General features: G+C 71.3%; 50 protein-coding genes and 2 pseudogenes (1 of these 52 cut by a window edge). 30 read left to right on the top strand and 22 right to left on the bottom strand.

What is annotated here, in order from left to right; translation table 11 throughout:
* The 5 genes and pseudogenes from ACFU5O_RS25610 to ACFU5O_RS25590 all read right to left on the bottom strand — a co-directional run.
* Positions 1–348 (bottom strand): annotated as a pseudogene (locus ACFU5O_RS25610) (hypothetical protein) (its annotated part extends 178 nt beyond the left edge of the window); the annotation flags it as partial.
* A gap of 67 nt (positions 349–415) precedes the next feature.
* On the bottom strand, positions 416–1471 hold the full coding sequence (locus ACFU5O_RS25605) for a TIGR04222 domain-containing membrane protein (RefSeq protein ID WP_384244153.1): 1056 nt from the start codon (positions 1469–1471) through the stop codon (positions 416–418).
* A 5-nt stretch (positions 1472–1476) separates the two neighbouring features.
* Positions 1477–2775 (bottom strand): DUF692 domain-containing protein, encoded by a 1299-nt coding sequence (locus tag ACFU5O_RS25600; RefSeq protein ID WP_384244152.1) that lies wholly within the window; start codon positions 2773–2775, stop codon positions 1477–1479.
* Between the two features lie 105 nt (positions 2776–2880).
* Positions 2881–3660: a DUF4142 domain-containing protein gene (locus ACFU5O_RS25595; RefSeq protein ID WP_384244281.1), complete on the bottom strand. Its 780-nt coding sequence runs from the start codon at positions 3658–3660 to the stop codon at positions 2881–2883.
* Positions 3661–3780: 120 nt separating this feature from the next.
* A complete protein-coding gene (locus ACFU5O_RS25590; RefSeq protein ID WP_384244151.1) occupies positions 3781–4524 on the bottom strand; it encodes a peptidyl-tRNA hydrolase in 744 nt (247 codons plus the stop codon).
* Between the two features lie 71 nt (positions 4525–4595).
* Here ACFU5O_RS25590 and ACFU5O_RS25585 point away from each other — a divergent pair, with 71 nt between their 5' ends.
* Positions 4596–5273: an AIM24 family protein gene (locus tag ACFU5O_RS25585; RefSeq protein ID WP_384244149.1), complete on the top strand. Its 678-nt coding sequence runs from the start codon at positions 4596–4598 to the stop codon at positions 5271–5273.
* A gap of 156 nt (positions 5274–5429) precedes the next feature.
* Here ACFU5O_RS25585 and ACFU5O_RS25580 read toward each other — a convergent pair.
* Positions 5430–5522, bottom strand: a pseudogene (locus ACFU5O_RS25580) (phosphoribosyl-AMP cyclohydrolase); the annotation flags it as partial.
* Between the two features lie 89 nt (positions 5523–5611).
* Between ACFU5O_RS25580 and ACFU5O_RS25575 the strand changes: the two are divergent.
* Together ACFU5O_RS25575 and ACFU5O_RS25570 are read left to right on the top strand one after the other, a co-directional pair.
* The gene (locus ACFU5O_RS25575; RefSeq protein WP_384244148.1) at positions 5612–5782 is read left to right on the top strand and encodes a hypothetical protein; all 171 of its coding nucleotides are present in this window, start codon (positions 5612–5614) and stop codon (positions 5780–5782) included.
* A 10-nt stretch (positions 5783–5792) separates the two neighbouring features.
* Positions 5793–5984: a hypothetical protein gene (locus ACFU5O_RS25570; RefSeq protein WP_384244147.1), complete on the top strand. Its 192-nt coding sequence runs from the start codon at positions 5793–5795 to the stop codon at positions 5982–5984.
* Positions 5985–6005: 21 nt separating this feature from the next.
* Here ACFU5O_RS25570 and ACFU5O_RS25565 read toward each other — a convergent pair whose 3' ends face one another.
* Positions 6006–6947, bottom strand: a complete 942-nt coding sequence (locus ACFU5O_RS25565) for a polysaccharide deacetylase family protein (RefSeq protein WP_384244146.1) — start codon at positions 6945–6947, stop codon at positions 6006–6008.
* 186 nt (positions 6948–7133) lie between these two features.
* Between ACFU5O_RS25565 and ACFU5O_RS25560 the strand changes: the two genes are divergently transcribed.
* Positions 7134–8561 carry a S1 family peptidase gene (locus ACFU5O_RS25560; RefSeq protein WP_384244144.1) on the top strand — a complete coding sequence of 476 codons (1428 nt, stop codon included), beginning with the start codon at positions 7134–7136 and terminating at the stop codon, positions 8559–8561.
* A 174-nt stretch (positions 8562–8735) separates the two neighbouring features.
* Here ACFU5O_RS25560 and ACFU5O_RS25555 read toward each other — a convergent pair whose 3' ends face one another.
* The 3 genes from ACFU5O_RS25555 to zapE all read right to left on the bottom strand — a co-directional run bounded on the left by ACFU5O_RS25555 (position 8736) and on the right by zapE (position 11422).
* Positions 8736–9608, bottom strand: a complete 873-nt coding sequence (locus ACFU5O_RS25555) for a PPK2 family polyphosphate kinase (protein WP_384244143.1) — start codon at positions 9606–9608, stop codon at positions 8736–8738.
* Positions 9609–9835: 227 nt separating this feature from the next.
* A complete protein-coding gene (locus ACFU5O_RS25550; RefSeq protein WP_384244142.1) occupies positions 9836–10261 on the bottom strand; it encodes an OsmC family protein in 426 nt (141 codons plus the stop codon).
* 51 nt (positions 10262–10312) lie between these two features.
* On the bottom strand, positions 10313–11422 hold the full coding sequence (gene zapE / locus ACFU5O_RS25545) for a cell division protein ZapE (protein ID WP_384244140.1): 1110 nt from the start codon (positions 11420–11422) through the stop codon (positions 10313–10315).
* Here zapE and ACFU5O_RS25540 point away from each other — a divergent pair.
* From ACFU5O_RS25540 to msrB, 4 genes are all read left to right on the top strand, one after another.
* Positions 11421–12182, top strand: coding sequence for a pyrimidine reductase family protein (locus ACFU5O_RS25540; RefSeq protein ID WP_384244139.1), 762 nt, complete (start codon positions 11421–11423; stop codon positions 12180–12182). The genes zapE and ACFU5O_RS25540 overlap by 2 nt on opposite strands.
* Positions 12183–12304: 122 nt before the next feature.
* Complete coding sequence (locus ACFU5O_RS25535) at positions 12305–12757, top strand: indole-3-glycerol phosphate synthase (RefSeq protein ID WP_384244138.1); 453 nt, start codon at positions 12305–12307, stop codon at positions 12755–12757.
* Between the two features lie 42 nt (positions 12758–12799).
* Positions 12800–14194, top strand: a complete 1395-nt coding sequence (murC, locus tag ACFU5O_RS25530) for a UDP-N-acetylmuramate--L-alanine ligase (protein ID WP_384244136.1) — start codon at positions 12800–12802, stop codon at positions 14192–14194.
* Between the two features lie 37 nt (positions 14195–14231).
* Positions 14232–14651 carry a peptide-methionine (R)-S-oxide reductase MsrB gene (gene msrB / locus ACFU5O_RS25525; protein ID WP_384244135.1) on the top strand — a complete coding sequence of 140 codons (420 nt, stop codon included), beginning with the start codon at positions 14232–14234 and terminating at the stop codon, positions 14649–14651.
* Positions 14652–14919: 268 nt separating this feature from the next.
* Here the strand turns inward: msrB and ACFU5O_RS25520 are convergent, their stop codons facing one another.
* A complete protein-coding gene (locus ACFU5O_RS25520) occupies positions 14920–16434 on the bottom strand; it encodes an alpha/beta hydrolase (RefSeq protein ID WP_384244134.1) in 1515 nt (504 codons plus the stop codon).
* Between the two features lie 676 nt (positions 16435–17110).
* Positions 17111–17503 carry a VOC family protein gene (locus ACFU5O_RS25515; protein ID WP_384244279.1) on the bottom strand — a complete coding sequence of 131 codons (393 nt, stop codon included), beginning with the start codon at positions 17501–17503 and terminating at the stop codon, positions 17111–17113.
* 68 nt (positions 17504–17571) lie between these two features.
* Between ACFU5O_RS25515 and ACFU5O_RS25510 the strand changes: the two genes are divergently transcribed.
* The 3 genes from ACFU5O_RS25510 to ACFU5O_RS25500 all read left to right on the top strand — a co-directional run bounded on the left by ACFU5O_RS25510 (position 17572) and on the right by ACFU5O_RS25500 (position 21088).
* Positions 17572–18195: a nucleoside/nucleotide kinase family protein gene (locus ACFU5O_RS25510; RefSeq protein WP_384244132.1), complete on the top strand. Its 624-nt coding sequence runs from the start codon at positions 17572–17574 to the stop codon at positions 18193–18195.
* Between the two features lie 617 nt (positions 18196–18812).
* Positions 18813–19772 carry a hypothetical protein gene (locus ACFU5O_RS25505; protein WP_384244131.1) on the top strand — a complete coding sequence of 320 codons (960 nt, stop codon included), beginning with the start codon at positions 18813–18815 and terminating at the stop codon, positions 19770–19772.
* Between the two features lie 170 nt (positions 19773–19942).
* Positions 19943–21088, top strand: coding sequence for an aminopeptidase P family protein (locus ACFU5O_RS25500; RefSeq protein ID WP_384244130.1), 1146 nt, complete (start codon positions 19943–19945; stop codon positions 21086–21088).
* 69 nt (positions 21089–21157) lie between these two features.
* On the opposite strand, the gene treZ is transcribed toward ACFU5O_RS25500, so the two are convergent.
* Positions 21158–22906: a malto-oligosyltrehalose trehalohydrolase gene (gene treZ, locus ACFU5O_RS25495; protein ID WP_384244129.1), complete on the bottom strand. Its 1749-nt coding sequence runs from the start codon at positions 22904–22906 to the stop codon at positions 21158–21160.
* Positions 22907–23019: 113 nt separating this feature from the next.
* Between treZ and ACFU5O_RS25490 the strand changes: the two genes are divergently transcribed.
* Positions 23020–24396, top strand: a complete 1377-nt coding sequence (locus ACFU5O_RS25490) for a GH1 family beta-glucosidase (RefSeq protein WP_384244128.1) — start codon at positions 23020–23022, stop codon at positions 24394–24396.
* Here the strand turns inward: ACFU5O_RS25490 and ACFU5O_RS25485 are convergent.
* On the bottom strand, positions 24385–25614 hold the full coding sequence (locus ACFU5O_RS25485) for an MFS transporter (RefSeq protein WP_384244127.1): 1230 nt from the start codon (positions 25612–25614) through the stop codon (positions 24385–24387). The two genes, ACFU5O_RS25490 and ACFU5O_RS25485, sit on opposite strands and share 12 nt — an antisense overlap.
* 107 nt (positions 25615–25721) lie before the next feature.
* Entirely contained in the window at positions 25722–26603 is an 882-nt protein-coding gene (locus ACFU5O_RS25480; protein ID WP_384244126.1) for a GNAT family N-acetyltransferase, read from the bottom strand.
* A gap of 283 nt (positions 26604–26886) precedes the next feature.
* Between ACFU5O_RS25480 and ACFU5O_RS25475 the strand changes: the two genes are divergently transcribed.
* The 7 genes from ACFU5O_RS25475 (at position 26887) to ACFU5O_RS25445 (ending at position 37175) form a co-directional block, all read left to right on the top strand.
* Positions 26887–27435, top strand: coding sequence for a DUF1707 and FHA domain-containing protein (locus ACFU5O_RS25475; RefSeq protein WP_384244125.1), 549 nt, complete (start codon positions 26887–26889; stop codon positions 27433–27435).
* Between the two features lie 702 nt (positions 27436–28137).
* Entirely contained in the window at positions 28138–29031 is an 894-nt protein-coding gene (locus ACFU5O_RS25470; protein WP_384244124.1) for a universal stress protein, read from the top strand.
* A gap of 175 nt (positions 29032–29206) precedes the next feature.
* On the top strand, positions 29207–31270 hold the full coding sequence (gene tkt / locus ACFU5O_RS25465; protein WP_384244123.1) for a transketolase: 2064 nt from the start codon (positions 29207–29209) through the stop codon (positions 31268–31270).
* Between the two features lie 91 nt (positions 31271–31361).
* The gene (gene gnd / locus ACFU5O_RS25460) at positions 31362–32393 is read left to right on the top strand and encodes a phosphogluconate dehydrogenase (NAD(+)-dependent, decarboxylating) (protein WP_384244122.1); all 1032 of its coding nucleotides are present in this window, start codon (positions 31362–31364) and stop codon (positions 32391–32393) included.
* Between the two features lie 3 nt (positions 32394–32396).
* Entirely contained in the window at positions 32397–33857 is a 1461-nt protein-coding gene (zwf, locus tag ACFU5O_RS25455) for a glucose-6-phosphate dehydrogenase (protein ID WP_384244121.1), read from the top strand.
* A gap of 169 nt (positions 33858–34026) precedes the next feature.
* The gene (locus ACFU5O_RS25450) at positions 34027–34770 is read left to right on the top strand and encodes an HAD family hydrolase (RefSeq protein WP_384244119.1); all 744 of its coding nucleotides are present in this window, start codon (positions 34027–34029) and stop codon (positions 34768–34770) included.
* Positions 34767–37175 (top strand): glycoside hydrolase family 65 protein, encoded by a 2409-nt coding sequence (locus ACFU5O_RS25445; RefSeq protein ID WP_384244118.1) that lies wholly within the window; start codon positions 34767–34769, stop codon positions 37173–37175. Before ACFU5O_RS25450 ends, ACFU5O_RS25445 begins: the two co-directional genes overlap by 4 nt.
* A 287-nt stretch (positions 37176–37462) precedes the next feature.
* Here ACFU5O_RS25445 and treY read toward each other — a convergent pair whose 3' ends face one another.
* Both treY and glgX read right to left on the bottom strand, forming a co-directional pair.
* Positions 37463–39784, bottom strand: a complete 2322-nt coding sequence (treY, locus tag ACFU5O_RS25440; protein ID WP_384244117.1) for a malto-oligosyltrehalose synthase — start codon at positions 39782–39784, stop codon at positions 37463–37465.
* Positions 39785–39900: 116 nt separating this feature from the next.
* On the bottom strand, positions 39901–42021 hold the full coding sequence (gene glgX, locus ACFU5O_RS25435) for a glycogen debranching protein GlgX (RefSeq protein WP_384244115.1): 2121 nt from the start codon (positions 42019–42021) through the stop codon (positions 39901–39903).
* 128 nt (positions 42022–42149) lie between these two features.
* Here glgX and ACFU5O_RS25430 point away from each other — a divergent pair, with 128 nt between their 5' ends.
* From ACFU5O_RS25430 to ACFU5O_RS25415, 4 genes are all read left to right on the top strand, one after another.
* On the top strand, positions 42150–42986 hold the full coding sequence (locus ACFU5O_RS25430) for a Tat pathway signal sequence domain protein (RefSeq protein ID WP_384244114.1): 837 nt from the start codon (positions 42150–42152) through the stop codon (positions 42984–42986).
* Positions 42987–43140: 154 nt separating this feature from the next.
* Positions 43141–44451 (top strand): copper amine oxidase, encoded by a 1311-nt coding sequence (locus tag ACFU5O_RS25425; RefSeq protein ID WP_384244113.1) that lies wholly within the window; start codon positions 43141–43143, stop codon positions 44449–44451.
* A 91-nt stretch (positions 44452–44542) separates the two neighbouring features.
* Positions 44543–45787 carry an SAV2148 family HEPN domain-containing protein gene (locus ACFU5O_RS25420; RefSeq protein WP_384244112.1) on the top strand — a complete coding sequence of 415 codons (1245 nt, stop codon included), beginning with the start codon at positions 44543–44545 and terminating at the stop codon, positions 45785–45787.
* 55 nt (positions 45788–45842) lie between these two features.
* The gene (locus ACFU5O_RS25415; protein WP_384244110.1) at positions 45843–46565 is read left to right on the top strand and encodes a 3'-5' exonuclease; all 723 of its coding nucleotides are present in this window, start codon (positions 45843–45845) and stop codon (positions 46563–46565) included.
* 150 nt (positions 46566–46715) lie between these two features.
* On the opposite strand, the gene ACFU5O_RS25410 is transcribed toward ACFU5O_RS25415, so the two are convergent.
* A complete protein-coding gene (locus tag ACFU5O_RS25410) occupies positions 46716–47567 on the bottom strand; it encodes a phosphotransferase enzyme family protein (protein ID WP_384244109.1) in 852 nt (283 codons plus the stop codon).
* A 145-nt stretch (positions 47568–47712) separates the two neighbouring features.
* On the opposite strand from ACFU5O_RS25410, the gene mgt reads away from it, so the two are divergent.
* The 4 genes from mgt (at position 47713) to ACFU5O_RS25390 (ending at position 51578) form a co-directional block, all read left to right on the top strand.
* Positions 47713–48906: a macrolide-inactivating glycosyltransferase gene (mgt, locus tag ACFU5O_RS25405; protein ID WP_384244108.1), complete on the top strand. Its 1194-nt coding sequence runs from the start codon at positions 47713–47715 to the stop codon at positions 48904–48906.
* Positions 48907–49326: 420 nt separating this feature from the next.
* The gene (locus tag ACFU5O_RS25400; RefSeq protein WP_384244107.1) at positions 49327–50529 is read left to right on the top strand and encodes a S8 family peptidase; all 1203 of its coding nucleotides are present in this window, start codon (positions 49327–49329) and stop codon (positions 50527–50529) included.
* 82 nt (positions 50530–50611) lie between these two features.
* A complete protein-coding gene (locus tag ACFU5O_RS25395) occupies positions 50612–51178 on the top strand; it encodes a DUF1697 domain-containing protein (RefSeq protein ID WP_384244106.1) in 567 nt (188 codons plus the stop codon).
* Positions 51171–51578, top strand: a complete 408-nt coding sequence (locus ACFU5O_RS25390) for a DUF4440 domain-containing protein (protein ID WP_384244105.1) — start codon at positions 51171–51173, stop codon at positions 51576–51578. The genes ACFU5O_RS25395 and ACFU5O_RS25390 overlap by 8 nt, the downstream gene beginning before the upstream one ends.
* Here the strand turns inward: ACFU5O_RS25390 and ACFU5O_RS25385 are convergent.
* Entirely contained in the window at positions 51547–51738 is a 192-nt protein-coding gene (locus tag ACFU5O_RS25385; RefSeq protein WP_384244103.1) for a DUF4236 domain-containing protein, read from the bottom strand. The genes ACFU5O_RS25390 and ACFU5O_RS25385 overlap by 32 nt on opposite strands.
* A 200-nt stretch (positions 51739–51938) precedes the next feature.
* Between ACFU5O_RS25385 and ACFU5O_RS25380 the strand changes: the two genes are divergently transcribed.
* The 3 genes from ACFU5O_RS25380 (at position 51939) to ACFU5O_RS25370 (ending at position 53758) form a co-directional block, all read left to right on the top strand.
* The gene (locus tag ACFU5O_RS25380; protein WP_384244102.1) at positions 51939–52400 is read left to right on the top strand and encodes a hypothetical protein; all 462 of its coding nucleotides are present in this window, start codon (positions 51939–51941) and stop codon (positions 52398–52400) included.
* 96 nt (positions 52401–52496) lie between these two features.
* Positions 52497–53114, top strand: a complete 618-nt coding sequence (locus tag ACFU5O_RS25375; RefSeq protein WP_384244101.1) for a DsbA family protein — start codon at positions 52497–52499, stop codon at positions 53112–53114.
* A 65-nt stretch (positions 53115–53179) separates the two neighbouring features.
* A complete protein-coding gene (locus ACFU5O_RS25370; protein WP_384244100.1) occupies positions 53180–53758 on the top strand; it encodes a TIGR03086 family metal-binding protein in 579 nt (192 codons plus the stop codon).
* 52 nt (positions 53759–53810) lie between these two features.
* On the opposite strand, the gene ACFU5O_RS25365 is transcribed toward ACFU5O_RS25370, so the two are convergent.
* Genes ACFU5O_RS25365 through ACFU5O_RS25355 form a run of 3 tightly spaced genes read right to left on the bottom strand, consistent with a single transcriptional unit; the run spans position 53811 to position 56290 of the window.
* The gene (locus ACFU5O_RS25365; RefSeq protein WP_384244099.1) at positions 53811–54569 is read right to left on the bottom strand and encodes a sirohydrochlorin chelatase; all 759 of its coding nucleotides are present in this window, start codon (positions 54567–54569) and stop codon (positions 53811–53813) included.
* Positions 54570–54576: 7 nt separating this feature from the next.
* The gene (locus tag ACFU5O_RS25360; RefSeq protein ID WP_384244098.1) at positions 54577–55512 is read right to left on the bottom strand and encodes an ABC transporter permease; all 936 of its coding nucleotides are present in this window, start codon (positions 55510–55512) and stop codon (positions 54577–54579) included.
* The gene (locus ACFU5O_RS25355; protein WP_384244097.1) at positions 55499–56290 is read right to left on the bottom strand and encodes an ABC transporter ATP-binding protein; all 792 of its coding nucleotides are present in this window, start codon (positions 56288–56290) and stop codon (positions 55499–55501) included. The genes ACFU5O_RS25360 and ACFU5O_RS25355 overlap by 14 nt, the downstream gene beginning before the upstream one ends.
* Positions 56291–56371 lie beyond the last annotated feature (81 nt).

Here is a 56371-nt window from a genome sequence, read left to right as displayed (position 1 = left end):
CCGTGGGCCCGGCGCAGCAGGTTGGCGAACGCCACCTCGTACTCCCGCCCGTGGGATTCCGTCAGCTGTCGCAGCCAGTCGCGCTGCTTCCTTCCCGGTGGGCTGGTTGGGCAGTTCCATGTTCAGCCGTGAGGCGACCTCGCGGACGAGGAAGTCCCGGTCGGCCGCCGAGAGCGGGCCCCAACGGGTGGGTACGGAACCGGCCTTGAGGTCGGCCTGTCCGGTACCCGAGCGGTCGGCGTACGACCAGAGCGGGAACACGAGCGCGGCGATGGTCACAGTCATCGCGACCACGACCAGGCCGGTGCTCAGGGAGAAGGGAGGGGTGGGCCGGCGGTGGGAACGCATGATGCCTCCTGCATGCGGCCCGCACGCTACTGGGCGTCGTGCTGATCCCGTGGGCGGCTGCGGGAAGTCAGCTTGAACTGCTCCCTCCACAGCTTGAACTGCTCCCTCCACAGCTGGAGCTGCTCCCTCCACAGCTGGAACCGCCGCCCGAACTGCCGCAGCCGGAGCCTCCGCCGCCCGACGAGCTCCCGCAGCCACTGCTGCAGCCGCCGCCGCTTCCACCGCAGCTGCTGCCGCCCGCGCCCCCGCAGCCCCCGCCGCCGGACCCGCCCGCGCCGGGCGTCGACGCGGCGCACCACACGACGGTCTGGGACATCAGCAGGGCGGAGGACGAGCCGTCGTCGCCGGTGGACCGTGCGTGGCCGGTGCGTACCAGCCGGGCAGCGGCCACCAACTGTTCCCGGAGCACCGGGTCGGGCAGCGCACGGAGCCCGTTCAGCGCGACGAGCACCCCCGGGTCGGTGGCGTACGCGTGGACCGTGCGGTGGTCGAGGACGGCGCGCCTGCCCGCCGCGGTGACCTTGTGGCCCGCGTTTGCACTGCAGACGAGCCCGACGATGAAGCCTCCGAGGAAGGCGGGCAGGATCTTCACGACGAACGGGAAGGGAATGTCGGAGAACCCCTCGTGCGCCATGTACTGCATCACGGTGGCGACGATCGAGACCGGAAGCAGCAGGAAGGAGCACACGGTCTGTGTGACGGCCCAGCGCCGCCAGGGGCGCAGCGCCTCGGGCTCGATCATCAGTCCGCGCGCCGCGAGCCCGTCGCCGATCTCCTGCACGGCGGGGCTGCGCATCACGGCGAGGCGCAGTGTGTGCAGCGCCCCGCTCGGCGCGGCGTTGGTCTCCTCGATCACGGCACGCTCGACCGGGTCGTTGGCCACGGCCCGCTGTACGGCGACGATGCCCGGCCCGCCGACCACGAGCCGCCCGTCCGAGGCCATTCCAGCGAGCGCGGTGTCGACGACCCTGGCCGGCCCGCCGTTCAGGAACGCCACCTCCATGAGGTCGTGCACGGCACCCCCGGGACCCCGGCGGCGGGTGGTCACGAGTCCGCGGATCAGCAGCGCGGAGGAGACGGCCACGGCGAGATTCACCAGCACGGCGAGAACGTTGAACAGCATGGGGGTCACCTCCCGACGAGAGCGGCACGCGCCGCTCTGACGATCCGGGCCGAACGGCGCGGCGGCCGGGATCCGGCACGGTCCTGCCACCACTGGGTGAGCCGTCGGCGCGCGACGGAGTCCTCCGGCCGCCCGGCGATCAGCAGCTGCTCGGCGAAGTCCAGCGCGTCCCTGCGATACCCGTCCCGCATGGGCCGCGCCTTGGCGTAGACCGCGAACGCGGGCCGGTAGCCGCTGCCGAGGATCTGCGGAAGTTCCGGTGCCACCTTCGCCACCACGTCGGCCCGCTTGGCGGCGAGCGCCCGGCTCTGCACACCGAGACGCCGCGAGTCGAACCCCTCCGGCGCGGGTGTCCCCGCGACCAGTGCGGACAGCAGCGCGGCCTGCGCGAGCCCGACCCGTTCGCGTGCACCGGGCCGCGATGCCCCCGCGGGCGGCCGGGGGCGGGCCGTGGTCACGGGCGACGTCACGGCGGGCGAGGCCGGTGTGCTGCCGATGGTGGCCAGTTCGGCCGCCAGTTCCTCCTCCGGCGGGAAGTCGTCGTCCCTCTCCAGCAGCACGCCCGGCGGATCCGTCCGTCCGCGCAGCCGCGAAAGGATGTCCAGAACGGGGCGGGGAACCGGGTGGGCGTGGGTGTCGTGCCAGACGCCGTCGCGTTCGACGCCGCCCGCGACATGCACGTAGGCGATCGCCTCTACGGGAAGCTCGTCAAGGGCGGCCAGCGGATCCTCGCCACGGTTGATGTGATTGGTGTGCAGGTTGGCGACGTCGATGAGGAGTCGTACGCCGGTGCGCTCGACGAGTTCGGCGAGGAACTGCCCCTCCGACAGCTCCTCACCGGGCCAGGAGATGAGCGCGGCGATGTTCTCCAGGGCGAGCGGCACCGGCAGCGAGTCCTGGGCGATGCGGACGTTCTCGCACAGAACGTCAAGGGCGTCCCGGGTCCGCGGGACGGGGAGCAGATGCCCGGCCTCCAGGCGGGGCGAGGCGGTGAGCTCGCCACCCGCGCGGACGAAGGCTATGTGCTCGGTGACCAGTGGGGCTCCCAGCGCCTCCGCCCGCTCGGCGAGGGCGGCCAGGCGGGCCGCGTCGGGGCGTTCGGCGCCCCCGAGGCCCAGTGAGACCCCGTGCGGGACAACCGTGACGCCTCGCTCCATGAGGCGTACCAGGGAGTCCGGCAGGTGGCCGGGGCACACGTTCTCGGCGACGACCTCGACCCAGTCGAGGCCTGGCAGCCGCTCCACGGTGTCCGCGATCTCCGGGCGCCAGCCGATACCGGTACCGAGCCTGACGGGCTTGTTCATGGGTCCCCCTCCTCTGCATGTGCAGGGGTGATGGCCCCGCGGGGCCCTGCCGAATCCAGAGGAGGGGACGTTCAGAGCTTCATTTGAGGTTCCGGACCTGCCCCGCTACTGCTGGGCCCCGGGCGCCGGCCGGTTGGTGTTGATCGCCGTCGGTGCGCCGGGCTGGGTCGAGGGCCGGGACGTGAACGACTGGTCGCCGCTCGGGGTCGCCGGGGCAGGGGCCGGCGGAAGGTTTCCGTCCGGCGGCGGCGGGCCCGTCGGGCTGGCCGTGGCCCCACCGGCGGCCTCGTTGGCGATCGCGTCGAAGTCCACCATCCCGGTGGCCTCCAGCATGGTGATGTGGTCCAGCACGGTCTGGTTCGCGTCGCTCGCCAGCTGCCGTATCAGTGTGTTGCGTGTGGTGTGCCGGACCTGGGCGACCAGCGCGAAGACCTTGCCGTGCGCGTTGCGCAGCAGGTTCGCGAACTTGACCTCGTACTCACGGCCACTGGCCGCCGACAGCTCCCTCAGCCAGCCCTGCTGCAGTTCGTTGGGCTGGTTCGGCAGCTCGACGCCGAGCTTCGCCGCCACGTCACGGGCGCGGACGTCGAGGTCGGTGTGGCCGACGACGAGGTGGTCGCCCGCCTCCTTGATGGCCTTGCTCGGGGCCCGTTCGATGGCCTGCTGACCGGCGGGCAGCTCCCATAGACCGGCCAGGCGCACCTTCACCAGGAAGTCGCGGTCGGTCGCTGTCAGGGGCCCCCACTGGGTCGCCACGGACGACGCGTTGAGATTGGCCTGCCCCGTGCCGGAGCGGTCGGCGTAGGACCATACGGGGAACGCGAGCGCGCCCACCGTTGCGACCAGAGCCGCGATGATGAGAGCTGTCCCGTTGATGCGCCGCAGCAAGTGTTCCTCCCCAGCAGTTGTGCGTATCGCAGAATCAACCGGCAACCGGACCGGCGGTTCAACCTACTTCGCAGTACTGGGAGGTACGTAACGGGGTGGCGTTCTGTTCAATCCGGTTCAGTCGTGCAAGGGATGGCAGGCCACCACCGTGACCGAACCGGGAGCAATCTCGGTGAATCCGGCATCCCGTACGGTCGGCAGGCCGCTCGTGGCCAGGTCGGCCCACTGCCCGGGGTGCGCGGTCCGCACGGCGAGCGGGAATCCGGCCTCGCGCCACGCCTTGCGCTCCGCCTCGTCCATGTCCCACCACAGGAGCTGGGCCCCGTGACCGACCTGCGCCATCTCCTTGCCGGTCGACATGTGGAGATCGGGACTGAGCCAGATCGTGGCCTGTCCGGGGCCCGCGTCGCCCGCCGGCTCCTCCGGGTCCTCCGGGTCCTCCGGGTCCTCCGGGTCCTCCAGCTCCGTCCCCGACACCTGGAGCTTGACCAGCTCCCTGGGCCAGCCGTCCAGCGGCACCGGCGGGAACACCCGTACCTCCGCGGACGCGCCCGTCACCGTGATGCCGGGGAGTGCCGACGCCTTCCGCCACTCCCCGCCGCGCGCCCGCCGCACCACCTTGCGGATCCGGGCGTCCTGCCAGTCCCGCATCGCCTGTGCCCACTCGCCGTCCCCGAGCGACCGCTCGTCGCAGAGCATCATGAGTACCGCGCGTGCAGCGGTCTCCAGCGCGTCGGTACGGGACGGCGGAGCGGTCTTCTCGACCCGGACCACGAGCGGGAGGACGAACTGGGGAGCCTCGTCGCGTGCGGTCCGCTCATCGCGGAAAGGGCTGTCGGAGGGGCTGTCGGTGCTGTTCACCCGCCCAGTCTGCCAGCCACCGGGATACTGCTTGTTGGCGGAACGAAAGCCTCCGGGTGACGATGCCCGGCATGAAAAGCGATCTCTTTGCCACCGAGAACATGGCGCAGCAGGCCACCACGCCCGGCATGAGCCTGCAGAACGCCAAGTCGATCAAGTACGCGGTCAACGGGGAGATGCACGCGCGACAGGGCTCGATGATCGCCTTCCGCGGCAATCTGCAGTTCGAACGCAAGGGCCAGGGCATAGGCGGCATGCTCAAGCGCGCCGTCACGGGCGAGGGGCTGCCTCTGATGGCCGTCCGCGGACAGGGGGAGGCCTGGTTCGCGCACGAGGCCGAGAACTGCTTCATCGTCGACATCGAGCACGGCGACGCGCTCACCATCAACGGCCGTAACGTCCTGTGCTTCGACTCGACCCTGTCGTACGAGATCAGGACCGTGAAGGGCGCCGGAATGACCGGCGGCGGCATCTTCAACAGCGTCTTCACGGGATACGGAAAGCTCGGCGTCATCTGCGAAGGCAACCCGATCGTCATACCCGTCACCGCCCAGCAGCCGGTGTACGTCGACACCGACGCGGTCGTGGGCTGGAGCGCGCAGCTGAACACCTCGCTGCACCGCTCGCAGTCCTTCGGCTCGATGATCCGCGGCGGATCGGGCGAGGCCGTCCAGCTGATGCTGCAGGGCGAGGGCTTTGTGATCGTCAGGCCCAGCGAGGCGACTCCCCAGAAGCCGTCCGCCAGTTGAAACTGCGCGGAGTCGGCCGACGCCACGGTCCGGCCGGGCCATGGGTGCTGCGCCGGATCGACCTCGATCTGCCCGCGCGCACCCTCGTCAGGATCCAAGGCGGCAAAGGGTGAGGATGGTCCCTGCTGCTGCTCGGCCGACGGGTCGGCGCCGCGGACGGGGCGCCGACCCGTCGGCCGTCCAGCCGGGCATGAGCACCTCGCCGGTGTCGTACTGCTGGGCGTTGGCGGGAACCGGGCCGCCGGCGCTGCCCGGCCGCGACCGCGCGCGGCAGCGGCCGGCCGGTCACCCCGACCGAACGCCGTTCACCGTGATCGCGGGGGGCCTCGCTCCGCGTCATGGTCGCCGCCTGCTCACCGGCCAGGGACGGCGTCACCGGCCTCGCCGCCGGCTCCCGCGCCGGTGACGTGCACCATGCCGTGCTCCCACTGACGGCAGCAGCGGCGGTCGCGGCCGTGGTGGGCGCGCTTGTGCGGCTGTCGACTCCCCGGCGTGGCGACGAGGACTAGGCTCGTACGTATGAACGAGCCAGCCCCGTACCGTGAGCCGCAGGCCGGCGCGCCGCAGGCCGCGCCCCGGCAGGCAGAAGGGTCTTTCGCGGACTGTGTGCTGTGCGGGGAGCCGACCGGGTATCCCGAGTCCGTCAAGGGCGTGACCCTGTGCCCCGTCTGCGAATGGCGCGAGGCCGAGCGCACGGCCTGCTCCGGTTGACGCGGGTCCGGTTGACGTGTCTCAGCGCTTCCTGGGACCGGCCATCAGCTCGGACACCTTGACGAAGCGGTAGCCGCGCCTGCGCAGCTGCGGCACGATGCGCTGGATCGCCCGCTCGGTGACCGGAGCGGCGCTGCGTGTGCAGTGCATGACGACCAGGGAGCCGGGCCGCACCCCGTTCAGGACCTGCTGCACCACCGCGTCCGGATCCTTGGCGAAGGCGTCGCCGCTCACCACGTCCCACTGCACGGCGGTGACCTTCATGGGCGCGAGGGCCCGCAGGGAGTCGTCGTCGTAACAGCCGCCGGGGAAGCGGAAGTACGGCACGACGTTGCTCGCGCCCGCTCTGCGGAACGCGGCGAACGCCCGTCCGACGTCGGCCGCCATCTCGTCCTCGCCGACCTCCGGCAGCCCGTAGCACGGGGACGCGAAGGCGTAGTGGCTGTAGGAGTGGTTGGCGATCTCGAAGAGCGGGTCGTTGCCGATGGACCGCGCCTGGCCGGGGTACTCCTCGGCCCATCGGCCGGTCATGAAGACGGTGGAGGGGACCTTCAGCCGGCGGAGCGTGGCGATGAGCGCCGGGTTGTCGAACCGCTCGCCCCTCGCGGCCCTCGGACCCTGATCGGCCGTCATGTCGGCGTCGAAGGTGAGCGCGACGGTCTTCCCGCCGGAGGCCGGACCGGTGGGCGAACCTGCCCTTTCGAAGACGGGGGTCAGGCCGGCGGGGCCCGGAGCCATGGTCGGCGGCTCTGCGGTGGCGGACTGCGAGGGGGTGGGCCGCGGGGCCGCTGATCCCCGGGCGGCGCCGACCGCCGTCGCCGTGGGGGAAGAGCTGGTGGAGGTGGTTGCGCCGGCACCGGGTCCGGCTCCGCCGCGGGTTCCGTCACCACCCCCCGTGCCGCATCCGGCGAGCGCGGCTCCCAAGCAGACCGCCGCCGTCAATCGTCGTACATAGATGGTCACGCAGGGAAAATATAGGATCATCCTTTGATGTCCTGAACGCCTCGCCCTGACGCACCGTCAAGAAGATTTCCTGGCCGCGGCGATGAACACAATGACTCCCGCCATCCGTATGAAGGGCCGGACGCGTCCCCCCGGTCGTCCCCCTCGGCGACCGCAGTCCGTACCACCCCCGCAGGAGGCGAAGAGTTGAGTCACAGGCGAATACCCAAGCGGAAAGCCATTCTCGCTGGAGCCGGAGCGGTGGGCATTGCCGCAGCGGCCGTACTGCTGCCGAATGCCAACGCTTCGCAGTCCGGCTCGGGGGAGCAGCCGGAAGCTCCCAGAAAGATGAGCGCGGCATCGGCGTCCGAACTGCTCCAGCAGTTGGGCAAGCAGCTCGGTGAGTCCTACGGCGGCGCCTACTACGACGCCGGCAAGCAGCAGCTCGTCGTCAATGTCGTCGGCGACGACAACGACATCAACGTCCAGGTCCGCAAGGCCGGAGCCGTGGCCAGGAGCGTGCAGAACAGCGTCTCCGCACTGAAGTCGGCCACCGAGGACCTCTCGGAGAAGGCCGCCGTGCCCGGGACGGCGTGGGCCATCGATCCGCGCACCAACGAGGTCCTGGTCACGGCCGACCGCACCGTCACCGGCCAGCGCTGGGACCGGGTCGAGTCGGCCGTGAAGAACCTGGGCGACGGCGTGGCCCGCATCCAGAAGTCCAAGGGTGAGTTCAAGCCCTTCGTCGAGGGCGGCGACGCCATCTTCGGCGGCGGCTCGCGCTGCTCGCTCGGCTTCAACGTCACGACCCAGGACGGCCAGCCCGGCTTCCTGACCGCCGGCCACTGCGGTGTCGCGGCCGAGCAGTGGTCCGAGCAGCAGGGCGGCGCCCCGATCGGCACGGTCCAGGAGGCCGTCTTCCCGGGCGAGGGCGACTTCGCGCTCGTCACGTACGACGACCCGAACACGGAGGCGCCGAGCTCGGTCGACGTGGGCGGCGGCCAGCAGGTGCAGATCCAGCAGGCGGCCGATGCGACCGTCGGCCAGCAGGTCTTCCGCATGGGCAGCACCACGGGTCTGAAGGACGGCCAGGTCACCGGTCTCAACGCCACGGTGAACTACCCGGAGGGCACGGTCACGGGTCTCATCCAGACCAATGTCTGCGCCGAGCCGGGCGACAGCGGCGGCGCCCTGTTCACCAGGGACGGGAACGCGGTCGGCCTCACGTCGGGCGGCAGCGGCGACTGCACCCAGGGCGGCGAGACGTTCTTCCAGCCGGTGACGACCGCGCTGCAGGCGGTCGGTGCCCAGATCGGCGCCGGAGACGGCGCGGGCGGCAACGGCGGCGCGGCTGACGGCGGCGCGGCTGACGCCGGCGCCGACGCAGGTGCCGGTGACGGTGGCGCTGCGGACGCCGGTGCCGGTGACGGCGGTGCTGTCAACGCCGGTGCCGACGCGGGTGCCGGTGACGGTGACGCTGTCAACGGTGGCGCTGCGGACGCAGGTGCCGACGCGGGTGCCGGTGACGCCAACGCCGGTGCGGGTGCCGACGCGGGCGCCGGTGACGCGAACGCCGGTGCGGGCGCCGACGCGGGCGCAGACGACGGCGGTGCCGCCCAGCAGCAGCACGGCTGACCCACAAGGAAGGACGAGCGGCCCCGGGGAATCTGCGGATGCCCGGGGCCGCTCGTCGTGCCGTGCCGGGCCCACTTCTGGCAGCAGAGGGGTGGGGCACCATCAGGGCCCGGCAGCGGCGCCTCTCCTTGCCCGGTTTGCCCGGTTCCCGACAGGAGCCTCCCGAACGTGCGGTCAGGCTCCTTCGAGCAGCATCTTCCGGTACCGCTCCAGGTCGAGATCGGTCCCCGGATACTGCGGGTCCAGCTCCTCCAGATGCTCCAGCAGGAGCCTGCTGACCGCCCAGTTCCGGTACCACTTGCGGTCCGCCGGGACGATGTACCAGGGCGCATCCGCTGTTGAGCAGCGCTTCAGGGCCAACTCGTAGGCCTTCCGGTACGCGGGCCACAGCTCGCGCGCCTCGATGTCGTCCGGCTGGAACTTCCAGTGTTTGTCCGGGTTGTCCAGCCGTCGCAGCAGCCGCTTTCGCTGCTCCTCGTACGAGATGTGCAGAAAGACCTTGACGAAGGTCACCCCGTCCTCGGCAAGCGCCCTCTCGAAGCCGTTGATCTCGCCGTAGCGGCGCCTGATCCGCTCGCGCGGTGCCAGACCGCGCACGCGTGCGATCAGCACGTCCTCGTAGTGCGAGCGGTCGAAGATCCCGATCTCGCCGGAGTGCGGCAGCTCCCGCATGATCCGCCAGAGGAAGTGATGGTCCCGCTCCTCCGGCGTGGGCGCCTTGAACGCCTTGATCCGGCAGCCGGAGGGGTTGAAGTGGCCGATCACATGCTTGATCGTGCCTCCCTTGCCACTGGTGTCCATGCCCTGGAGGACCAGCAGCAGACGGCGGCGGTCACCGGCAGTGGCCGCCGCGTACAGCCGTTCCTGGAGTCCGGCGAGGGGCGCGGCCATCGCCGCGGTGGCGGCGAGGCCCGCCGCCTTGTCACCGGGGCCGGCCGGGGTGGCGTCGGCGTCGTACAGGGCGAGGTCCACTCCTTCGCCGGGAGGGGCCTGGAGGAGCTCACGGAGCCGGACGGGCTCGGTCCTCCTGTCGCTGTTCTTCGCCACCGCGTGTTCCTTCCCGTAGTGGACCGGTCCTCCGATCCTCCGCCGGAACGGTCGCTGCCGCGAGCGATGCGCGAGACGGATCCTCCCGCGGCGTCGCGGTACTCGGGTGACGGGCACGTCCTTGAAGGCAAGTCCGCGCCGGCGGAAGCGAGATGGCCCCGCACGCCCTTGTGCCACACCCATGGGTGTCACACCAGGCGGTACGGGGCCACGGTGGGGCGCTGGAGCTACGCCAGCTTGGCCGTCAGGGTGATCGTCGTCCCGGTCAGCGCCTGGCTCACCGGGCAGTTCTTCTTGGCCTGCTCGGCGGCGGCCTGGAAGCCCTCCTGGTCGAGACCGGGGACCTGGCCCTCGACGGTCAGATGGATACCGGTGATGCCCTCACCGGGCTGGAAGGTGACCTCGGCCTTGGTCTCCAGCCGGGTGGGCGGGGTGCCCGCACCGTTGAGGCCGTGGGAGAGGGCCATGGAGAAGCAGCTGGAGTGGGCGCCGGCGATCAGCTCCTCGGGGCTGGTCCTCCCGTTCGCCTGCTCGGCGCGCGACGGCCACGAGACGGGGAAGTCGCCGATCCCGGAGGAGTCGAAGGTCACGACACCCGAGCCCTTCAGCAGCTCGCCCTCCCAGACCGTGTGCGCCTGACGCGTGGTAGCCATGATGGTTCCCTTCCCTGTGGACTCCGTGAATCGGGGCCGGCCGACCCCAACCTACTTGTCCACAAGGGCCTTTGCGTCGCGGGCGAGCGCCGTCAGCCGCGAGATTGCCCGGAAGTACTTCTTCCGGTACCCGCCCTTCAGCATCTCTTCACTGAACAACTGGTCGAAGGGGAGACCCGAGGCCAGCACCGGCACCTCCCGGTCGTAGAGCCGGTCGGCGAGGACGACGAGCCGCAGTGCGGTCGACTGGTCCGGCACCGGCCGCACATCAGTGAGGCAGACCGCACGCAGGCCGTCCGTCAGCGCCCCGTACCGGCTGGGGTGGACCCGCGCGAGATGGTCGAGCAGCTGGGGGAAGGCGTCGAGCGAGGCACCCTCGGTCGCCCGGGCGGCCTCGGTCACCTGCTCGTCGGCGAAGGGCAGGGGGGCCTCCGGCAGCCCGCGGTGGCGGTAGTCCTCGCCGTCGATCCGCAGCGGCCGGAAGTGCGCCGACAGGCCCTGGATCTCGCGCAGGAAGTCGGCGGAGGCGAACCGGCCCTCGCCGAGCTTCCCCGGCAGGGTGTTGGAGGTGGCCGCGAGCGCCACACCCGCGTCCACCAGCTTGCCGAGCAGCGTCGAGACGAGAACGGTGTCGCCCGGGTCGTCCAGTTCGAACTCGTCGATGCACAGCAGCCGGTGCCCGCTGAGCGTCTTCACGGTCTGCTGGAAGCCGAGCGCGCCGACCAGATTCGTCAGCTCCACGAAGGTGCCGAACGCCTTGAGGGCCGGCTCGGCGGGAGTGGCGTGCCAGAGCGAGGCCAGCAGATGGGTCTTGCCGACGCCGTAACCGCCGTCCAGATAGATCCCGCGCGGCGCGGCCGGAGCCGCGGGCTTCTTCGCGAACCAGCGTCGCCGGCCGCTCCCGGTGGCGTGGGCGCCGCCCAGGCCCGCCGCGAAGGAGCGCAAGCCGGTGACCGCCTCGGTCTGGCTGGGCCGGTTCGGGTCGGGGACGTACGTGTCGAAGCGGACGGAGTCGAAGCGCGGCGGCGGCACCATCTCGGCGACCAGGTGGTCGGCGGGAACATGGGGCTCGCGGGCGCACAGGGACAGCGGAACCGCTTCGGTTATGGGGCTGGTCGACACAGTCCCCAACTCTACGGGCCGTGCCAGACTGCACCGCATGCGACGCCTGTTCCCTGTGACCGACCCGACAGCCGACACGACCGACCGGGAGTGGGGCCTCGACGAGCTGGCCGACGCCTATGAGTACCCCGCCGACGGGACCTGGCTGCGCGCCAACATGGTCTCGTCGCTGGACGGCGCCGCCCAGCACGAGGGGCGCTCCCAGCCCCTTTCCTCCGACATGGACATGCGGATCTTCGGCACCCTTCGGGCGCTGGCCGACGTGGTGGTCGTCGGCGCGCAGACCGTGCGCCAGGAGGGATACCGTCCGGCGCGTTCCCGGGACGCCTTCGCGGGACGCCGGGCGGCCGCGGGGCAGGGTCCCGCCCCCGCGATCGCCGTGGTCAGCGCGAGCCTCGACCTGGATTTCGGCCTCCCGCTCTTCACCTCCCCGCTGGTGCCCACGCTGGTCCTGACCGGGGCCGCGGCCGCCCCCGACCGGGTGGCGGCGGCCGAGAAGGCGGGCGCGGAAGTGATCACCGCGGGGGACGGCCCTGGAGTCGACCCCGCCAGGGCCGTGCAGGCCCTGGCGGATCGCGGCCTGCGGCGCCTGCTCACCGAGGGCGGCCCCCGGCTGCTCGGCCAGTTCGTCGCGGCCGGAGTACTGGACGAGCTGTGTCTGACCGTGGCCCCGGTGCTCACCGCGGGGGACGCCCAGCGGATCGCCGGAGGCCCGTCGAGGGCGGTGCCGGAGCGCTTCGCGCTGGCGGCGCTGCTGGAGGAGGACGGGTTCCTTTTCACCCGCTACCGTCGGATCTGACCATCGGCGGACTTTGCCGTTCCGGTTCGCCGCGGGTGGGCACTATTACTCTCGGACCCCGTGCGAGCACGGGGGAGGATGGTTTCCGCAGAAGGGCTCCTGACGTGTTCACAAGCGTATTGATGATCGAGAAGCCCCTCACGTCCGAGGACGTGGAATTCGTGACGACCCTGCACGGAGACGAGCCGATCTCGTTCATCGTCCTCATGCAGCCGCGCGGGGACCAGGCCGATCTCCTGCTGCGCGCCATCGACGACGTCGCCATGGGTGAGATCAAGGAAGCCGTCCGTGAGGGCGAGGAGCCCGAGGGCAAGGAGGCCAGGAAACCCGCAGAGGTTGCCCTGGAGCACTCGCTCGCGGCGCTGCGGGCGACCGGCTCAGAGGCCGTCGGCCAGGTCGTCGAGGACCATCCGCTCGACAAGCTGACGTCCGTGGTCGACGAGTCCGGTGCCGATGAGGTGATCGTGCTCACCGCGCCCCACTACGTGGAGGAGTTCTTCCACCGGGACTGGGCCTCGCGGGCCCGGCACAAGGTCGGAGTACCGGTGCTCAAGCTCTTCGCGCACAGCGAATAGGCTGGAGGCCTCGTAAGACGTCGCACCCTGGGAGACACAGACATGGCATCCGGCATCCCCCAAGCCATGGAACGGCCGCACTTCATCGGCATCGGCGGCGCCGGAATGTCCGGGATCGCGAAGATCCTTGCCCAGCGGGGTGCCAAGGTGGCGGGCAGCGACGCCAAGGAGTCCGCCACCGCCGAGGCACTGCGGACGCTCGGCGTGACCGTACACATCGGGCACTCCGCCGGGCATCTGGCCGACGACGCCTCCTGTGTCGTCGTGTCCAGCGCGATCCGCGCCGACAACCCCGAGCTGGCCCGCGCCGCCGAGCTCGGCGTGCCCGTCGTGCACCGCTCCGACGCGCTCGCGGCGCTGATGCGCAGCGCCCGCACCATCGCCGTCGCGGGCACCCACGGCAAGACCACGACCACATCGATGCTCGCCGTCGCACTGACCGAACTGGGTCTCGACCCCTCCTACGCGATCGGCGGCGACCTCGCGGGGCCCGGCACCAACGCCCGCCACGGCGAGGGCGGGATCTTCGTCGCCGAGGCCGACGAGAGTGACCGAAGCTTCCAGAAGTACGACCCGGACGTGGCGATCGTCCTCAATGTGGAGCTCGACCACCACGCCAACTACGCCTCCATGGACGAGATCTACGAGTCCTTCGAGGCCTTCGTCGCCAAGATCCCGCACGGCGGCACCCTCGTCGTCGGCGAGCACGAGGGCGCCCGGCAGCTGGCCGCACGGGTCGCCGCGCGCGAGGACCTGACCGTCGTGAGGGTCGGCGAGGGCGAGGACTCCGACGTCCGGATCCTCGGCATCCGGCCCAGCGGCATGACCAGCGAGGTCACCGTCGCCCTTCCGGAGAGCGGCGAGATCACCTTCACCGTCTCGGTCCCCGGCCGCCACTACGCCCACAACGCCGCCGCCGCCCTCGCTGCGGGCGTCCGCACGGGCATCGACGCCGCGGAGCTCGCCGCCGCCCTCACCGCGTACACCGGTGTGGGCCGCAGGCTCCAGCTCAAGGGTGAGGTGGCGGGTGTCCAGGTGATCGACTCGTACGCGCACCACCCCACCGAGATGACCGCCGACCTCGATGCCATGCGCGCCGCGGCCGGGTCCTCGCGGCTGCTCGTCGTCTTCCAGCCCCACCTCTTCTCCCGCACCCAGGAGCTCGCGACCGAGATGGGCCAGGCCCTCACGCTCGCCGACGAATCCGTCGTCCTCGACATCTACCCGGCCCGCGAGGACCCGATCCCGGGCGTCACCAGCGCACTCATCGTCGACTCCGCGATCGCGGCCGGTGCCCGGGTGACCGCCGTCCACGACAAGGCGGCAGTGCCCGACGTGATCGCGGGAATGGCCGCACCGGGTGATCTTGTTCTCACCATGGGCGCGGGTGATGTCACGGACCTCGGTCCGCAGATCCTGGCCCGGCTGTCGCACTGAGGCCGTACCCCGGCCGCACGCAACCGAGGGAGAGGGAATGTCGTACGACGTCGAGAAGCCGGATGAGCAGTGGCGCGAGGAGCTGACGCCCGCCGAGTACGCGGTGCTCCGTGAGGCCGGAACCGAGCCGGCCTTCCGCGGCGAGTACACGGACACCAAGACAAAGGGTGTGTACTCCTGCCGGGCGTGCGGCGCAGAGCTGTTCACCTCCGACACCAAGTTCGAGTCGCACTGCGGCTGGCCGTCCTTCTACGACCCGAGAGACACGGACGCCGTCGAGCTGATCGAGGACCGTTCGCACGGGATGGTCCGCACGGAGGTACGGTGCGCGCGCTGCGGATCGCACCTCGGGCATGTCTTCGAGGGCGAGGGCTACCCGACCCCGACGGACCAGCGGTACTGCATCAACAGCATCTCGCTGCGGCTGACGCCGGAAGAAACGGCCACCGAAGGCTGAGCGGGGTACCGATCCGAGGAGCTCGTCCGCACGGTCCGAGCTCGGCGGAGGTGTCGCCCGGGTCGGCCGCTGTCGCCGCGCACCCGCTCTGTTCGAGGTCGTGGCCCGTCCGCCGGTGCGCGACCGGCTCCTGGGACGGGGGAGAGAGGGCGACCGCGCAGGGCATGTCGGGATTGGTTGACGGCCGGTCACGGACTTCGAAGATCGGCACGGCCACCGCACCTCCCCTGCCGACGCGCCCCGAGGGGAAGGCCGCCCGGCCTCGCCGCTATGGAAGCCCGGGGGGAGCGGGGTCCTGCGGCGCGGTGGCCCGTCGCCCGGCGCGGGGCCCCGCCAGCGCGCCGCCGCCGGTGTCGACGCCGCCCTGAGGCTTGGCGAACGGGGGCGTGTCCTGTTCGCAGGTGGCTCCGGACGGGGGCAGCACGCCGTCGATCAGATAGCGGCTCTCGTGGTCGTTGACGCAGGTGCTCGCGTTGACCAGCGCGGAGTGCCCGTAGCCGTTGAGGGTGAGCAGCCGTGCGTCGGCGAGCTCACGGGTCATGTCCACCGCCCCCTGGTACGGGGTGGCTGGGTCGAACGTGGTGTTGACCACGAGGACGGGGTGCGCCGTGGGGCGGTTCCAGGGGCCCGTGTACGGGTCGGCGGCCGTCGCGGGCCAGGTGGCGCACGGCTCGGTCGCCCAGGCGACCGGGCGTCCGACGTCACCGGCCCGTGCGTAGCTGAACTCCTCGAGCGAGGGGTAGCGCCGCGGGTCGCGGGGGTTCGGGCTCTCGGAGCATCGCACCGCGTCGATCTGCTCGTATGCGGGGTACGGCGGGGGGCCGGGCGGCGGCGGGGATTCCTGCGGAGTGCGGCCCTGCCACAGCTCCTGCAGCGTGTCGGCCAGCGCGGTCCACTGCGGGTGCACGAAGTAGAGGCTGTCGAGGACGGTGCCGACGGTCCTGCCGTAGGTCCAGGTGTCCAGTGGCTGCTGCTGGAGGCGCCGCATCAGCCGGTCGAACTTGGTGCGCGTCGCTTCCGGGCTGCCGGCCGCGAAGGAGCAGCGGTCGGTGCCGGCGCGCCCGCACAGGACGAGGAACTGCTTCAGGGTCGCGGCCGAGCTCAGATCGGAGCCGTCGCGCTGGAACGTGCCCAGCAGGGGTTCGCTCTTCGAGCCGCGGTTCACCCAGCCCTCGGGGTCGACGTTGCTGTCCAGGACCATGGCGCGGACCCTGTCGGGGAAGAGATTGGCGTACGTGGCGCCGAGCAACGTCCCGTAGGACACCCCCAGATAGCTGAGCTGCCGGTCTCCCACGGCCTCCCGTAGCCGGTCCAGGTCCCGGGCGGTGTCGGCGGTGGAGATGTGCCGGAGCAACTGCGGGTCACGCTCCTCGCAGCGGCGGCCGAGCTCTGCGTACGCCTCGACCCAGGTCTTCCGCTCCCCTTCGCCGACCGGGAACCCGGCGGGAATCCGGCTCTGCCAGGCATAGGCCTCTTCCGTACTGTCGAAGCACCGCACGGCGGTGCTGTCGCCCACCCCTCGTGGGTCCCAGCTGACGATGTCGAAGCGCTGTCGCAGCTTCTCGGGGAACTGGTCGTACGACAGCGGCAGTGACGTGGTCCCTGGGCCGCCGGGGCCACCGGGGTTGAAGAAGAGAGTGCCTATGCGCCGTCCGGGGCCGGTCGCCTTCCGTTTGATGACGGCCAGTTCGATCGTGCGCCCGCCAGGGCTGCGGTGATCCAGCGGCGCCCCGAGAGTCGCGCACTCGAACCCGGGGGCCTCGGGGCAGGGGCTCCAGCGCAAGGATGGCGCAGTGTCAGGAGGGGCAGGGCCGCCGGCGGGTGCGAGGCCGGGCAAGGGATACATCGACGTGCAGATCACCGCCGCTACGGTGACCGCGGCACAACGCCCGCGGCCCGCCATGGATCCTGGTATGTGCATGCGATTCCTTCGGCCGGCACAACAGTGAGGGTCCGTCCGCCACAACGGCATCCGCCCCGATCCCACTTCGGGCCGGACGGGGCCGCAACCGGCCTGCGGCCGAATGGCGGGCACGGCCACTGCCCGTGACCGGCTCCGGACGGCAGGGACGCACGCCGCCGGCCCGGCCGGTCGGGCGGGCCGGTCGGTCGGGCGGTTTGGCGGGCCGGTCGGGCGGGCGGTTTGGCGGGCGGTTTGGCGGGCCGGCCGGGCGGCCGAAGGACGAACGCGGGGGCGTGGCTTCGGGAACGCGCCGTGCCCGCAGCCTTCAGGCGACCGTCGGCCTCCCCCGCCCGTTCATAGGCGTGTGCCTGCCGACGTGGTGGGGCGTGGACGCGAGCGAACATGCGCGTTGCCGACGCAGAACTCGTGTGTGGCGTTCGGCTCCTGGTCACCCTGGCGGGATGACGGTGCTGCAGGCGCCCGCATCAGGGGGCCGGTTCCCCCGTGCCCGGCGTCGCGGCCGCCCGATGGCCTCGATCAGCCGGACCCGGGAAGGTCACGCGGGCTGCAGCAGGTCCCACCTGTTGCCGTAGAGGTCCTCGAAGACGACCACGGTGCCGTACTGCTCATGGCGGGGCTCCTCCAGGAAGCGGACACCCGCCGCAGTCATCCGCGCGTGGTCGCGGGCGAAGTCGTCCGTGTGCAGGAAGAATCCGACCCGCCCACCCGTCTGGGCGCCGACGCTCGCCAACTGCTCGTCGTCCTTCGCGCGGGCGAGGAGCAGATCGGTGCCGCCGTCCTCGCCGCCGCCGGGGCGCACCACGACCCAGCGCGAGCCGTCGCCCCGGTCCGTGTCCTCGACCAGCGTGAAGCCGAGCGCGTCCCGGTAGAAGGCGATGGCCTCGTCGTAGTCACGCACGACCAGCGTGATCAGGGCGATTCGGGGCAGCGGCACGGACATCGTTCTCCTCTGTACGGGGGCGCCCAGTATCCCCGACGGTGTGCACAATGCCTGGCATGGATCCGTCGATCGAACAGCTCAGCGAACGTGCCCGTCGTCTCGCCCTGCCCGGTGCCCGGCGGATTCTCGGGATCGCCGGGCCGCCCGGGGCCGGCAAGTCGACGCTCGCCGAACAGCTCGTGGCACGGCTGGGCGGGCTCGCCGTACTCGTACCCATGGACGGGTTCCACCTCGCCCGGACCGAGCTGGAACGCCTCGGCCGTGCGGGCCGCAAAGGCGCGCCGGACACCTTCGACGCCGTGGGGTACGCCGCGCTGCTCGCCCGGCTGCGCGCACCCGAGGAGGGCACGACCGTGTACGCGCCCGCCTTCGACAGGAGCCTCGAGGAGCCCGTGGCGGGCAGCATCCCCGTCCCGCCTGACATTCCGCTCGTCATCACCGAAGGCAACTATCTGCTGCACGACGACGGGCCCTGGGCGAGGGTCCGCGGCCTGCTCGACGAGGCGTGGTACCTGGAGCTGGACGACGGGCTCCGCGTGCCCCGGCTCGTCGACCGGCATGTCCGGCACGGCAAGGCGCGGCCGTACGCAGAGCGCTGGGTCAGGGACTCGGACGAGGCCAACGCCCGCCTGGTGGAGCGCGGCCGGCATCGGGCACATCTGGTCGTCCGGGCGGCCTGACGGCCTGTTCCCGCCGGAGCACCGAGACGCCCCGGCTCGCGGAGGCGGCAGCGGTTGGCGCAGCCTACGGTGGATCGGGGGGCGCCCCACCTGGCGCAGCAGGGTGCGGCCCGCCCGGAGGAGGCCGTGATGGAGGAACACTTCGTCCGGATGACGACGCGAGGGAAGGGATCAAGCCGGGCACGCTGGAGGCTTTCGAGGGCGCGTGGCAGCCGGAGACCCATCCGCAGGGCATGCGGGGCCTTCGCGTAGTGGTCGGAGGACGGACAGGAGGTCGTCGGGGTGTCGCTCCGGGAATCCGGGGAAGCGTGCGAGGCCCGGCGTGGCCCGGAGGCGGAGAGGCGGCGGCGCGAGGCCGTGGAGCCGTACCTCGTCGAGGAGCGGGAGGCGTTCCACCGCGGCCGTGAACCCGTCGTTCCCGGGCGGTGGCGATTCCCGGGCGGCAGCCGTGGTCGCACCGGGGATCCGATCCGGTGACATGACCACGTGGAGCCGTCCGCGGGATGTGGCCGAAGCAGCGCAGGGCCGACTGCGCGGCCCACGGTGCCGTAGGTACGCTCGAAACCTGAGCACACACACGGGAATGCTGAGCGCACAGCGGAAGAGCGGGGGCCGAAGTGGGGCTGTTCCGGCGAGGACCGAAGCGGGACGGGGACGACGTACCCCGGGACGCCGAGTTCGCCTTCCTTTCGGCGGGCGAGGGCGCGCGCTTCCGTGGCCAGGTCCGGGAGGCGTTCGCCGAGCAGGGCCTGGAGGTCACCGTCTACGCCGACGTCGTCACCGACAGCGCCGGGCGGCAGTTCGGCCTCGGCAACCTTGCCGCGGTCTGCCACAACGACGAGCGGGGTCCCCGAGTGTGGCCCGAGGTGATTCGCGGGCATGTCGCCATGGTGCTGCGCACCATGGACGCGCCCTCCGCACTGGACACCCTCCCGCCCGACCAGATCCGCTCCCAGCTGTATCCGCGGGTGATCGGCTCGGAGGGGCTCGACCCGAAGACCTTCGGCTACGCCCGGAGCCTGGCCCCGGGCCTGTGCGAGGTCCTCGCCCTCGACCTGCCGGAGAGCGTCATGATGCTCACCGACGAGGCCCTGGAGCCGCTCGGGGACGTGGCGTGGCTCCGGGAGCGGGCGATGGACAACCTGCGCGCGCTGCCGGTGGAGGGCCACGAGACCATCAAGGACGCCGGCGGCATGCGCTTCGACGTGGTGGTCGGCGACTCCTTCTACACCGCGAGCAGGGTCCTGGCCCTGGACGCGCTCGTCCGCCAGGTCACCGGGCAGCACATCACGGCGGACGGCGCGATCGTGGCGCTGCCCTTCCGCCACCAGGTGGCCTTTCATGTCATCCGCGACACCAGTGTCATCCCGACGGTGAACGGCATGGCCGCCTTCGCCGCCTCCGGGTACGCGGACACACCCGGTGCCATCACGCCGTACGTCTACTGGTGGCGGGCCGGGACACTGACCCAGCTCAGCGATCGTGACGAGGACGGCGACGGGCTGCGGATCGTGGTCGGGGAGGACTTCCAGGATCTGCTGGAAAGACTGGTCGCCGAGGAGCAGGACGAGGGCTGACCCGACGGAGATCCGGCGCCGGTCCGGCCACCGCCGGTCCGCGCACCGCCCCTGCCAGGTGTCGTTGCCCGCCCGTTGCCCGCCCGCCCGCCGTCCCGCCCACCGGCCGGGCCCGCCCGAACGCGTTCAGGCAGCGGAAAACCCGTTCAGGCCGCTGAGAAGGAGTCCTGATGCCCACCACGAACACGCCGTCCTCGAACGTGCCGCCGGCGCCCTTCACCGCCGGCGACTACCGTGCCCGTATGGCACGCGCCGCCCGCTCCGCCGCCGATGCCGGCCTCGCGGGCCTCCTCGTGGCTCCCGGCCCCGATCTGGTGCACCTCACCGGCCACCGGCCCGTGACCACGGAACGGCTCACCCTCCTCGTCCTCGCCGACGGCCGCGACCCGGTGCTCGTCGTGCCCACCCTCGAGGCGCCCGACGCCGGGCACGCGCCCGGAGCGCCCGCGCTCACCCTCCGCGACTGGACCGACGGCACGGACCCCTACACGGTGGCCGCGGACCTGCTCGACCGCACGGGCCGCTACGGCGTCAGCGACAACGCCTGGGCCATGCATCTGCTCGGTCTGCAGAAGCAATTGCCGGACACTTCCTATGTGGCACTCACCGAGGCGCTGCCCATGCTGCGCGCTGTCAAGGACGCATCCGAGCTGGCGAGGCTCGAGGCTGCGGGAGCGGCGGCCGACGAGGCGTACGGCGAGATCCTCAAGGTCCGCTTCTCCGGCCGCAAGGAGAGCGAGATCGCGGCCGACCTCGCGCACCTGCTCCTGAGCTTCGGCCACTCCCAGGTGGACTTCACGGTCGTCGGCTCGGGACCGAACGGCGCCGATCCGCACCACGAGGCGGGGGAGCGCACCATCGGGCGGGGCGACATGGTCGTGCTCGACTTCGGTGGCCTCAAGCACGGATACGGCTCCGACACCACCCGCACGGTCCACGTGGGTGAGCCGACGGCGGAGGAGCAGCACGTCCACGATGTCGTGCGCGCCGCCCAGCAGGCCGGGTTCGACGCCGTACGTCCCGGCGCCGCCTGCCAGGACGTCGACCGGGCGGCGCGCGCGGTCGTCGCGTCCGCCGGATACGGCGAGTACTTCATCCACCGCACCGGACACGGCATCGGTGTCACCACGCACGAGCCGCCGTACATGATCGAGGGCGAGGAACGGCCGCTGGTGCCGGGCATGTGCTTCTCGATCGAGCCGGGCATCTATCTCCCGGGCCGGTTCGGTGTCCGCATCGAGGACATCGTCACCGTCACGGAGACCGGTGGCCGTCGCTTCAACAACACGCCGCGCGAGATGGCGATCGTCGAATAGGCCGTGACGGCGTGACGGCACGAGGGCGCCGCGGGGCGGCAGGCCACGTGTCGGCGGGCATCACGCCCGTCACCCGTCCGCGAGCACCACGCAGGACTCGCCAGGCAGCTCCAGTACCCCGTCCGCCCCGGGTGCCCGCACCGCGTCCCACGCCGCGAGCACCCGGCCGCCGCCGCCCAGCGGGATCGCGGCGGCGTCCTCCGCCAGGTTGACCACCACCCGGATGTCGCCGCGCCGGAAGACGAACCAGCGCGCCTCCTCGTCGTACGCGACACGCACCGCGGCGAGGTCCGGGTCGGAGAGGTCCGGCTCGGTGCGGCGCAGGGCGATGAGCCGGCGGTGCCAGGCCAGCAGCCGGGCATGGGGCTCGCGTTCGCGCTCCGACCGGTCCAGGCAGGAGCGCTCCCGGGTGGCCGGGTCCTGCGGGTCTGGGATGTCCTTCGCCGCCCAGCCGTATCCGGCGAACTCCCGCCGCCGGCCCTGCCTGACGGCCTCCGCGAGGTCGGGATCGGTGTGGTCGGTGAAGAACTGCCACGGCGTACGGGCGCCCCACTCCTCGCCCATGAACAGCATCGGGGTGAAGGGCCCCGTCAGCACCAGCGCCGCCGCGCACGCCAGCAGGCCGGGGGAGAGCAGTGCCGAGAGGCGGTCGCCGAGGGCGCGGTTGCCGATCTGGTCATGGGTCTGGGCGTAGCCGACGAAACGGTGCGCCGGTGTGCGCGCGAGATCGACCGGTCGCCCATGGGTGCGGCCGCGGAACGTCGAGTACGTACCGTCGTGGAAGAAGACATGGCCCAGCGTCTTCGCGAGCGCGGCGAGCGGGGCGCGCCCGAAGTCCCCGTAATAGCCCTGTGATTCGCCGGTCAGGGTGGTGTGCAGGGCATGGTGGAAGTCGTCGTTCCACTGCGCGTGCAGCCCGAGACCGCCCTCCTCGCGCGGGCGGGTCGTCCGCGGATCGCACAGGTCCGACTCGGCGATCAGGAACAGCGGACGGCGTACGTCCGCCGCGAAGTCGTCCACCGCTGCCGACAGTTCCTCGAGGAACGTCAGCGCGCGGCTGTCGGCGAGTGCGTGGACCGCGTCCAGGCGCAGACCGTCCATGCGGTAGTCGCGGAGCCAGGCCAGCGCGCTGCCCACCAGATACGCGCGCACCTCGTCCGAGCCGGGCGCGTCGAGGTTGACCGCGGAGCCCCAGGGCGTGTGATGGGTGTCGGTGAAGTACGGGCCGAAGACGGGGAGGTGGTTGCCCGAAGGACCCAGATGGTTGTGGACGACATCAAGGATCACACCGAGACCGAGCGAGTGTGCCGTGTCGACAAATCGCTTGAGCGCCCCGGGGCCTCCGTACGGCTCGTGCACGGCCCACGGCGAGACCCCCTCGTACCCCCACCCATGGGTCCCGGGGAACGGACACACGGGCAGCAGTTCCACATGGGTGATGCCCAGCTCCACCAGCTCGCCCAGTCGCCCGGCGGCGGCGTCCAGCGTGCCCTCGGGCGTGTACGTGCCGACGTGCAGCTCGTACAGGACCGCGCCCGCGAGCCCCCGCCCCTGCCAGTCGTCGGTACGCCAGACATGGGTGTCCGGCGCGACCACCGCGCTCGGGCCGTCCGGGCCCTCCGGCTGACGGCGTGAGCGCGGATCGGGCAGCAGCGGACCGCCGTCCAGCAGAAAGCCGTAGCGAGTACCGTCCCGCGCCGGAGCCTCGGCCGTCCACCACCCCTGCCGCGCGGCGTCGCGCTCCATCGCGTGCTGCTCACCCTCCAGCCACAGCGCGACCCGGTCCTCGGCGTTCGGCGCCCACACCTCGAACAGCACTGGCGATTCCCCTGTCGTGTCGGTCCGTTCGGTCCGTATCGGTGGCACTCCCACCCATCCTGGCAAGTCCGGGGTCTGGAGGCGGGCTACTCGCCGGTACTAGGGTCCCGGCCATGACACCGCCCCCCGTACCCTCACCGACGCAGCTGCCCACCTTCCCGCCGGACTTCCTGTGGGGAGCGTCCGCGTCCGCCTTCCAGACCGAAGGCGCCGCGGACACCGACGGCAAGGGGCCCTCCGGCTGGGACGCCTTCGCGGCGCAGCCCGGGCGTATCAAGGACGGCGCGGACGCCGCCCGCGGCACCGGTTTCCACGAGCGCTTCCCCGAGGACGTGGCCCTGCTCGCCGGGCTCGGCGCCGGAGCCTTCCGCTTCTCCATCAGCTGGCCCCGGGTGGTCCCGGGCGGCAGCGGCCCCGTCAACTCCGTGGGACTCGGCTTCTACGACCGCCTCGTCGACGAACTCTGCGCCCACGGCATCACGCCCGCCCCGACCCTCTACCACTGGGACACCCCCCTGCCCCTCGAGGAGCAGGGCGGCTGGCTCAACCGCGACACCGCCGCGCGCTTCGCCGAGTACGCCGCCGTCGTCGCCGGACGCCTCGCCGACCGCGTACCCATGTGGATCACCATCAACGAACCGGCCGAAGTCACCATGCTCGGCTACGCGCTCGGCGAGCACGCCCCCGGAAAGCAGCTCCTCTTCGACGCCCTGCCCGCGGCCCACCACCAGCTGCTCGCCCACGGTCTCGCCGTCCAGGCCCTGCGTGCCGCGGGGGCCGGCAACATCGGCCTGGCGGTCTCCCACTCGCCCGTCCGCACGGCAGGCGACACCGAAGAGGACCGTGCGGGCGCCGAGATCTACGACACCCTCACCAACTGGCTGTTCGCCGACCCGCTGCTCACCGGCAGCTATCCCGAAGGCTTCGACGGCCTCATGCCGGGGCCGGTCACCGACGACCTCTCGGTGATCTCCCAGCCCCTCGACTGGTACGGCGTCAACTACTACAGCCCCATGCTCGTCGGCGCGCCGGCGCCTGACGCCCTGCAGTCGTACGCCGGGCTCGGCATGCCCGCCGGACTTCCCTTCGGCCTCAGGGACATCGAGGGAGCCGAACGTACCCACTTCGGCTGGCCCGTCGTCCCCGACGGCCTGCGCGAAGTCCTCGTCACGCTCAAGGAGCGTTACGGCGACCGTCTCCCGCCCGTGCACATCACGGAGAACGGATGCTCGTACGACGGCGTCGACGACACCCGCCGCATCGCGTACCTGGACGGCCATCTGCGCGCCCTGCACCGCGCGGTCGAGTCGGGGGTCGACGTACGCGGCTACTTCGTCTGGTCGCTGACCGACAACATCGAGTGGGTCGAAGGGGCATCGCAGCGTTTCGGCCTGGTCCATGTCGACTACGAGACGATGCAGCGCACTCCGAAGGCGTCGTACGCCTGGTACCGGGAGTTCATCCGCGCGCAGCGGACCTCAGGGCACTGACCTGATCCGCCACACCAGGATCCCGCCGAGGACCGTCACGAGCGTGGACGTCAGATACAGCCCGGCGTACCCGCCCGCGTAGGCCACGATCGGCGCGGCGAGGGCCGGACCGAGGACCTGGGGCGCCGAGTTGGCGATGTTGATGACTCCCAGGTCCTTGGCCCGGTCGCCGGCGCTCGGCAGCACCTGGGTGATCAGTGCCTGGTCCACCGCCAGGTACGCCCCGAAGCCGAGGCCCATCAGCAGCGCCGCGCCCATCGCCACCGGCCAGGTGTGCCAGAAGGCCAGCAGCAGCGCCGCGGCGGCCATCACCACCGAACTCACGGAGACCAGCGCCCTGCGCCGTCCCCAGCGGTCCGAAACCACCCCGCCGGCGACCGCCGTCACGACGACACCCGCGGTGTAGAGCAACGTCAGGATCAGTACGCCCTCGTCCGGATTCGCGTAGTGCACCGCGTCCTTGAGGAAGTACAGCAGATAGAGCGTGCCGGTGGCATTGCCGAGCATCACCAGGAACCGCGTCAGCCACGCCCAGCCGAAGTCCGGATGCGCGCGCGGGCTCACCCAGAAGTCCGCGACGCGCACCGGCGCCCGCCGTGCCTCGCGAGGCACTTGAGGGTCGCGGGTGAGGACGACGAACGGCAGTGCGCACAGCACCACCAGGGCCGCCAGCAGCAGATATCCGGCCGCCGTGTCCGTCGCGACCGTCGTCACGAGCAGCGCGCCGACCACCAGTCCCAGGGTCTGCGGTATCCCGATCCAGCCGGAGACGGCGGCCCGCTGCCGCACCGGCACCTGATCGGGGACGACGGCGTTGGCCCCGGCGAGCATCGCGTTGAGCCCGAGCTGCGCCAGACCCCAGCCCAGGGCCACCCCGATGACCGTGGTCTGCGCCGATGTCACCGCGAGCCCGGCCGCGCCGGCCAGCGCCCCGCCGAGGATCCAGGGGTGACGGCGGCCGAAACGGCCGCCGGTCCGGTCCGACAGGGCGCCCGCCAGCGGATTGGCGAAGACGGCGACGAGCGCACCGAGGCCGGTGGTCAGGCCGAGCGACATCTCCTTGCCCGACGGATCGATGGCTTCCATCTGTTCGGCGAGCAGAATCTGAATAGGTGTCAGAAATGCCATGAACAGACCGAGTTCGACCAGCACGAGCCCGGATGTCCAGCCGCCGCCGACGCGCGTCCGCGGCTCGGAGTCCAGCTTTTCGGTTGTCATGGGCCGCTCGCCATCGGCTCGGTGGTGCGGGCTCGGAGGTGCCCGGAGCCTACGGACACCTCCGAGCCCTGATCAAGAGTCCGGACCACACCGGGTGGGTCCGCGATTCACACGAGGTGGATACGCTCCTGCACCACCGGATGACCGGCCTTCGTGAAGTTCGCCGCCATCGGGAAGTTGCCCTGGTCGGTGGCGCCCGCGATGAACTCCGCGCCCTGTCCCGCCAGGAAGTGCGTGCACTCGGCGAGCAGGTCGTACGCGTAGCCGCGGCCGCGCTGCTCGGGCACGACACCGATGAAGCCGACGCACGGGCCGGACGGGTTGTGCGCCGGGATGTGCATCCCGGCGAGCTCGCCCTCTGCCGTGTACGCCAGCTGCCACCACTCGCGCGGTGACGGGCACCAGTGGAAGAAGTCCAGTTCCTCCCGCGCGGCCTGGTCGAGTCCGCCCTCGGCGACGGCGCGCAGCGCGTGCGCGTCCAGCGTGACCGAGTGGATACGGCGCAGCACGTCCAGGACGACGGCGTCGTCGGGCTCCGGCCGGAACTCCAGCCGCCCGGGCCGTTCCGGCAGTCCGCACTCCTGGGTCCAGCGGTACTGGAAGCGCTCCACGAGCACCTCCATCCCGGCCGCACGCGCGGCACTCAGGCGTGACTCACCGGCGGCCCGGAACACCGGGTCGTCGCGCCAGCCGGGAGGCAGGATCAGCTCGTACCCGACCTGGAACGGCGAGGTGCGCAGCAGTTCGGCGCCGGCCTCCTCCTCGCCGTCGGCCACGTCGAACCAGTTGAGATTGACGGGGGCCGCGTCGCCGGGCCCGCCCCACCAGGCCGCCCGTGCGACGACCTTGCCGTCGCGCAGGGCGACCCGCTTCCAGTCGGCGCGGTGTGTGGTGCGGGCGAGTGCGCTGCCCACGCCGAGCGGGTCGGGCAGGGCGTCGAAGAGATGTGCGTCGCTCGAGGAGAGCGCGCGGATGACCAGTTCGGTCATGAGGAAGTCCTCCGGGAAGATACGTCTGCGATGTGCTCCCGGTCAGACGGCGAACGCCGGATGGACGGGGCGGGAGCGCGGGAATCGTGCGGTCTGCACTGCACTCGCCTCCTTCCGTCGGTCACGGGCGTCGTGATCACGCTAGACGGCACCCGGCGGAGCCGTCCAGCCCCTTTTCGGCCTCCGTTCGCCGAAGTCGGCCGACGGACACCGGCACCGGTTCTTCGTGATCTTCACCGGTCCTTCTGGACACCTCGGGGCACTCGGCCCGACAATCGCGAATGTGACGTCCTCCTTCGAGTTCCAGACGTATCCCGCGCGGCTCTCCGACGCCGAGCGGGATCGTGCCCTGGGACTGCTCAGAGAGGGCGCCGTCCAGGGCAGGCTGTCGCACGACACGTTCGTACGGCGCATGGAACTCGCCCTGTCCGCACGCAGGCCCGACGAACTGCGGGCCCTGACCGCCGACCTGCGGGCCGAAGGGCGGCTGTCGAAGAAGCTGTTCGGCGTGGTCGGCAGGATCTCGGCGTTCTCCGTGCGGCTCAGCCGTGCCTGGCAGGCCGAGAAGCTGCCTCCGCTGCTGCTGCCCGAGCCCGGTCCGTACCCTCTGCGCATCGGACGGGACCCGGCCAACGGGCTGCGGCTCAGCCATGAGACGGTCTCGCGGGTGCACGCCGAACTCACCCTGCGCGGCGGGCTGTGGGTGCTGCGCGACCTCGGCTCCACGAACGGCACCACGGTCAACGGCCGCCGGGTGACGGGCGCGGTCGTGGTCCAGGCGGGCGACATGGTCGGCTTCGGCCGGATGAGCTTCCGGCTCGACGCACGCTGAGTTCCCGTGCCCCCGGTGGTGGGGACAGCCCCCGTCGGCTCACGGGGAACAGCGGATCGCCCGATCCTGCCCGCGGCGACGGCCCTGCCGGGCGAACGCGTCCCGCGGCCGGTGCGGCCCGCGGCACCCTCCCCGCGCTCACCCCTGCTGGTGCAGTGCCCGGCCGGCCAGGGACAGGGAAAGCCTCGCCGACCGCCTCCGACCGCCTCCGACCGCCTCCGACCGCCTCCGGCGGCGTCGGGTGAGCGCGGACGCGCCGTGCCCCATCGGACGGCCCGGCGTCCCGACCTGACGATCGCCCGGCTCTGGCGTTCGTCTCCGAGACGTTCGGACCGACCGGACGGACGCCGAGGACCTGCCCGCGGCCTCCAGGGCGACGACCTTCACGATTCCGCCCTGGCCGTGCACATGCACCGTCGCCCTGACCGGCGTGGCCGAGGAGTTCGGCGGGCTGCTGAGGGAGTCATGGCCGCGCGGGACGCCCGACCCGGCCGCGGCCATGGCGGGCGTACCCCGGCCGTGTCCGGGACGCGCCGCCGGTGCCCGGCGGGTGCGGACAGGGGGATTCACTGTCCGTCACGCCCTGAATCGCGCCCTCTGTGGCCAATGGGTAGATTTCTTGATCAGGTGCCCTCTTGCGCGGTTGCCCGCGACCCCCTCGTGACGGCTTCTCCGCCAAGAGCCCGAGGCAAGGAGAGCAGCATGTCCCGACCCATCGCTGTGGGAGTGGACGGCTCCGACGAGAGCCTGGCGGCTTTGGACTGGGCCGTGGACGAAGCCGCGGCGCGCGGGACCGGCCTGCGGCTGGTGAACGCCTCGCAGTGGCAGGAACACCAGCTCGCTGCCGTGAAGCCGACGCGTGACACACGGACCGGCCGGGAGCAGAGCCTGCTGGGTGCGACGGAGCAGCGCGTCCGCGCGCGCCGGCCGGACGTCGAAACGACGCTGGAGGAGGTCGAGGACGCCCCTGCCAGGGTGCTGGTGGCCGCGGCCTCCGACGCGGAGCTGCTGGTCATGGGGTCACACGGGCTCGGCGGTGTCGGGGGCTTCCTCGTCGGCTCGGTGGGGCAGGAGGTCGTGGGGGCGGCGAAGCACCCGGTGGTGCTGGTGCGGCCGGGCTACGGCGAGGACGCGGCCGGCGCGGGTGCGGGCGGCGCTCCGGGCGGTGAGGGCCGGCGCAAGGTGGTCCTCGGTCTGGACGTACGCGATGTGCAGGACGAGCTGCTCGAGTTCGCGTTCGACTTCGCGGCACGGCACTCCGCCCCGTTGCACATCGTGCACAGCTGGCGCTTCCCGGCCGTCCACCACCACACGGCGGCCTCCGGCGGCGGTGAGGCCGACCGGGGGACGGAGGCGGAGAAGGAGTCGGCGCTCTCGGAAGCGGTGCGCCCCTACCGGGACAGGTTTCCCGGGGTGAAGGTGTCGGAGGAGGCCGCCCCCGGACGGGCGGGCAGCCACCTGGTCGAGGCCGCGTCGGACGCGGGACTCGTGGTCGTCGGCAGGCGCCGGTCGGCGTCGGGCGCGCACATCGGGTCGGTCACCCACGCCGTGATCCACCACGCGCCGTGCCCCGTGGCCGTCGTGCCGCACACCTGACGCCTTTCACCCCCGGCGGGTGAGGCAGCGCGCCCGGTGTGCCGGGCACGCTGCGAGCAGGATCGCGGAGCCACGGAACCTACGGAGCGCCGGGCTGCGGGTCGCCGGTACGCACCGTCCGCCTGGAGCGACGCCCACCGGCCCGGCCCGGCCCGACGAGATCGGGGAATTGCTCATGACCGACCTGGACACACTGGCGGTGAACACCATCCGCGGGCTGTGCATGGACGCCGTCCAGAAGGCCCAGTCCGGCCACCCGGGCACGCCCATGGGGATCGCACCCGTCGCGTACACGCTCTGGCAGCGGTTCCTGCGGTTCGATCCCCAGGACCCGATCTGGCCCAACCGCGACCGCTTCGTCCTCTCCGAGGGACACGCCTCGACGCTGCTGTGGTCGCTGCTGCATCTGACCGGGGTCCGTGCCGTCGACCCGGACTACGAGATCCTGGGACGCCCGGCGGTGACGCTCGACGACCTGAAGTCGTTCCGCCAGCTCGGCTCCCGCTGCCCAGGCCACCCCGAGTACCGCTGGACGAGCGGTGTCGAGGCCACGACCGGGCCGCTGGGCCAGGGGGTGGCCAACTCCGTCGGAATGGCGATGGCGGGCAGATGGCTCGCCGCACGGTACAACCAGGACGGCTTCCCGCTCTTCGACTTCGACGTGTACGCGCTCGCCGGGGACGGCTGCATGATGGAGGGCGTCGCCTCCGAGGCCGCCTCGCTCGCCGGACACCACCAGCTGTCCCGCCTGTGCTGGATCTACGACTCCAACCGCGTCACGATCGAGGGCCACACCAGCATCACCTTCACCGAGGACGTCGCCGCGCGTTTCCTCGCGTACGGCTGGAACGTGACCACCGTCGCGGATGCCAACGACCTCGACGCCATCACGCGCGCGTTCCACACCTTCCGGACCGAGAGCGAGCGCCCGACCCTGATCCTGGTGCACAGCCACATCGGCTACGGATCCCCCGTCGAGGACTCGCCCAAGGCCCACGGGTCGCCGCTCGGCGAGGACGGTGTGCGGGCGGCCAAGCGCTTCCTCGGCATACCCGAGGACCAGGAGTTCTGGATTCCCGAAGGCATCCACGAGTGGTTCGACCAAGGCATCGGTGCCCGGGGCGCAGGGCTGCGCACGGCCTGGGAGAAGCGGTTCGACGCCTACCGTGCGGCCTGGCCCGAACTCGCCGACGAGCTGGAGCGCATGCAGCGCCGTGAACTCCCCGACGACTGGGACAGCAAGCTCCCCGACTTCCCTCCCGACCCCAAGGGACTGGCCACCAGGGACTCCTCGGGCCAGGTGCTGAACGCCCTCGCGCAGAGCGTGCCCTGGGTCATCGGCGGCTCCGCAGACCTCGCGCCGTCGACCAAGACCCGGCTCACGTTCCCCGGCGCGGGTGACTTCCAGCCCTACAGCCCGTCCGGACGCAACCTCCACCTCGGCGTCCGGGAGCACGCCTCGGCAGCTGTCGTCAACGGCATGGCCCTGACCAAACTGCGGCCGTACTGGTCGGGCTTCCTCATCTTCTCCGACTACGCCAAGGCCGCCATCCGGCTGTCCGCGCTGATGGAGATCCCGTCCGTCCACGTCTTCACCCACGACTCCATCGGGGTCGGCGAGGACGGACCCACCCACCAGCCCGTCGAACAGCTCGCAGGCCTGCGCGCGATGCCGGGACTGCTCGTCTTCCGGCCCGGCGACGCGGGAGAGGTCGTGGAGACCTGGCGGGTGGTCGGCGCTCTGCGCCACGAGCCCGCGGCACTGGTCCTCTCCCGCCAGGCCCTGCCCACACTCGACCGGTCACAGCTCGCCCCTGCGTCGGGTGTCGCCCTCGGCGCCTATGTCCTGGCCGACGCGCCCTCCGGCGAGCCGCAGGTGATCCTGCTCGCCACCGGATCCGAGGTGTCCCTGGCGCTGGCCGCACGTGACGAACTCGACGCGGAGGGCATCGGGGCCCGGGTGGTCAGCATGCCGTGCTGGGAACTGTTCGACCGTCAGCCGCGGGAGTACCGCGACCAGGTCCTCCCGCCCGCCGTGACCGCGCGGGTCGGCATCGAGCAGGCGTCGACCTTCGGCTGGGACCGGTACGTGGGCGACCACGGGACTGTCGTCGGCATGCACACCTATGGCGCGTCGGCGCCCCTGAAGCAGCTGCTCACGAAGTTCGGATTCACCTCGCAGCGCGTGGCCGAGGTCGCACGGGAGCTGGTGCGGTCGCGGCAGGGGGCGAGGACATGACGGCACCGCCCGAAAGCCGGAGCCCGGCCACGGCTCATCCGTCAACGCAGTCATCCGTCACCACCGCGCTCTGAAGAACGGGAAGTCGGCCATGACCACTGACACACCCATGCAGCTCGGCATGATCGGGCTCGGCCGGATGGGCGCCAATCTCGTGCGCCGGCTGATGCGTGACGGCCATCGCTGTGTCGTCTACGACCTCGACCGTGAGGCCGTACAGGAGCTGGAGAAGGAGGGGGCGACCGCGGCCTCCTCCCTCCACGACCTGGTCGACAAGCTGGAGAAGCCCAGAAACGTCTGGCTGATGCTCCCCGCCGGCGTGGTGCAGCCGACACTGGACCAGCTGGCCGCCCTGCTCGACGCCGGTGACACCGTCGTCGACGGCGGCAACTCGTACTACCGGGACGACATCACCCGGGCGAAGCAGCTCGCTCCGCGGGGGATCCACTACGTCGACTGCGGGACCTCGGGCGGTGTCTGGGGCCTGGAGCGGGGCTACTGCCTGATGATCGGCGGCGAGGAAGAGGCGGTGGCCCGGCTGGACCCCGTCTTCCGCACCATCGCCCCGGGCACCGGGGACGCGGAACCCACCCCCGGCAGGACCCGGACCGACGGGACCGCACCCCAGGGCTATCTGCACTGCGGCCCGAGCGGCTCCGGCCACTTCGTGAAGATGGTCCACAACGGGGTCGAGTACGGGATGATGGCCGCCATCTCCGAGGGGCTCGGCATCATCAAGCACGCGGACGCGGGCCTGCGTTCGCGCTCCGTCGACGCCGAGACCGCCCCGCTGCGGGAACCCGAGGCCTACCAGTACGAGATCGACGTGGCCGAGGTCGCGGAGGTGTGGCGCCGCGGCTCCGTCGTCGGCTCCTGGCTGGTCGACCTCGTGGCCGACGCGCTGGCCCGCTCGCCCGAACTCGACGATTTCGCCGGCCGGGTCTCCGACTCCGGAGAGGGCCGGTGGACGGTGGTCGCGGCCGTGGAGGAGAGCGTGCCCGCGCCCGTCATCAGCGCCGCGCTCAACGAGCGGTACGAATCGCGCGGGCTGGGCGAGTTCAGGGACAAGGTGCTGTCCGCGATGCGCGGCGAATTCGGCGGTCACGCCGAGAAGGCGCGGTGAACCATGACCAGCGGCCCCGGGTCAGGAAGCAGTGGTCCGGTCCCCGAGGACCACGTCATCGTGCTGTTCGGTGCGACCGGTGACCTCGCCCGGCGCAAGCTCCTGCCGGGACTCTTCCATCTCGCCAAGGCCGGGCTGCTGCCGGCCCGCTACCGGATCGTCGGCTCGGCGCCGTCCCAGGCCGCGCTCAGCGACGACGACTTCCGCAAACGGGCCCGGGAGGCGGTCGCCGAATTCGGCAGATCGAAGCCGGAAGGCCCGGAGTGGCAGGAGTTCGAGGACGCGCTGACGTTCGGCGCGGCCGACCCCGACGACCCCGAGCCGCTCCTTTCTGCCGTACGGAAGGCAGAGCAGGCCGTCGGTGGCAGACCCCGCCGGCTGTTCCACCTCGCCGTTCCGCCCAAGGCCTTCGCCTCCGTGATCGAGATGCTGGGCGCGACCGGTCTCGCCGAGAACGCCCGCGTCATCGTGGAGAAGCCCTTCGGCACGGATCTCCCCTCGGCCCGGGCCCTCAATGCGACGATCCACTCCGTCTTCGACGAGTCCCGGATCTTCCGCATCGACCACTTCCTCGGCAAGGAGTCCGTCGACAACATCCTCGCCCTCCGGTTCGCCAACGGTTTCTTCGAGCCCGTCTGGAACCGCGACCACATCAGCCATGTGCAGATCGACGTGCCGGAGAAGATCGGGATCGAGGGCCGTGCCCAGTTCTTCGAAGGCACCGGCACCTTCCGGGACATGATCGTCACTCACCTCTTCCAGCTCATGGGGTTCATGGCGATGGAGCCCCCGGCCGTACTCACGGCGAAGTCGCTGCGGGACGAGAAGGGAAAGGTCTTCGAGTCCATGCGTCCCCTGGACCCGGCGCAGGTCGTCCGTGGCCAGTACGAGGGGTATCGCGACGAGCCGGGCGTCGATCCCCGGTCGGACACCGAGACGTTCATCGCGCTGCGCGTCGAACTGGACAACTGGCGGTGGGCCGGTGTGCCCTTCTTCCTGCGCTCGGGCAAGTCGCTCGGAGAGGGACGGCACGTCGTGACGCTCGGATTCCGGGAACCGGCCCTGCGCATGTTCCCGCTGCCCGTGCAGGGCGGCTCGGAAGGGATCCGGAACAACGAGCTGGTGATCGATTTCGCCGACCCCGGCCGGATCGCCGCCCGCTTCCTGGTGAAGGAGCCCGGCCCTGCCATGCGTCTGGAGGAGGCCGGGATGGTCTTCGACTACGGCGACTCCTTCAACTCGATGTACGCGCTCGAGGGATACGAACGCCTCATCCTGGACGCGATGCTGGGCGACCAGTCCCTGTTCACCCGCTCCGACGGGATCGAGCGTCTGTGGGAGGCATCCGCCCCGCTGCTGGCGGACCCGCCGCCGGTCGAGCCGTACACCCCGGGCTCCTGGGGCCCCGAGTCGATCGACCGGCTCATCGCTCCGTACCGCTGGAGTCTGCCCGACCGCCGCTGACCCGCAACCGGTGCGGTCCGTCCGCGCCGTGCCCGCCGGGCCGTGCCCCGGTGCCGCGGCGCGGCTGCTCCGGATGGCACACCTGGCGTCATCCCCACGGGCTACGCGTGGCGCGGCGGCCGGCAACTGCCGCCCCCGGGGGACGTCGCGCCCTTCTAGCCTCGACGGCATGCTGGGTCTTCCGGATCATGTACGCACCTGCCTGTTCGACCTCGACGGCGTCCTCACCCGCACCGCGAAGGTGCATGCGGCCGCGTGGAAGGAGATGTTCGACTCCTATCTGCGCGGGCGTGCCGAGCGCGAGGGCGTGCCCTTCGTGCCGTTCGACGCCGTGCGCGACTACGACGAGTACGTGGACGGCCGCCCCCGCGAGGACGGGGTCCGCACCTTCCTCGCCGCGCGGGACATCCGGCTGCCCGACGGCTCGCCCGACGACGGGCCGGACGCGGAGACGGTCCAGGGCCTCGGCACCCGCAAGAACGACCTGGTGCTCCGCAAGATCCGGGAGGAGGGCGTGGAGGCGTACGAGGGATCGGTGGCCTATGTGCGTGCCGCCAGGGACGCGGGTCTGCGGCGCGCCGTCGTCTCGTCGAGCGCCAACTGCCGTGATGTGCTGGCTGCTGCCGGGATCGAGGACCTCTTCGAGGAACGCATCGACGGAATCGTCACCCATGAGCAGAAGCTGAGGGGCAAGCCCGCGCCGGACACCTATCTGGCCGCGGCCCGTGCCCTGGGGGCCGAGCCGGGTGCAGCGGCGGTGTTCGAGGACGCCCTGGCCGGGGTGGAGGCGGGCCGGGCAGGCGGATTCGGCATCGTCGTGGGCGTCGACAGGACCGGGCAGGCCGCGGAGCTGCGCCGGCACGGCGCCGACGTCGTCGTGAAGGACCTCGCCGAACTGCTGGAGTCACGATGATCACCCATCCCAGCTATGTGGTCGAGCCGTGGTGTCTGCGCGAGACCGAGCTGAACCTCGACGTCCTCGCCCAGAGCGAGTCGGTGTTCGCGTTGGCCAACGGCCATATCGGGTGGCGGGGCAACGTCGACGAGGGCGAACCGCACGGGCTGCCCGGCTCGTACCTCAACGGCGTCCACGAACTCCATCCGCTGCCGTACGCGGAGGCGGGCTACGGCTATCCGGAGTCCGGCCAGACGATGATCAACGTCACCGACGGGAAGATCATCCGGCTGTTGGTGGACGACCACCCCTACGACCTCCGGTACGGCGAACTGACGGCACACGAGCGGGTGCTGGACTTCCGTACGGGAGTCCTGCGCCGGACCGCGGAGTGGATCTCCCCGGCCGGCCGCACCGTGCGCATCACCTCGAGCCGGCTGGTGTCGTTCACCCAGCGGGCCATCGCCGCGATCGCGTACGAGGTCGAGCCGCTGGACGGAGAGGCCACCGTGGCCGTCCAGTCCGAACTGGTCGCGAACGAGCAGATGCCGTACGACGTGGGCGACCCGCGGGTGGCGGCGGCGATCGACTCCCCGCTGGAGCCGGAGGAGGACTTCGCCCAGGACACGCGGCTGCGCCTGGTGCACTGCACCAGGAGGAGCGGCCAGCGGGTCGCGGCGGCGGCCGACCACATCGTCGAGGGCCCAGAAGGCACGTCGTGGACGGCCGAGAGCGAGCCGGATGTCAGCAGGCTCACGGTCACCGCCGCCCTGGCCCCCGGGGAGCGGCTCCGGCTGGTGAAGTTCGTGGGGTACGGATGGTCCGCAGAGCGGTCGCTGCCTGCCGTCCACGACCAGGTCGAAGCCGCGGTCGCCGCCGCCCGCAGCACCGGCTGGGAGGGGCTGCTCGCCGAGCAGCGCGCCTATCTGGACCACTTCTGGTCCTGCGCGGACGTCGAGGTCGAGGGTGACGCGGAGATCCAGCAGGCCGTACGGTTCGCCCTCTTCCATGTGCTCCAGGCGGCGGCGAGGGGCGAGCAGCGTGCGATCCCCGCCAAGGGCCTGACGGGAACGGGCTACGACGGGCACTCCTTCTGGGACGTCGAGTCCTTCGTCCTCCCGGTGCTCACCTTCACCGCCCCCCGGTCCGTCGCGGCGGTCCTGCGCTGGCGGCATGCCACGCTGCCCGCGGCGAGGGACCGCGCCCATCAACTGGGGCTGTCCGGAGCGGCGTTCCCGTGGCGGACGATCAGCGGCGCGGAGTGCTCGGCCTACTGGCCGGCGGGCACGGCGGCCTTCCATGTCAACGCCGACATCGCCGACGCCGTGGTGCGCTACGTGGCAGCCACCGGGGACGAGGTCTTCGAGCAGGGACCGGGGCTGGAACTGCTGGTGCACACCGCGCGGCTGTGGCACTCGCTCGGCCACCACGACCCGGAGGGCACCTTCCACATCGACGGCGTCACGGGCCCCGACGAGTACAGCGCCATCGCCCGCGACAACCTGTACACGAACCTGATGGCGCGGCGGAACCTCGAGGCCGCCGCGGAGGCCGCGTCCCGCTACGCCGAACGGGCGGAGGAACTGGGCGTCGACGACGAGGAGACCGCCGCCTGGCGGGACGCCGCGGCCCGGATCGCCGTGCCGTACAACGAGGCGCTCGGCGTGCACGAGCAGTCGGCCGGGTTCACCGGCTTCCAGCACTGGGACTTCGACGCCACCTCACCGGATCAGTACCCGCTGCTGCTGCACTTCCCCTACTTCGACCTCTACCGCAAGCAGGTCGTGAAACAGGCCGACATGGTCCTCGCCATGCTGACCTGCCCGCAGGCGTTCACGGCCGAGGAGAAGTCCCGCAACTTCGCCTACTACGAGCCGCTGACCGTGCGGGACTCCTCGCTCTCGGCGTGCTGCCAGGCCGTCATGGCCGCCGAGACCGGCCACCTGCGGCTGGCCTGGGCCTATCTGGGCGAGGCGGCACTGATGGATCTGGACAACCTGGAGCACAACACCCGCGACGGGCTGCACATCGCGTCCCTCGCGGGCACCTGGATGGCCCTGGTGCTCGGGTTCGGCGGAATGCGCCACCACGACGGCGAGGGCGGCCCGGGCGGTGCGGGCGGCCGGCTCGGGTTCGCCCCCCGGCTGCCCGAGCATCTCTCCGGGCTGAAGTTCACCATCCTGGTGCGGGGACGCCGGCTTCGGGTGGACATCCGCGCGTCCGCGGCCCGCTACACCCTGGTGGAGGGGGACCCGCTGGAGATCCTCCACCACGGCGAGCCGCTCACCGTCTCGATGTCCGCACCGGTGCAGCGCCACCTGCCGGCCGTACCCGTACAGCCCGAACCACAGCAGCCCAAGGGCCGTTTGCCCGCCGACCGGGCCGGTGGCGGGGCGGCGGTCGCCGGGCATCCGGCCGTCTGACCGCAGGCCCCCGCCGACCGGGCCGGTGCGGACCGCCTGCCGCGCGGCCACCGGGACGCCGCCCCGGGCCGAGGGCGGGTGTTCCGGATCCTGCCGGGCTCGCGTGCCCGGCACGCACAGCCGCATCGTTGCCGTCGGTCGCCGACTCCTCCCGTGGCCCTCCGGGCACGGGTGGCGCCCCGCGCGCCGACTTCTCCCCCTGCCTTCGGCGGGGGACGCCCACCTCCGCCCTGCATCCGCACGCGCCGGACCCCGCCCGCCGAACCGGTCTGGTCCGGCGGCACGCCCTACCCCGCCACCCGCTCCAGCAGAGCCACGGGACGGTCGGCGAACAGCTCCGCCAGGGACACCGGGCCGCCCTGGAACTCCCGCCCCGGGGCGAGCAGATCGGCCCACCGGCCGTCCGGCAGTGCCAGCGACGTCTCCCCCCAGCCGCCCTGCTCGTCCAGCCGCAGCGAGAGCCGGGTCACCGCCGTGACCACCTCGCCCGAACGGCAGAACGCCAGGCAGTGCCCCGCCGCCGGTCCCGACGCCTCCAGCGGGGCGTACGAGCCCGACTCGCCGAACACCCCGGGCCGCCGAAGGCGCAGCAGCAGCGCCACCCGTGTGAGAGCGGTCTTCTCGTCCGGCCGTCCCTCCCGGAACGGCTGACGGTTGTCAGGGTCGACCAGGGCGAGATACTCACCCTCGGTGCCCTGGTACAGGTCGGGCACCCCGGGCATCGTCAGATGCACCAGCGCCGCTCCGAGCAGGTTGGCCCTTACGTACTCGTCGAGTTCGCGGCCGAACAGCGCCAGCGTGTACATGGGCGGCCCCGCGGGCCCCGCTTCCACGAACTCGTCCACCGCCCGCTCGTACGCGGCGTCCGGTTCCGTCCAGCTGGTGTGCAGGCCCGCCTCCCTCACGGACTTGAGCAGCGCGGGCCCGATCCGTTCCGGCTGCGGGAATCCGAAGCCGAAGGCCGTCTGCCACGCCACCCACGCCAGATGGGGGTCCGGCGCCGACACCCACGCCGGCCCGGTCAGCACCCGCTCCCACCGCTCGGGGCACTGGGACAGCACCGCGATCCTGGCCCGGACGTCCGCGCTGCGTTTGGTGTCGTGCGTGGACAGCACGGTGCCCGTCGACGGCCAGTCCCGCGCGAGCCGCGCGCAGTACTCGTGGAACTCCTCAGGACTCACCGCCGGGCACCCGGGATCCCCGCCGACCTCGTTCGCCGAGAGCAGCGGCGCGTAGCGGTAGAACGCCGTGTCCTCGACGGACTTGGCCCGCAGCGCCGACGACGTCTGGGCGAAGCGGGCCCGGAAGGCCCGCTGCGCCGGGCCGTCGCCGAGTCGCTCGCCCCCGAGGCCGAGCGCCAGGTCCCGGATCACGTCGACCGCCTGCGCCTCCTCGGCCACGGCGAAGGCCGCCTTCGCGCGTTGCGCCGCGTCCTCGGTGAGGACCGTTTCGCCCCCGGTGCGGTACGGCCGGTAGACGGGTACCCGTACCAGCAGCTCCCGGATCGCCGTGCGCAGCGCCCAGGGCGCGTGATCGCGCAGCGCCGGACCGGCCGCGCACACCTGTTCGGCCAGGCGGGCCAGTGCCTCGGTCTCCGCGGCCAGTTCATGCGTCACCACCTTGTACGCGGCGCGCCGCACCGTCGCCCCCCAGTAGCCGCCCCGGTCCCCGCCGGGTGACGCGAAGTCGCGGTACGCGCGGAGCAGCTCCTCGGCGCCCACGGGGTCGGTGAAGAGCCCGTCGATCCGGTGCAGCGCGTCGTAGCCGGTCGTTCCGGCGACCGGCCAGGAGGGCGGCAGCCGCTCTTCCCGGCTGAGGATCTTCTCCACGACGGTCCAGCAGCCGCCGGTGGCCTCGCCCAGCCGGTGCAGGTACTCCTCGGGGTCGGCGAGGCCGTCGGGATGGTCGATCCGCAGCCCCTCGACGACTCCGTCGCGAACCAGCTCCAGGATCTTGGCATGGGTGGCCGCGAAGACCTCCGGGTCCTCCACCCGCACCCCGATCAGCTCCGAAATGGTGAAGAAACGGCGGTAGTTGAGCTCGGTACGGGCCAGTCGCCACCAGCCGAGGCGGTACCACTGGGCGTCCAGCAGCTCCGCCAGGGGCAGCTCCTCGGTGCCCTCGCGCAGCGGGAACGTGTGGTCGCCGTAGTGCAGGACCCGACCGTCCACCCGGAGCGCGCCGAGTTCGTCGCCCAGCCGTCCGCCCAGCACGGGCATCAGGACCTTGCCGCTGCCCGCGTCCCAGTCGATGTCGAACCAGTGCGCGTACGGCGACGCGGGGCCCTCCCTCAGCACCTCCCACAGCGCCTGGTTGTGGCGGGGCACGGCGGCCATGTGGTTGGGGACGATGTCGAGGACGAGCCCGAGCCCGTGCTGCCGCGCCGTTCGGGAGAGCGACCGCAGGCCTTCCTCCCCGCCGAGCTCGGCCCGGACACGCGCGTGGTCGACGATGTCGTAACCGTGCGCCGAACCCGGCACGGCCTCCAGTACCGGTGACAGATGCAGATGGGAGATCCCGAGGCCGGCGAGGTACGGCACCGCTGCCTCGGCGGCCCGGAACGGGAAGTCCGGCTGGAGCTGCAGCCGGTAGGTGGCGGTGGGCGTCATGCGAACGTACGTACCCGCATCGAGGGCATCTGTGTCATCGCGTCGTGCTCCGACAGGCAGCGGACGCTCCACGTTCACCTGATACGACGAACGCCCCGAACGATCGCACCCGGCCGCTACGCCGGCCTCCGCAGCACCACCAGGCTCCGCCCGATCATCGTCACCCGCTCTCCGGCCGCCACCTTGGGACCCTGGCCCGGCGGCACCCCGTCGGGCCGTGCCGTGTCCACCACCACCTGCCACTGCCTGCCGTGATTGACCGGCACGGAGAACTCCAGCTCCTCCGCGCTCGCGTTGAACATCATCAGGAACGAGTCGTCCGAGATCCGCTCGCCCCGCGGGCCCGGCTCCGAGATCGCGTGCCCGTTCAGAAAGGCTGTGAGGGCCTTGGCGTGGGCGGCCTGCCAGTCCCGCTGTGTCATCTCCTCGCCCTCCGGGGTGAACCAGGCGATGTCGGAGAGCTCGTCGTGCGTGCCCTCCACCGGCCGGCCGTGAAAGAAGCGCCTGCGCCGGAACACCTGGTGGTCGCGGCGCAGCCACACCATGGCCCTGGTGAAGGCCAGCAGCGAGCCCTGTTCCTCCTCTGTCGACGACGGCCAGTGCACCCAGGACAGCTCGTTGTCCTGGCAGTAGGCGTTGTTGTTGCCCTGCTGGGTGCGGCCGAACTCGTCGCCGTGGCTGAGCATCGGCACGCCCTGGGACAGCATCAGCGTCGCGATGAAGTTGCGCATCTGACGGCCCCTGAGCTCCACCACCTCGGGGTCGTCGGTGTCGCCCTCCGCCCCGCAGTTCCACGACCGGTTGTGGCTCTCGCCGTCCCGGTTGCCCTCCCCGTTGGCCTCGTTGCGCTTCTCGTTGTACGAGACCAGATCGCGCAGCGTGAACCCGTCGTGGCAGGTCACGAAGTTGACCGAGGCGAGCGGACGCCGTCCGTCGTCCTGGTACAGGTCCGAAGAGCCGGTCAGCCGGGAGGCGAACTCGGCGAGGGTACGCGGCTCGCCCCGCCACAGGTCCCGCACGGTGTCGCGGTACATGCCGTTCCACTCGGTCCACAGCGGGGGGAAGTTGCCGACCTGGTAGCCGCCCTCGCCGACGTCCCAGGGCTCGGCGATCAGCTTCACCTGGCTGACCACCGGGTCCTGCTGGACGAGATCGAAGAAGGACGACAGCCGGTCCACCTCGTGGAACTGGCGTGCCAGCGTCGCCGCGAGATCGAAGCGGAAGCCGTCGACGTGCATCTCCGTGACCCAGTAGCGCAACGAGTCCATGATCAGCTGGAGCACGTGCGGAGAGCGCATCAGCAGGGAATTGCCCGTGCCCGTGGTGTCCATGTAGTACCGGCGGTCCTCGGTCAGCCGGTAGTACGAGACATTGTCCAGGCCCCGGAAGGAAAGCGTGGGGCCCAGGTGGTTGCCCTCGGCGGTGTGGTTGTACACGACGTCGAGGATGACCTCGATGCCCGCCTGGTGCAGCGCCCGGACGGCGGACTTGAACTCCAGGACCTGCTGGCCGCGGTCGCCCCAGGAGGCGTAGCGGTTGTGCGGGGCGAAGAACCCGATCGTGTTGTAGCCCCAGTAGTTGTCGAGGCCCGCGTCCATCAGCCTGTGGTCGTTGACGAACTGGTGCACCGGCATCAACTCCAGCGCCGTCACACCCAGTTCGGTGAGATGGGAGATCACCGCGGGATGCGCGAGCCCCGCGTACGTCCCGCGCAGCTCCTCCGGGAGCGCCGGGTGCAGCATCGTCAGGCCCTTCACATGGGCCTCGTAGATGACGGTGCGGTGGTAGTCGGTCCGGGGCGGACGGTCGTCGCCCCAGTCGAAGTACGGATTGACCACGACCGAGGTCATGGTGTGCGGGGCGGAGTCGAGGTCGTTGCGCGAGTCCGGCCTGCCGAAGTGGTAGCCGTACACCGCCTCCCCCCACTCGATACGGCCGCTCATCGCCCGTGCGTAGGGATCGAGGAGCAGCTTCGCCGAGTTGCACCGGTGTCCGCGCTCCGGCGCGTACGGGCCGTGCACCCTGAATCCGTATCTCTGACCGGGCATCACACCCGGCAGATAGGCATGGCGGACGAAGGCGTCCGTCTCACGGAGCTCCACCGCCGTTTCCGAGCCGTCGTCGTGAAGCAGACACAGCTCGATTCTGTTCGCGGCCTCCGAATGCACCGCGAAGTTGGTGCCGGCGCCATCGTATGTGGCGCCGAGGGGATACGCCTGTCCCGGCCAGACCTGCATAGATAAGACTCTTCCACTTCTGATCCGGGTGCGGGGGACCACTTCGGCCAGATCCTGCCCGAAAGGAGGGCAACCTCCTAGGACTTACGACCGTCCTACCGGGTGACCACTGGTAATAGGGGGGAAAAGTGCGCAAACTGGTGCGCCGGCACCTGGGGAAGGTGCTGGCAGGCACGGCCATTGCGGTGACGGGCACCGCCGCCATGATCGGAATCACGCTGCCCGGCACGGCAGGGGCGGACGACGGCCCGGGTGGCCGCGCCGCGGCCCGGGCGTCCGGCCAGGGCACGCAGGGGCAAGGGGCGGACGGCCAGGGCGAAGGGGCCGGGGCCCCTGATCCGGGAGTCGTGGCCGAGGCCGCGGACGAGGGCGAGAAGGGTGTCGGCCGGGACCCGCTCACCGACGACGAGCTGAAACGCGCCGAACAGCTGGCGACGGCTCCGGACGCACGCAACGGCCGGGACGCACGAGGCGGGCGCGGCCCGCAGCATCTCACCACCGATCTGGCCGAACCGGATCCGTCCGACGCGGGCCTCGCCGCGCCGCGCCGCGCCGTCGTCTCGTACTACGACTACAGGACCGACCGGCTCGTCACATCGACGGTCGATCTCACCACGGGGAAGGTCGAGCAGAGCGCTGCCCAGCAGGGCGTTCAGCCCTCGCCGCACCGCGAGGAGCTGCGGGAGGCCGCCGAGCTGATCCTGGCGAGCCCGCTCGGCTCGGGGCTGAAGGCGGACTACAAGGACGCCACCGGCAGCGCGCTGACGTCCACGGAGCCGCTCACGCTGAGCGGATACGTCTACCGCAAGGACCGGGAGGCCCGGATCCCCGAGCAGCTCGGCGCCTGCGGGGTGCACCGCTGTGTGCGAGTCATCACCAAGATCACCAACGGGCCGTGGATCGACAGCCGGGACGTGGTCGTGGATCTGAGTGCCCGCAAGGTCGTCGGCGCGCCGACCGGCTGACAGGACTCGCCGGGCCGGAACCGCCGTACGACCCGGCAACGGTCCACGCCCGCCGGCGCCTGCCCACGGATCCTTGTCCGCGCCCCCGCCGTGTCCCCATCGCATTCCCGTCCGAACGTCTTCCGCACCACCGTCCGAGGGAGTTCCTCTTCGCATGGACAAGAGCAGATTTCCGCACGCCCGCAAGCCTGCCTCGGTGCTCGCCGCCGCGGTCCTGCTGGGCGGCGCGCTGACCGCCGCGGCCCCCGGCGCGGCCACTGCCGCCGCCAAGGCCCCGCAGGCGCCGGCCCCGGCGCTGCCCTGCAGTGCGCCCTACCAGATCACGTCCACCCTCGAGGGCGGCACGACCTGGCGCATGTGCTGGCACTACGACACCTCCGCCGGCCTCGTCCTGGACAAGGTCAGCTACCAGCCGAAGGGCGAGCCGCGCCCGATCCAGGTGCTCAACAGCGCCAAGCTCGCCCAGATCCACGTCCCCTACGACGACGCCCAGGCCGAGTACGACGACCTCACCGGCTTCGGCTTCGGTTACGGCCTGCAGAACCTCAAGCCCACCGAGTGCCCCGGCGGGACCATCAAGAAGGTCAAGGTGCCGGAGACCGGCCAGGTCAGTGGCCTCTGCATGACCACCCGCTCACGCGGCCACGCCTACCGCCTGGCCAACGACGAGGGCACCAAGGTCTGGCAGGCCCAGGGCAAGGACATGCTCCTCTACACCGTCAACAAGGTCTCCTGGTACGAGTACATCACCGAGTGGCGGTTCTCCTCCGACGGGACGATATCCGCCAACGTCGGCGCCACCGGCAGCCTCTCGCCGGGCGACTACAACGCCGGCGACGGCCGTGGCTGGCCGATCGGCAAGGGTGCCAAGGACTACGCCACCAGCCACAGCCACAACGTGTTCTGGCGGCTCAACTTCGGTCTCGACGGGAACCCCAAGGACCGGATCGAGCAGTTCGACTCCAAGGTCACCCCGCCCACCGGGAACGGCAGCCCGAAGACGAAGACCACGCGTACCCCGGTCACCAAGGAGCTCGCGGGCGACGCCAGGGCGATGCGCTGGTGGCGCGTCGTGAGCGCCACCGGCAAGAACAAGGACGGCCACGCCCGCTCGTACGAGATCGTGCCCGGTCCCACCTCCAAGCACGCCGGCCGCGAATTCACCAAGCACGACGTCTACTTCACCCAGAACCGCGCCTGCGAGCAGTTCGCCAGCAACAACACCCTCAACTGCGGGCGGGGCGCCCCGAAGAGCGTCGACAAGTGGGTCAACGGCGAGACGCTGACCAACCCGGTCGCCTGGGTCAACATCGGGTTCCACCATGTCGCCCGGGACGAGGACCAGCAGCCGATGCCGGTCCACTGGCAGGGTTTCCAGCTCGCGCCGAGGGACGTAACCGCTATGAATCCGCTCACTCCGGACGATCTCGCCAACCAGAACGGGGCGCCTCCGCTGGGTCGTTGAGAGAAGACCATGCCGATCCGGCTGCACCGCCTCCCGTCGGCGGAGTACTCTTCCTTGATCGTTGGAGGGGGAGCGGGAAGGCGGTGCGCGGGTGAGTTCGGGAGGGCTGGAGCTGCCCCCTGGTGACGCTGGTCACGAGGGGGACTCCGCCGACGTCCCGCCCGGGGCGGTGTCGCTCGCCCGGCCGGTCGAGTTGGGATCTCAGATTGGACCGGAACTGGACTGGAGCGCGGACGCCTGGAGCGAAGTGCGTACGCGCGCCCAACGGGCCGGCCGGGCCTACATCTGGCTGAACCTGGTGGAGCAGCGGCTCCGGGCGGTCGTGGCCGCCGTGCTCCGTCCCATCTACGAGCCCGTGCACGGCGAGGACTGGGTCGTCGCGGCCGCCGGCCCGGCAGGCCAGGAGTGGGTGCAGCGCGCCGTCGCCGTACGGGAGGTCTCGCGCCGCAAGGGCTATCTCCTCGACCCGGCCGACGACAACGTGCTCAGCTTCCTGACCCTTCCGCAGCTCAGGGAGCTGATGGTCCAGCACTGGCCCTGCTTCGAGCCGTACTTCGACGACCGGCGCGACGTGGAACTGGCGCTGGACGAGCTGGAGGTCGCGCGCAATGTGGTCTCCCGCAACCGGGCGCTGAACGAGGCCGTACTGGCCCAGGCCGAACGGGCGTCGGCCCGGCTGCTGGAGATCCTCGGCAGCGGGGCGGGCGTGCCGTCGGCGGACCGGCTGCCGGTCGACGCGGTGGAGGACCTGGTGGGGGACCGGTACGCGGACGTGGTCTCCGTCCATCCCGACCGGGTGCGCCTCCAGCGGCAGCTGCCGGCCGAGGACCTCTTCGGGGGCGCGCGGCGCCTCGACGCCATCGGCATAGGGCTGAATCTGCTCGTGCAGAACTTCTCGGGACGGCGACTGGTGCGACTCGCCGAGTCCGGTGCCCGTGTGCGGCTGCTCTTCCTCAATCCGGCCAGCAGCGCCGTCAAGCGGCGGGAGCGGGAACTCGGCGTGAAGAAGGGCGAGTTGAGCCGCTCGGTGGAGATGAACATCCTCCATATGCGGCGCGTGCGTTCGAAGCTGCGTGACCCGGGTGCCTTCGAGATCAATGTGTTCGACGAGACGCCCCGGTTCACGGCGTACCTGGTGGACGGGGACGGTGCCGACGGGCTGGCCGTCGTGCAGTCGTATCTGCGGCGGGCACGGGGCATGGAGGCTCCTGTGCTGGTGCTGCGGGGTGGCGGACGGTCGGTGGTGAGGACGGGTCAGGACGCCGAGCACGGGCTGTTCCAGACGTACCGCGAGGAATTCGAGTCGGTATGGGCCGATTCCCGGCCGGTGTCCTGACTGTCAGTGCCGCGTGCGAGAGTTTTCGTCAGCACCACAGACGAGGGGGGACCACATGACGTGGCACCGTGAGCCGCTGGCCGGTTTCGACCTGGAGACGACCGGTACGGATCCGCTCGACGCGCGCATCGTGACCGCGGCGGTCGTCGTCGTGCGGGAGGGTGAGCCGACCGTGCGGCGGACCTGGCTGGCGGACCCGGGGATCAGTATCCCGGCGCAGGCGTCGGCGATCCACGGCATCAGCAGCGAGCGGGCGGCGGCGGAGGGCCGTCCGGCGGGCGAGGTGGCGGGCCAGATCGCCGACACGCTGGTGGGACACTGGGCGCAGGACATCCCGGTCGTCGCGTACAACGCGGCCTTCGATCTGACGCTTCTCTCGGCCGAACTGGCCCGGCACGGGCTGCCGTCCCTCTCGGAACGGCTGGGTGGCGCGGAGATCGGACCGGTCGTCGATCCGTACACGATCGACCGTGCGGTCGACCGCTACCGGCGGGGGAAGCGCACGCTGGAGGCGGTCTGCGGGGAGTACGGGGTCGTCCTGGACGACGCCCACGAAGCGTCGGCGGATGCCCTGGCGGCGGTCGAGGTGGCCCGCGCGATAGCGGAGCGCCATGCGTCGGTCGCGGCGCTGGCACCCGCCGAGCTGCACACCCGTCAGATCGGCTGGTACGCGCAGTGGGCGGCCGACTTCCAGGAGTTTCTCCGCCGCAAGGGCACCCCGGACGCGGTGGTGGACGGTTCCTGGCCGCTGCGTGAACGCGCAGCGGTCTCCCGCTGACGTCTGACTGGCGGCTGACGGTTCGCGGGCGGGTGCGGCACGCCCTCTGCCCCGCCCCCACTTTCCGCGCCCCGCGGCCCGGGACCGTACGGCGGCCCGATGTGACGCACCGTCGCGGCGTGCCGGGTGCCGACGGTGGGGCAGATGCCGTCAGAAGGGATACCAGCGGACCTCGGGGTCGTCCTCGCGCAGGGAGGCCACACGCCTGCGGAACTCGGCGAGCGCCTTCGGGTTGGACGGGGCGTGCTGGGCGACCCAGGCGCAGCCGGCCGTTTCGCGCGCGCCCCGTAGAACGCCGCACCCCGGCCATTCGCGTACGTCCCAGCCGTAGTCCGCGGTGAAGGCGTCGTACGCCTCGGCCGCGAGGCCGTAGCGGTCGCGGGAGAGGGCGAGGACGACGAGGTCGTGCTCGCGGAAGTCGGACGAGACGGTCTCCAGGTCGACCAGGACAGGGCCGGCCGGTCCGACGTGGACGTTGCGGGGGAGTGCGTCGCCGTGGATCGGGCCCGGCGGCAGATGCGGTGACAGTGCGGCCGCCGCCGCGGCGAAACCGTCCCGCCGCTCCCGCAGATACGCCGCCTCCGCCGGATCGATCGCGTCGCCTGCCAGCCGCAGCCACCGGTCGACACCGGCCAGAAGCTCCCGTGCCGGCAGCGCGAACGGCGGAGCGGGCAGCGCGTGCACCTGGTGCAGCAGCGGTGCCAGGTCCCGCGCCTCGGCGGGACGCACGGCCTCGGGCAGCCGGTGCCACACCGTCACCGGGTGGCCCTCCACCAGACGGGCCTTCGGCTCTGCGGCCCGTACCGCCGGGACCCCGGCGGCCTCCAGCCACCCGGCCACCGCCAGCTCGCGTTCCGCGCGCTCCAGCAGCTCCGCGCTCCGCCCGACCTTCACCACCACATCCCCGGCCATGAACACCGCGTTCTCCCCGAGGGCCAGCAGGGCTCCGTCCCGCGGCAGTCCGGTCGCGTCCAGTACCGCCCGCGCGCGTGTCTCGTCCATGGCCCGGATTCTCGCATCCCCGCCGGTGGCGCTCACGAGACCGTTCGGCGCACGCCGGGCCGTCGCCGTGCACCGCCGGGCCGTCGCCGTGCGCCGCCCGCGATTCGATTCGCACGAGACGTATCGTCTCGCATAGGCTGAGGACATGACCCGACCCAACCGTGCCCATATCGCCATGTTCTCCATCGCCGCCCACGGGCACGTGAACCCGAGCCTCGAGGTCATCCGGGAGCTCGTGGCCCGTGGGCACCGTGTCAGCTACGCGATTCCGCCGTCCTTCGCCGAGAAGGTCGCCGCCACCGGCGCCACTCCGGTGATCTACACCTCCACGCTGCCGACCGACGACGAGCCGGAGGCGTGGGGAACCGAACTGATCGACAACATCGAGCCCTTCCTCGACGATGCGGTCCAGGCGCTGCCGCAACTGGCCGCGGCCTTCGAGGGGGACGAGCCCGATCTGGTCCTCCATGACATCACTTCGTACCCGGCGCCCGTGCTCGCCCATCGATGGGGCGTGCCCGCCGTGTCCCTCTCGCCGAACCTCGTCGCCTGGGAGGGGTACGAGAAGGAGGTGGGCGAGCCGATGGCGGCCGGGCTCAGGGCGACCGAACGCGGCAGGGCGTACTACGCCCGCTTCGAGGCGTGGCTCGCCGACAACGGCATCGGCACCCACCCGGACCCGTTCGTCGGGCGTCCGCGGCGGTCGATCGTCCTGATCCCCAGGGCACTTCAGCCGAACGCCGACCGGGTCGACGAGGGGGTGTACTCCTTCGTCGGTGCCTGCCAGGGCGATCGCGCGGAACAGGGTGAGTGGCAGCGGCCGGCGGACGCGGAGAAGGTGCTGCTCGTCTCGCTCGGGTCGGCCTTCACCAAACAGCCGGACTTCTACCGCGAATGTGTGAAGGCTTTCGGTGATCTGCCCGGATGGCATGTGGTGCTGCAGGTCGGCAAGTTCGTGGACCCGGCCGAGCTGGGCGATGTGCCGGCGAACGTCGAAGTCCGCAACTGGGTGCCCCAGCTTGCCATTCTCAGGCAGGCGGACGCGTTTATCACCCACGCGGGTGCCGGCGGCAGCCAGGAGGGCCTCGCCACGGCCACTCCCATGGTGGCGGTCCCTCAGGCCGTCGACCAGTTCGGCAACGCCGAGATGCTCGTCTCACTGGGCGTGGCCCGGCATGTCCCCATGGAGGAGGCCGATGCCGCGACTCTCCGCGAGGCGGTCCTCGCCCTCGTCGGCGACCCCGGTGTCGGGCGGCGTCTCGAGGAGCTCAGGGCCGCGATGGCCACCGAGGGCGGCACGCGGCGCGCGGCCGACCTGATCGAGGCGGAACTCTCCTAGGGCCTCTCCGTTCGGATCCTGCCGGGCTCGCGTGCCCTGGCGCCGCTCACCGATCCGGCCTGATCCGAACGAAAGACGCTGGGCGTCTGCCCTGATTACCGACGAGCGGGCGGGCCAGGAATCCCTCGGGTTCCGGTCCGCCCGCTCGCGTTTGCCCAAATTCTCCACGGTCACACGGCAATTACAAAGTGGGCACATTTTCTCACCCGAATTTCCCTAGGTGTAGAGGAACTTCAACGGGGAGTCCGAGTTGTGGAGCCCTGGCCGATTTCGTATTACGAACCTTTGTTGATCAAGTTACAGCTGGATGAAGGTCTTGATCTGAGCGCGACAATCGGTCAGGGTTTCGAGGCAGCCCCCGGAGATTTTCCTTCCGGAGGCCAATCCCCCCACAAATTGATGGCGAGGAGACCCCTCTTCATGGCAACTCACAAGCGCGCGAGCAGGACCAAGCTCACCGCGGCGATCACCGCCGTGGCCGCCGCTGCCGGAGTGACCGTACTCAACACATCTTTCGCCGGAGCCGCGACCGCGCCCGTCGAAGGCAAGATCTATGGCGCGAATGCCGAAGGTGCCGTCGCCGGAAGCTACATCGTCATGCTGGACGAGAAGGCGAACAAGCAGGAACTGGCCCAGGAGTACGGCGGCAAGCTGCAGCGCAACTACAGCTCCGCCATCAACGGCTTCTCCGCCAGCGGGCTTTCGGAGACCGAGGCCAAGCGCCTCGCCGCCGACCCGGCCGTGGCCAAGGTCGTCCAGAACAAGAAGTTCAGCATCAACGCCACCCAGGAGAACCCGCCGTCCTGGGGTCTGGACCGGATCGACCAGGCCGACACGGCTGCGGACAGCAAGTACACGTACCCGGACGGCGCCGGCGAGGGCGTCACGGCGTACGTCATCGACACCGGAGTCCGTGTCTCCCACAAGGACTTCGAGGGCCGCGCAACTCACGGTTTCGACGCCGTGGACAACGACGACTCCGCCGACGACGGGAACGGCCACGGCACGCACGTGGCGGGTACCATCGCCGGCGCCTCCCACGGAGTCGCCAAGAAGGCGAAGATCGTCGCGGTCCGTGTTCTCGACGACAACGGCTCCGGCACCACCGAGCAGGTCGTCGCCGGTATCGACTGGGTGACCAAGAACCACCAGGGCCCCTCCGTCGCCAACATGAGCCTCGGCGGCGGCGCCGACCCGGCGCTGGACGAAGCCGTCCAGAAGGCCATCGCCGCCGGTGTCACCTTCGGTGTCGCCGCGGGCAACGAGTCGAGCGACGCGGGCCAGGGCTCCCCCTCCCGGGTCAAGGAGGCCATCACCGTCGCCTCGTCGACGAAGGACGACACACAGTCCGACTTCTCCAACTTCGGTTCGGTCGTGGACATCTACGCCCCGGGCTCGGACATCACCTCCGCGTGGAACGACAGCGACGAGGGCAAGAAGACCATCTCCGGTACGTCGATGGCCACTCCGCACGTCGTCGGTGCGGCCGCGGTCTACCTCGCCGGCCACAAGGACGCCACCCCGGAGCAGGTCGCCAAGGCGCTGACGGACGGCGCCACGCCCGACAAGATCAGCAACGCGAGCGAGGGTACGCCCAACAAGCTCCTCAAGGTCGTCGAGTGATCAGCTGATCGACGCCGGCTCATGAACCGGCGGCCGCCGTGCCCTCCCCCACGGGGCACGGCGGCCGCTCTAATGTGTGACCATGGCGAAGACTTATGCGTATGCGCTGCTGCTGCGCGGGATCAACGTCGGCGGACACCGGAAGGTCCCGATGGCCGACCTCCGCGCCGTGCTGGCAGAGCTCGGGCATGGCGACGTCCGTACGTATCTCCAGAGCGGCAACGCGGCCTTCACCAGTGCGATGCGCGACGAGGCGCGGATCGCCGCGGACATCGGCCGCGCCGTCGAGCGGAGGTTCGGCTTCGCCGTGGACCTCCTGGTCCGCGGAGGTCCCTATCTCCGGGCCGTCGTCGAGGACTGCCCCTTCCCGGCCGCCGGACTGGAGGGCAAGCAGCTCCACGTCACCTACCTCTCGGACAACGTGGATCCCGGCCGGCTCGCCTCCATCGACGCGAAGGCCTTCCTCCCCGAGGAGTTCCGGCCGGGGGACCGCGCCCTCTATCTGTACGCCCCCGATGGGCTCGGGCGCTCCAAGCTCGCGGCAGTGCTCGCCAGACCCGCCCTGTACGAGGGGATCGTCGCCACGAGCCGCAACTGGAACACCGTCGTCAGGCTGGCCGACATGACAGGGGAGACGACCGATGCCTGAGCCGTCCCCGTACAGCCCGGCCGTCACCGCGGCCATCGAGGGCGAGATCCGCCTGCTCGACCCGGTCGTCCGCACCCGTCCGGCGCTGCTCGCCGGACTGCTGCACCCGGAATTCCTGGAGATCGGCACGTGCGGCCGGCGCTGGGACCGCGACTCCACCATCGACGCGCTCGTCCAGCAGGGAGCCCGGGCGTTCCGACCCATCACCGCGTCGGACATGAAGGGGACCGAACTCGCCCCCGACGTCGTGCATCTGACCTTCGTCGGGGAGTCGAACGGCTGCCGCTCCCACCGCAGTTCACTGTGGCGGCGGACCGGGGACACCTGGCTGCTCTACTTCCGCCAGGGCACACCGTTCGGTGCCGGTCTCAGCGCCGACGAGAGCTCCGGCGCCAGCTGAAGCCTCCGGGCAGCCGCGCCGACGCGTCGTGGCGACCGCCGCTGTGCCGCGTGACGTTCGCGCGGCGTGTCCCGAAGCGTACCGACCAGCCGTGGGTGCTGATGCTCAGGTGCATCAGCTTCGGGATGATGGTGATCTGTTTGTGGTAATAGATCGACATGTCGGCCTCCTTGCCGCAATGGTGCTCCAGGTCCTCGCCGCGTCCGTCACCGGACTGCCACGGTCGTGTCACCGCAGGGCAGACATGTCCTCATCCCGCGGCGGGATCCCGGCCCCGGCCGGGTTCTCCTCCGGATGGGCGAGCCGAGCCACGCCCGGCGCCGGACGGCGGTGTCGGTGCCGCGGCCTATCGTCGACCTCATGCATGACGACGGTGACGGACCTCCACGGGCCCTGGGCGCGCGGGCCGCGCAGGAACGGGCGGCCGAGGTGCGGATCGCGTTCGAGGGGATGCTGCAGATCCGCCGTCTGACGAACACCGGCGCCGCCGACCCGGAGGCCGTACCGGCGCCCTGGGAGCGCGGCCGGACGGTGCGGGCCGTCTCGCTCGCCCTCGAAGCCGCCGGCATCCCCCCGTCCGCCGTCGACGCGTCCGGCCGTCGGACAGCGACGGGATACCGGGTGCGGGCGGCGGAGGACGAGCCGGAACAGGTCACGGTCGAGTGGCTCGGACCGCACGGCAGCGGGGCCGCCGGAGAGGAGGAGCGTGCGCTCGCGGAGTGCGTACGGACGCTGGAACGTCTCGGCTGGGACGCACTCCTGTACCGGGGACGAGGCCGCCACCGCTTCGTGGAGGTACGGCCACCGCATCCCGGGAGCTGAACGGCCGTGGCCCGTGCACGCGCGCGCGATTGGCCCGGGCACGTGGGCACGGATTGGCCCGGGGCAGGGGGACACTCCGCGCCTAGGGTCTCATCCATGACGACCGACCACACCGCCACCGTCGACTTCTACTTCGACCCGGCCTGCCCCTTCGCCTGGATCACCTCCCGCTGGATCCTGGAGGTCGAGAAGCAGCGTGACATCGATGTGCGTTTCCGCCCCATGAGCCTCCATCTCCACAACATCGGCAATGAGCTCCCCGACTGGTACCGGGACCTGGTCGACCGGTCCGTCGGCCCGGTACGGGTCGCGGTCGCCGCGGCGGAACAGCACGGAGAACAGGTTCTGCGGGAGCTGTACACCGCCCTGGGCACCCGTATCCACCAGCAGAAGGCCGAGGACTTCGACACCGTGATCGCCGAAGCCCTCGCGGAGACCGGACTGCCCGCGCCACTCGCCGCGGCGGCACACGACACGGCGTACGACGAAGCGGTGCGCCGCAGTCACGAGGCGGGCACGGACCCCGCCGCGGGCGGATACGTCGGCACGCCGACCATCCATGTCGACGGCGCCGTATGGTTCGGGCCCGTCCTCAACTCCGTCCCGCGCGGCGAGGAGGCGGGCAGGCTCTTCGACAGCTTCCGGGTCCTCGCGGGACACCCCGACTTCTTCGAGCTCAAGCGCACCCGCACCGGAAAGCTGAACACCGACTGATCCGCCGGGGACCGCGTCGCGTTTGTTCAAGACCGGGCGCCGCAGCGCGGCCTACCGTCCCGGACATGAAGAACATCCGTCCCCACCTCGTCGAATGCGCCGCCGAAACGGCGCGGGTCGCCCGCGGTGTCACCGCCGCCCAGTTGTCCACTCCCTCCACCTGCGCGCGGTGGGAGGTCCGGCACCTGGTGAACCACCTCGTCCTGTACACCTCCCACGGCCTCGAACACCGCGCCCTGCGCAAGCAGTTGCCCGAGGAGCTCACGGCCCGCGACTTCACCGCGGAGCCCGACTGGGCGGAGCGCTATGCCGCCCAGCTCGACCGGGCCCTCGCCGCCTGGTCGGACCCGGCGGTGTGGGAGGGCGACATCGACCTGGGGTTCACAACGATGCCGGCGAGCGGTATCGCCTCGCTCCTCGTGAAGGAACTGGCCGTCCACGGATGGGACCTGGCCCGCTCCACCGGACAGGACTTCCGGATCACGGACCCGGCCGCCGGGCTGGTCCTCGACGTCGTCCGGGAACACGCGGAGATCTACCGCCGGTACGACGGCTTCGCCGCACCGGTACCGGTACCGGATTCGGCAGGTCTCTTCGACCGCGCTCTCGCCGCGACCGGACGGGATCCCCACGGACGGCCATGAGACCCGGCCCGATGGGCGGGACGCCGGCGGGGGCGGTCACGGGGAGAGGCCCTCAGGCGCCTGCCGCAGCCGCGAGCACCGGGGCCTGCCGGGCCTCCTCATAGCGTTCCAGCAGCAGAGCGGCCAGCTCGGGGGAGGGCCCCAGCACATCCGCGAGTACGTCCGCGTCCGCCGCTTCTGCGCCGTCGGCGATACGGTCCGGGAGGCGGCCCGGGGCGATGACGTACGGTGCCACCGCCACCCGGCGCACTCCCTCTGCACGCAGCGCACGTACGGCGTCCTCGGTGCGGGGAAGGGATGCGGAGGCGAACGCAGGTCGCACGGCGCACCAACCGGTGTGCCGCAGCTCCCGCGCATTTTCAGCGATCACTGCGATCGCCTCCGGGTCGGAGGAGCCCGCCGAGGCCAGGACGACCCCGGTCGAACGCTTGTCGGCGGGCGTGAGCCCTGCCTCGTACAGCCGCCGCTCCACCGCGTCCAGCAGCAGCGGGGAAGGGCCGAGGACCTCTGCCTGGGTGATCCGCAGCCGGGGGTGCCTGGCCCTGGCCTCGCCCAGGACGGACGGAATGTCGGACTTGGCGTGGAAGGCCCTGGTCAACAGCAGCGGCAGGGCCACCACATGCCGTACGCCGTCGTTCGCCATCCGCTCCAGCACCTGCGGCACCGACGGTGCGTTGAAGTCCAGGAACGCCGTCGACACCCGGAGTCCCGGGCTCAGCGCGCGAACCTGTCGCACGAGGGCGTGCACGGTCGCGGCGTGCCGCGGGTCGCGGCTGCCGTGGGCGATGACGAGGAGTGCGGGGCCGTACATCAGGGACTCAGTTCTTGACGAGCAGACCGCGGCTGCGCAGCACCCACCGCTCCAGCGGACTGAAGATCAGCAGGTCGATGGCGATACCGACGATCAGGATGAGGATGATCGCGAGGAACACCCCGGGCATGTCGAAGTTGTTGCGGCCGTTCTCCAGCAGCTGGCCCAGGCCCAGGCCCAGTTCGGGCGAGGAGGCGATGATCTCGGCGGCCATCAGCGAGCGCCAGGAGAAGGCCCAGCCCTGCTTCAGACCCGCGAGATAGCCGGGCAGCGCAGCCGGCATGACGATGTGCCAGGTGCCCTTCAGCCCGACGGCGCCGAGGGTGCGGCCCGCGCGCAGGAAGAGCGGCGGTACCTGGTCGACACCGGACACCAGGCCGTTGGCGATCGACGGGACCGCGCCGAGCAGGATCACCGTGAACATCATCGAGTCGTTCAGGCCGAGCCAGATGACCGCGGGCGGGACCCATGCCACCGACGGCAGTGACTGCAGACCCGACAGGATCGGACCGAGGGCGGCGCGGACGAACTTGACCCGGGCGACCAGCAGTCCGAGCGGCGTACCGATGGCGAGGGCCAGGAGGAAGCCGAGCAGTCCGCGCGAGACGCTCGTCCAGACCACCTCGAGCAGGGTGCCCTGCAGCCACATCTCGGACACGCTGTCCCAGACCGCGGACGGCGGCGGGAGCTTGTAGTCGTCGGTGACCCGCAGCTCGACCAGAACCTGCCACACCACCAGCACGAGCGCCACGGCGAACAGCGGGGGCAGCACCTTCTGCACCAGCACCTGGCGTACCGGAGTGCGGCGGATCTGGACCGCGTCGAGCGCGTCCAGGCCGGCCTCGAGACCGGCGATGTCGTCGGTCCGCGCGGGCCTGGTGTCCCTGTCGGTCACCTTGCCCGCGACCTTGGCGACCTCATCGGTGGTGTCAGTGCTGGCCATGGCGGCGGATCTCCCCACGCAGTTGTTCGGTGATCTCGACGGACAGCTCCGCGACGGCGGCGTCCTCGATACGGCGCGGCTGGGGGATCTCGACCGTCCACTCGTGGGCCACCCGGCCGGGGCGGGACGACAGCAGCACCACGCGCTGCGCGAGCCGTACGGCCTCACGCACGTTGTGGGTGACGAAGAGGACCGAGACGTTCGTCTCGCGCCAGATCCGGGTCAGCTCGTCGTGCAGCACGTCACGGGTGATCGCGTCGAGCGCCGCGAACGGCTCGTCCATCAGCAGCAGATCGCTGTCCTGCGCCAGCGCCCGCGCCAGGGCCACGCGCTGGCGCATACCGCCGGACAGTTCGTGCACCCGCTTGCGGTACGCGCCGCCGAGCCGGACGAGCCCGAGCAGCCGCTCGGCCTCCTCACGGCGCTCCGCCTTCGGGACCCCGCGCAGCCGCAGGGCCAGTTCGATGTTCTTGCCCGCGGTCAGCCACGGGAAGAGGGCGTGCTCCTGGAACATCAGGGCCGGCCGGCCGCCGGGGGTCTCTATGGACCCGGCGGTAGGCCTGTCCAGCCCGGCGACCAGGTTGAGCAGGGTGGATTTGCCGCACCCGGAAGCCCCCAGGAGGGTGACGAACTCGCCGGGAGCGACATCGAGGCAGATGTCGTCCAGGACGAGCTGCTGTCCGGCCGGTCCGGCGAATGACTTCGAGACATGCTCGATACGGGCGGCGTGCGACAGCGCCGTGGGGTCTTCGGCAGCCTTGGCAAGCGTGGTGGCCATGGTCGTCACCTCCTGGGAGCGGGGATGGGTGGGCTTCTGCGCGTGTTACTCGGCGCCGAGTCCGGCGTCGGCGACCTCGGG

It is taken from the genome of Streptomyces sp. NPDC057445 (assembly GCF_042802855.1).
Classification (GTDB): domain Bacteria; phylum Actinomycetota; class Actinomycetes; order Streptomycetales; family Streptomycetaceae; genus Streptomyces.
Note: the sequence above shows the minus strand (reverse complement) of the source record. Positions and strands in the feature narration are given on the sequence as shown.

Bases quoted from the DNA above. Each gene is read 5' to 3' on its own strand.
- ACFU5O_RS25540 (WP_384244139.1), top strand. From the start codon at position 11,421: ATGCGACGCCTGTTCCCTGTGACCGACCCGACAGCCGACACGACCGAC.
- ACFU5O_RS25415 (WP_384244110.1), top strand. From the start codon at position 45,843: ATGACGTGGCACCGTGAGCCGCTGGCCGGTTTCGACCTGGAGACGACC.
- ACFU5O_RS25600 (WP_384244152.1), bottom strand. From the start codon at position 2,775: ATGAACAAGCCCGTCAGGCTCGGTACCGGTATCGGCTGGCGCCCGGAG.
- ACFU5O_RS25390 (WP_384244105.1), top strand. From the start codon at position 51,171: ATGCCTGAGCCGTCCCCGTACAGCCCGGCCGTCACCGCGGCCATCGAG.
- ACFU5O_RS25355 (WP_384244097.1), bottom strand. From the start codon at position 56,290: ATGGCCACCACGCTTGCCAAGGCTGCCGAAGACCCCACGGCGCTGTCG.
- msrB (WP_384244135.1), top strand. From the start codon at position 14,232: ATGTCGTACGACGTCGAGAAGCCGGATGAGCAGTGGCGCGAGGAGCTG.
- mgt (WP_384244108.1), top strand. From the start codon at position 47,713: ATGACCCGACCCAACCGTGCCCATATCGCCATGTTCTCCATCGCCGCC.
- ACFU5O_RS25510 (WP_384244132.1), top strand. From the start codon at position 17,572: ATGGATCCGTCGATCGAACAGCTCAGCGAACGTGCCCGTCGTCTCGCC.
- ACFU5O_RS25550 (WP_384244142.1), bottom strand. From the start codon at position 10,261: ATGGCTACCACGCGTCAGGCGCACACGGTCTGGGAGGGCGAGCTGCTG.
- ACFU5O_RS25400 (WP_384244107.1), top strand. From the start codon at position 49,327: ATGGCAACTCACAAGCGCGCGAGCAGGACCAAGCTCACCGCGGCGATC.
- ACFU5O_RS25425 (WP_384244113.1), top strand. From the start codon at position 43,141: ATGGACAAGAGCAGATTTCCGCACGCCCGCAAGCCTGCCTCGGTGCTC.
- ACFU5O_RS25585 (WP_384244149.1), top strand. From the start codon at position 4,596: ATGAAAAGCGATCTCTTTGCCACCGAGAACATGGCGCAGCAGGCCACC.
- ACFU5O_RS25575 (WP_384244148.1), top strand. From the start codon at position 5,612: ATGGTCGCCGCCTGCTCACCGGCCAGGGACGGCGTCACCGGCCTCGCC.
- tkt (WP_384244123.1), top strand. From the start codon at position 29,207: ATGACCGACCTGGACACACTGGCGGTGAACACCATCCGCGGGCTGTGC.
- ACFU5O_RS25380 (WP_384244102.1), top strand. From the start codon at position 51,939: ATGCATGACGACGGTGACGGACCTCCACGGGCCCTGGGCGCGCGGGCC.
- ACFU5O_RS25365 (WP_384244099.1), bottom strand. From the start codon at position 54,569: ATGTACGGCCCCGCACTCCTCGTCATCGCCCACGGCAGCCGCGACCCG.
- ACFU5O_RS25395 (WP_384244106.1), top strand. From the start codon at position 50,612: ATGGCGAAGACTTATGCGTATGCGCTGCTGCTGCGCGGGATCAACGTC.
- ACFU5O_RS25485 (WP_384244127.1), bottom strand. From the start codon at position 25,614: ATGACAACCGAAAAGCTGGACTCCGAGCCGCGGACGCGCGTCGGCGGC.
- ACFU5O_RS25410 (WP_384244109.1), bottom strand. From the start codon at position 47,567: ATGGACGAGACACGCGCGCGGGCGGTACTGGACGCGACCGGACTGCCG.
- ACFU5O_RS25490 (WP_384244128.1), top strand. From the start codon at position 23,020: ATGACACCGCCCCCCGTACCCTCACCGACGCAGCTGCCCACCTTCCCG.
- ACFU5O_RS25360 (WP_384244098.1), bottom strand. From the start codon at position 55,512: ATGGCCAGCACTGACACCACCGATGAGGTCGCCAAGGTCGCGGGCAAG.
- zapE (WP_384244140.1), bottom strand. From the start codon at position 11,422: ATGCGGTGCAGTCTGGCACGGCCCGTAGAGTTGGGGACTGTGTCGACC.
- ACFU5O_RS25375 (WP_384244101.1), top strand. From the start codon at position 52,497: ATGACGACCGACCACACCGCCACCGTCGACTTCTACTTCGACCCGGCC.
- ACFU5O_RS25480 (WP_384244126.1), bottom strand. From the start codon at position 26,603: ATGACCGAACTGGTCATCCGCGCGCTCTCCTCGAGCGACGCACATCTC.
- ACFU5O_RS25385 (WP_384244103.1), bottom strand. From the start codon at position 51,738: ATGTCGATCTATTACCACAAACAGATCACCATCATCCCGAAGCTGATG.
- gnd (WP_384244122.1), top strand. From the start codon at position 31,362: ATGACCACTGACACACCCATGCAGCTCGGCATGATCGGGCTCGGCCGG.
- ACFU5O_RS25605 (WP_384244153.1), bottom strand. From the start codon at position 1,471: ATGCTGTTCAACGTTCTCGCCGTGCTGGTGAATCTCGCCGTGGCCGTC.
- ACFU5O_RS25535 (WP_384244138.1), top strand. From the start codon at position 12,305: ATGATCGAGAAGCCCCTCACGTCCGAGGACGTGGAATTCGTGACGACC.
- treY (WP_384244117.1), bottom strand. From the start codon at position 39,784: ATGACGCCCACCGCCACCTACCGGCTGCAGCTCCAGCCGGACTTCCCG.
- murC (WP_384244136.1), top strand. From the start codon at position 12,800: ATGGCATCCGGCATCCCCCAAGCCATGGAACGGCCGCACTTCATCGGC.
- glgX (WP_384244115.1), bottom strand. From the start codon at position 42,021: ATGCAGGTCTGGCCGGGACAGGCGTATCCCCTCGGCGCCACATACGAT.
- ACFU5O_RS25470 (WP_384244124.1), top strand. From the start codon at position 28,138: ATGTCCCGACCCATCGCTGTGGGAGTGGACGGCTCCGACGAGAGCCTG.
- ACFU5O_RS25570 (WP_384244147.1), top strand. From the start codon at position 5,793: ATGAACGAGCCAGCCCCGTACCGTGAGCCGCAGGCCGGCGCGCCGCAG.
- ACFU5O_RS25445 (WP_384244118.1), top strand. From the start codon at position 34,767: ATGATCACCCATCCCAGCTATGTGGTCGAGCCGTGGTGTCTGCGCGAG.
- zwf (WP_384244121.1), top strand. From the start codon at position 32,397: ATGACCAGCGGCCCCGGGTCAGGAAGCAGTGGTCCGGTCCCCGAGGAC.
- ACFU5O_RS25370 (WP_384244100.1), top strand. From the start codon at position 53,180: ATGAAGAACATCCGTCCCCACCTCGTCGAATGCGCCGCCGAAACGGCG.
- ACFU5O_RS25450 (WP_384244119.1), top strand. From the start codon at position 34,027: ATGCTGGGTCTTCCGGATCATGTACGCACCTGCCTGTTCGACCTCGAC.
- ACFU5O_RS25500 (WP_384244130.1), top strand. From the start codon at position 19,943: ATGCCCACCACGAACACGCCGTCCTCGAACGTGCCGCCGGCGCCCTTC.